Annotated in this window: 59 protein-coding genes, 4 pseudogenes, 2 riboswitches and 1 other annotated feature (2 of these 66 running past the window's edge); of the genes and pseudogenes, 18 read left to right on the top strand and 45 right to left on the bottom strand. The window is 34.7% G+C overall.

The genetic code is table 11. The annotated features are described in order from the left end of the window. The 4 genes from ORL93_RS19230 to ORL93_RS19215 all read right to left on the bottom strand — a co-directional run. Positions 1-129 carry the beginning of a DNA-3-methyladenine glycosylase family protein gene (locus tag ORL93_RS19230; RefSeq protein ID WP_033798588.1) on the bottom strand. The gene continues 735 nt to the left of window position 1, outside the view, so 129 of the gene's 864 nt are visible here — the first part of the coding sequence; its start codon is at positions 127-129; its stop codon lies beyond the left edge, outside the window. 59 nt (positions 130-188) lie between these two features. Further along, the gene (gene pdaA, locus ORL93_RS19225; RefSeq protein ID WP_018767230.1) at positions 189-971 is read right to left on the bottom strand and encodes a delta-lactam-biosynthetic de-N-acetylase; all 783 of its coding nucleotides are present in this window, start codon (positions 969-971) and stop codon (positions 189-191) included. A gap of 127 nt (positions 972-1,098) precedes the next feature. Next, complete coding sequence (gene fumA, locus ORL93_RS19220; protein WP_018767229.1) at positions 1,099-2,622, bottom strand: class I fumarate hydratase; 1,524 nt, start codon at positions 2,620-2,622, stop codon at positions 1,099-1,101. A gap of 245 nt (positions 2,623-2,867) precedes the next feature. Next, the gene (locus ORL93_RS19215) at positions 2,868-3,050 is read right to left on the bottom strand and encodes an SE1561 family protein (RefSeq protein WP_002174720.1); all 183 of its coding nucleotides are present in this window, start codon (positions 3,048-3,050) and stop codon (positions 2,868-2,870) included. Positions 3,051-3,307: 257 nt separating this feature from the next. Between ORL93_RS19215 and yfkAB the strand changes: the two genes are divergently transcribed. Beyond that, positions 3,308-4,435: a radical SAM/CxCxxxxC motif protein YfkAB gene (gene yfkAB, locus ORL93_RS19210; RefSeq protein WP_016112955.1), complete on the top strand. Its 1,128-nt coding sequence runs from the start codon at positions 3,308-3,310 to the stop codon at positions 4,433-4,435. 38 nt (positions 4,436-4,473) lie between these two features. Here the strand turns inward: yfkAB and ORL93_RS19205 are convergent, their stop codons facing one another. Together ORL93_RS19205 and cax are read right to left on the bottom strand one after the other, a co-directional pair. After that, positions 4,474-5,271 (bottom strand): YfkD famly protein, encoded by a 798-nt coding sequence (locus ORL93_RS19205; protein ID WP_026008703.1) that lies wholly within the window; start codon positions 5,269-5,271, stop codon positions 4,474-4,476. A 294-nt stretch (positions 5,272-5,565) separates the two neighbouring features. Next, positions 5,566-6,621, bottom strand: a complete 1,056-nt coding sequence (gene cax, locus ORL93_RS19200; protein ID WP_016112953.1) for a calcium/proton exchanger — start codon at positions 6,619-6,621, stop codon at positions 5,566-5,568. A 187-nt stretch (positions 6,622-6,808) separates the two neighbouring features. Between cax and ORL93_RS19195 the strand changes: the two genes are divergently transcribed. From ORL93_RS19195 to ORL93_RS19185, 3 genes are all read left to right on the top strand, one after another. After that, complete coding sequence (locus tag ORL93_RS19195) at positions 6,809-7,225, top strand: pyridoxamine 5'-phosphate oxidase family protein (RefSeq protein ID WP_098018911.1); 417 nt, start codon at positions 6,809-6,811, stop codon at positions 7,223-7,225. A 152-nt stretch (positions 7,226-7,377) separates the two neighbouring features. Continuing rightward, positions 7,378-7,524 carry a BH0509 family protein gene (locus ORL93_RS19190; protein WP_026008701.1) on the top strand — a complete coding sequence of 49 codons (147 nt, stop codon included), beginning with the start codon at positions 7,378-7,380 and terminating at the stop codon, positions 7,522-7,524. 141 nt (positions 7,525-7,665) lie between these two features. Next, positions 7,666-8,094, top strand: coding sequence for an EamA family transporter (locus ORL93_RS19185; RefSeq protein ID WP_003194827.1), 429 nt, complete (start codon positions 7,666-7,668; stop codon positions 8,092-8,094). A gap of 7 nt (positions 8,095-8,101) precedes the next feature. Here the strand turns inward: ORL93_RS19185 and ORL93_RS19180 are convergent, their stop codons facing one another. Next, positions 8,102-8,698 (bottom strand): DedA family protein, encoded by a 597-nt coding sequence (locus ORL93_RS19180; protein WP_265959379.1) that lies wholly within the window; start codon positions 8,696-8,698, stop codon positions 8,102-8,104. Positions 8,699-9,131: 433 nt separating this feature from the next. On the opposite strand from ORL93_RS19180, the gene ORL93_RS19175 reads away from it, so the two are divergent. After that, positions 9,132-11,924 (top strand): dynamin family protein, encoded by a 2,793-nt coding sequence (locus ORL93_RS19175; protein WP_018782710.1) that lies wholly within the window; start codon positions 9,132-9,134, stop codon positions 11,922-11,924. A 60-nt stretch (positions 11,925-11,984) separates the two neighbouring features. Here the strand turns inward: ORL93_RS19175 and ORL93_RS19170 are convergent, their stop codons facing one another. Together ORL93_RS19170 and lepB are read right to left on the bottom strand one after the other, a co-directional pair. After that, on the bottom strand, positions 11,985-12,407 hold the full coding sequence (locus tag ORL93_RS19170; protein WP_098161284.1) for a hypothetical protein: 423 nt from the start codon (positions 12,405-12,407) through the stop codon (positions 11,985-11,987). 14 nt (positions 12,408-12,421) lie between these two features. Further along, on the bottom strand, positions 12,422-12,955 hold the full coding sequence (lepB, locus tag ORL93_RS19165) for a signal peptidase I (RefSeq protein WP_003194819.1): 534 nt from the start codon (positions 12,953-12,955) through the stop codon (positions 12,422-12,424). Positions 12,956-13,144: 189 nt separating this feature from the next. Between lepB and ORL93_RS19160 the strand changes: the two genes are divergently transcribed. Beyond that, the gene (locus tag ORL93_RS19160) at positions 13,145-13,426 is read left to right on the top strand and encodes a hypothetical protein (RefSeq protein WP_033799599.1); all 282 of its coding nucleotides are present in this window, start codon (positions 13,145-13,147) and stop codon (positions 13,424-13,426) included. A 64-nt stretch (positions 13,427-13,490) separates the two neighbouring features. Here the strand turns inward: ORL93_RS19160 and ORL93_RS19155 are convergent, their stop codons facing one another. Together ORL93_RS19155 and ORL93_RS19150 are read right to left on the bottom strand one after the other, a co-directional pair. After that, positions 13,491-14,171, bottom strand: coding sequence for a lysoplasmalogenase (locus ORL93_RS19155; RefSeq protein WP_006093363.1), 681 nt, complete (start codon positions 14,169-14,171; stop codon positions 13,491-13,493). Positions 14,172-14,314: 143 nt separating this feature from the next. After that, a complete protein-coding gene (locus ORL93_RS19150; protein ID WP_003194814.1) occupies positions 14,315-15,265 on the bottom strand; it encodes a DMT family transporter in 951 nt (316 codons plus the stop codon). 268 nt (positions 15,266-15,533) lie between these two features. Here ORL93_RS19150 and ORL93_RS19145 point away from each other — a divergent pair, with 268 nt between their 5' ends. Continuing rightward, positions 15,534-17,459 carry a heavy metal translocating P-type ATPase gene (locus ORL93_RS19145; RefSeq protein ID WP_265959378.1) on the top strand — a complete coding sequence of 642 codons (1,926 nt, stop codon included), beginning with the start codon at positions 15,534-15,536 and terminating at the stop codon, positions 17,457-17,459. A 181-nt stretch (positions 17,460-17,640) separates the two neighbouring features. On the opposite strand, the gene ORL93_RS19140 is transcribed toward ORL93_RS19145, so the two are convergent. The 3 genes from ORL93_RS19140 to ORL93_RS19130 are packed head-to-tail and all read right to left on the bottom strand — an operon-like array spanning position 17,641 to position 19,535. Then, a complete protein-coding gene (locus ORL93_RS19140; RefSeq protein WP_006093367.1) occupies positions 17,641-18,510 on the bottom strand; it encodes a YihY/virulence factor BrkB family protein in 870 nt (289 codons plus the stop codon). Positions 18,511-18,516: 6 nt separating this feature from the next. Then, a complete protein-coding gene (locus tag ORL93_RS19135; protein ID WP_003205772.1) occupies positions 18,517-19,017 on the bottom strand; it encodes a DUF4075 domain-containing protein in 501 nt (166 codons plus the stop codon). Positions 19,018-19,070: 53 nt separating this feature from the next. Beyond that, positions 19,071-19,535 carry a low molecular weight protein-tyrosine-phosphatase gene (locus ORL93_RS19130; protein WP_040119098.1) on the bottom strand — a complete coding sequence of 155 codons (465 nt, stop codon included), beginning with the start codon at positions 19,533-19,535 and terminating at the stop codon, positions 19,071-19,073. 171 nt (positions 19,536-19,706) lie between these two features. Here ORL93_RS19130 and ORL93_RS19125 point away from each other — a divergent pair, with 171 nt between their 5' ends. Then, entirely contained in the window at positions 19,707-19,931 is a 225-nt protein-coding gene (locus tag ORL93_RS19125; RefSeq protein WP_003194805.1) for a DUF1128 domain-containing protein, read from the top strand. A 194-nt stretch (positions 19,932-20,125) separates the two neighbouring features. Then, positions 20,126-22,792, top strand: coding sequence for a cation-translocating P-type ATPase (locus ORL93_RS19120; protein ID WP_265959377.1), 2,667 nt, complete (start codon positions 20,126-20,128; stop codon positions 22,790-22,792). 35 nt (positions 22,793-22,827) lie between these two features. On the opposite strand, the gene ORL93_RS19115 is transcribed toward ORL93_RS19120, so the two are convergent. The 7 genes and pseudogenes from ORL93_RS19115 to ORL93_RS19085 form a co-directional block, all read right to left on the bottom strand. Further along, on the bottom strand, positions 22,828-23,910 hold the full coding sequence (locus tag ORL93_RS19115; RefSeq protein ID WP_003194801.1) for a toxic anion resistance protein: 1,083 nt from the start codon (positions 23,908-23,910) through the stop codon (positions 22,828-22,830). Positions 23,911-23,928: 18 nt separating this feature from the next. Continuing rightward, positions 23,929-25,560, bottom strand: a complete 1,632-nt coding sequence (locus tag ORL93_RS19110) for a YceG family protein (RefSeq protein WP_006093373.1) — start codon at positions 25,558-25,560, stop codon at positions 23,929-23,931. A gap of 117 nt (positions 25,561-25,677) precedes the next feature. Next, a complete protein-coding gene (locus ORL93_RS19105) occupies positions 25,678-26,466 on the bottom strand; it encodes a TerC family protein (RefSeq protein ID WP_006093374.1) in 789 nt (262 codons plus the stop codon). A 72-nt stretch (positions 26,467-26,538) separates the two neighbouring features. Further along, on the bottom strand, positions 26,539-27,117 hold the full coding sequence (locus ORL93_RS19100; protein WP_006093376.1) for a TerD family protein: 579 nt from the start codon (positions 27,115-27,117) through the stop codon (positions 26,539-26,541). Positions 27,118-27,374: 257 nt separating this feature from the next. Beyond that, complete coding sequence (locus ORL93_RS19095; protein WP_003194793.1) at positions 27,375-27,959, bottom strand: TerD family protein; 585 nt, start codon at positions 27,957-27,959, stop codon at positions 27,375-27,377. Between the two features lie 23 nt (positions 27,960-27,982). Beyond that, the gene (locus ORL93_RS19090; protein ID WP_006093378.1) at positions 27,983-28,579 is read right to left on the bottom strand and encodes a TerD family protein; all 597 of its coding nucleotides are present in this window, start codon (positions 28,577-28,579) and stop codon (positions 27,983-27,985) included. Positions 28,580-28,707: 128 nt separating this feature from the next. Beyond that, positions 28,708-28,899 (bottom strand): annotated as a pseudogene (locus tag ORL93_RS19085) (ROK family protein); the annotation flags it as partial. 76 nt (positions 28,900-28,975) lie between these two features. On the opposite strand from ORL93_RS19085, the pseudogene ORL93_RS19080 reads away from it, so the two are divergent. After that, positions 28,976-29,827: pseudogene (locus ORL93_RS19080) on the top strand (beta-channel forming cytolysin). A gap of 1,094 nt (positions 29,828-30,921) precedes the next feature. Here the strand turns inward: ORL93_RS19080 and ORL93_RS19075 are convergent. From ORL93_RS19075 to ORL93_RS19055, 5 genes and pseudogenes are all read right to left on the bottom strand, one after another. Next, positions 30,922-31,218 (bottom strand): WXG100 family type VII secretion target, encoded by a 297-nt coding sequence (locus ORL93_RS19075; RefSeq protein ID WP_003204763.1) that lies wholly within the window; start codon positions 31,216-31,218, stop codon positions 30,922-30,924. Positions 31,219-31,353: 135 nt separating this feature from the next. Continuing rightward, positions 31,354-31,752: a DUF1433 domain-containing protein gene (locus tag ORL93_RS19070; RefSeq protein WP_098161410.1), complete on the bottom strand. Its 399-nt coding sequence runs from the start codon at positions 31,750-31,752 to the stop codon at positions 31,354-31,356. Positions 31,753-31,831: 79 nt separating this feature from the next. Then, positions 31,832-32,224 (bottom strand): annotated as a pseudogene (locus tag ORL93_RS19065) (DUF1433 domain-containing protein). Positions 32,225-32,300: 76 nt separating this feature from the next. Then, positions 32,301-32,684: a DUF1433 domain-containing protein gene (locus tag ORL93_RS19060; protein WP_144569332.1), complete on the bottom strand. Its 384-nt coding sequence runs from the start codon at positions 32,682-32,684 to the stop codon at positions 32,301-32,303. 77 nt (positions 32,685-32,761) lie between these two features. Beyond that, the gene (locus ORL93_RS19055; protein WP_144569333.1) at positions 32,762-33,145 is read right to left on the bottom strand and encodes a DUF1433 domain-containing protein; all 384 of its coding nucleotides are present in this window, start codon (positions 33,143-33,145) and stop codon (positions 32,762-32,764) included. A 58-nt stretch (positions 33,146-33,203) separates the two neighbouring features. Between ORL93_RS19055 and ORL93_RS19050 the strand changes: the two genes are divergently transcribed. The 3 genes from ORL93_RS19050 to ORL93_RS19040 all read left to right on the top strand — a co-directional run bounded on the left by ORL93_RS19050 (position 33,204) and on the right by ORL93_RS19040 (position 35,896). Further along, on the top strand, positions 33,204-34,385 hold the full coding sequence (locus ORL93_RS19050; protein ID WP_144569334.1) for a lipase family protein: 1,182 nt from the start codon (positions 33,204-33,206) through the stop codon (positions 34,383-34,385). 12 nt (positions 34,386-34,397) lie between these two features. Next, positions 34,398-34,790 carry a hypothetical protein gene (locus tag ORL93_RS19045; RefSeq protein ID WP_006093394.1) on the top strand — a complete coding sequence of 131 codons (393 nt, stop codon included), beginning with the start codon at positions 34,398-34,400 and terminating at the stop codon, positions 34,788-34,790. Between the two features lie 407 nt (positions 34,791-35,197). After that, a complete protein-coding gene (locus ORL93_RS19040; RefSeq protein WP_018782576.1) occupies positions 35,198-35,896 on the top strand; it encodes a CPBP family intramembrane glutamic endopeptidase in 699 nt (232 codons plus the stop codon). Between the two features lie 292 nt (positions 35,897-36,188). Here the strand turns inward: ORL93_RS19040 and proS are convergent, their stop codons facing one another. From proS to ORL93_RS19025, 3 genes are all read right to left on the bottom strand, one after another. Beyond that, entirely contained in the window at positions 36,189-37,619 is a 1,431-nt protein-coding gene (gene proS / locus ORL93_RS19035) for a proline--tRNA ligase (RefSeq protein ID WP_265959376.1), read from the bottom strand. 44 nt (positions 37,620-37,663) lie between these two features. After that, positions 37,664-37,873: a binding site (T-box leader), on the bottom strand. Positions 37,874-37,977: 104 nt separating this feature from the next. Then, the gene (locus tag ORL93_RS19030) at positions 37,978-38,262 is read right to left on the bottom strand and encodes a YesK-like family protein (protein ID WP_018766549.1); all 285 of its coding nucleotides are present in this window, start codon (positions 38,260-38,262) and stop codon (positions 37,978-37,980) included. 165 nt (positions 38,263-38,427) lie between these two features. After that, the gene (locus tag ORL93_RS19025) at positions 38,428-38,706 is read right to left on the bottom strand and encodes a YesK-like family protein (protein WP_018782577.1); all 279 of its coding nucleotides are present in this window, start codon (positions 38,704-38,706) and stop codon (positions 38,428-38,430) included. A gap of 148 nt (positions 38,707-38,854) precedes the next feature. Here ORL93_RS19025 and ORL93_RS19020 point away from each other — a divergent pair, with 148 nt between their 5' ends. Further along, positions 38,855-40,168 (top strand): alkaline phosphatase family protein, encoded by a 1,314-nt coding sequence (locus ORL93_RS19020; protein ID WP_006093402.1) that lies wholly within the window; start codon positions 38,855-38,857, stop codon positions 40,166-40,168. Between the two features lie 108 nt (positions 40,169-40,276). Beyond that, positions 40,277-41,560, top strand: a complete 1,284-nt coding sequence (locus ORL93_RS19015; protein ID WP_003194782.1) for an MFS transporter — start codon at positions 40,277-40,279, stop codon at positions 41,558-41,560. Positions 41,561-41,828: 268 nt separating this feature from the next. Here the strand turns inward: ORL93_RS19015 and ORL93_RS19010 are convergent, their stop codons facing one another. The 9 genes and pseudogenes from ORL93_RS19010 to ORL93_RS18970 all read right to left on the bottom strand — a co-directional run bounded on the left by ORL93_RS19010 (position 41,829) and on the right by ORL93_RS18970 (position 47,670). After that, positions 41,829-42,080 (bottom strand): helix-turn-helix transcriptional regulator, encoded by a 252-nt coding sequence (locus tag ORL93_RS19010; RefSeq protein ID WP_006093406.1) that lies wholly within the window; start codon positions 42,078-42,080, stop codon positions 41,829-41,831. A 112-nt stretch (positions 42,081-42,192) separates the two neighbouring features. After that, positions 42,193-43,434, bottom strand: coding sequence for an MFS transporter (locus ORL93_RS19005; protein WP_098135383.1), 1,242 nt, complete (start codon positions 43,432-43,434; stop codon positions 42,193-42,195). Between the two features lie 62 nt (positions 43,435-43,496). Next, positions 43,497-44,081 (bottom strand): TetR/AcrR family transcriptional regulator, encoded by a 585-nt coding sequence (locus ORL93_RS19000; protein WP_003194773.1) that lies wholly within the window; start codon positions 44,079-44,081, stop codon positions 43,497-43,499. Between the two features lie 80 nt (positions 44,082-44,161). After that, entirely contained in the window at positions 44,162-44,305 is a 144-nt protein-coding gene (locus ORL93_RS18995) for a hypothetical protein (RefSeq protein ID WP_003194771.1), read from the bottom strand. A gap of 147 nt (positions 44,306-44,452) precedes the next feature. Further along, on the bottom strand, positions 44,453-44,707 hold the full coding sequence (locus tag ORL93_RS18990) for a hypothetical protein (RefSeq protein ID WP_003205752.1): 255 nt from the start codon (positions 44,705-44,707) through the stop codon (positions 44,453-44,455). A 38-nt stretch (positions 44,708-44,745) separates the two neighbouring features. Continuing rightward, positions 44,746-45,014, bottom strand: a pseudogene (locus tag ORL93_RS18985) (thioredoxin family protein). Between the two features lie 147 nt (positions 45,015-45,161). Continuing rightward, positions 45,162-45,830, bottom strand: a complete 669-nt coding sequence (locus tag ORL93_RS18980; RefSeq protein ID WP_265959375.1) for a methionine ABC transporter permease — start codon at positions 45,828-45,830, stop codon at positions 45,162-45,164. Beyond that, positions 45,805-46,845 (bottom strand): methionine ABC transporter ATP-binding protein, encoded by a 1,041-nt coding sequence (locus tag ORL93_RS18975; protein ID WP_265959374.1) that lies wholly within the window; start codon positions 46,843-46,845, stop codon positions 45,805-45,807. The genes ORL93_RS18980 and ORL93_RS18975 overlap by 26 nt, the downstream gene beginning before the upstream one ends. 12 nt (positions 46,846-46,857) lie before the next feature. After that, positions 46,858-47,670 (bottom strand): MetQ/NlpA family ABC transporter substrate-binding protein, encoded by an 813-nt coding sequence (locus tag ORL93_RS18970; RefSeq protein ID WP_018782582.1) that lies wholly within the window; start codon positions 47,668-47,670, stop codon positions 46,858-46,860. An 86-nt stretch (positions 47,671-47,756) separates the two neighbouring features. Continuing rightward, a riboswitch (SAM riboswitch) is annotated at positions 47,757-47,870 on the bottom strand. Positions 47,871-48,105: 235 nt separating this feature from the next. Between ORL93_RS18970 and ORL93_RS18965 the strand changes: the two genes are divergently transcribed. Next, positions 48,106-48,423, top strand: coding sequence for a hypothetical protein (locus ORL93_RS18965; protein WP_018782583.1), 318 nt, complete (start codon positions 48,106-48,108; stop codon positions 48,421-48,423). A gap of 98 nt (positions 48,424-48,521) precedes the next feature. On the opposite strand, the gene ORL93_RS18960 is transcribed toward ORL93_RS18965, so the two are convergent. The 5 genes from ORL93_RS18960 to ORL93_RS18940 all read right to left on the bottom strand — a co-directional run bounded on the left by ORL93_RS18960 (position 48,522) and on the right by ORL93_RS18940 (position 53,371). Next, positions 48,522-50,063, bottom strand: coding sequence for an ABC-F family ATP-binding cassette domain-containing protein (locus tag ORL93_RS18960; RefSeq protein ID WP_018782584.1), 1,542 nt, complete (start codon positions 50,061-50,063; stop codon positions 48,522-48,524). A 498-nt stretch (positions 50,064-50,561) separates the two neighbouring features. Then, complete coding sequence (locus ORL93_RS18955) at positions 50,562-51,311, bottom strand: ABC transporter ATP-binding protein (protein ID WP_098610477.1); 750 nt, start codon at positions 51,309-51,311, stop codon at positions 50,562-50,564. Continuing rightward, positions 51,308-52,306: an ABC transporter substrate-binding protein gene (locus tag ORL93_RS18950; protein WP_033798593.1), complete on the bottom strand. Its 999-nt coding sequence runs from the start codon at positions 52,304-52,306 to the stop codon at positions 51,308-51,310. The genes ORL93_RS18955 and ORL93_RS18950 overlap by 4 nt, the downstream gene beginning before the upstream one ends. Then, positions 52,303-53,079 (bottom strand): ABC transporter permease, encoded by a 777-nt coding sequence (locus ORL93_RS18945; protein ID WP_140386002.1) that lies wholly within the window; start codon positions 53,077-53,079, stop codon positions 52,303-52,305. Before ORL93_RS18945 ends, ORL93_RS18950 begins: the two co-directional genes overlap by 4 nt. Then, positions 53,051-53,371 carry an MTH1187 family thiamine-binding protein gene (locus ORL93_RS18940; RefSeq protein ID WP_097795261.1) on the bottom strand — a complete coding sequence of 107 codons (321 nt, stop codon included), beginning with the start codon at positions 53,369-53,371 and terminating at the stop codon, positions 53,051-53,053. The genes ORL93_RS18945 and ORL93_RS18940 overlap by 29 nt, the downstream gene beginning before the upstream one ends. A gap of 104 nt (positions 53,372-53,475) precedes the next feature. Beyond that, positions 53,476-53,577: riboswitch (TPP riboswitch) on the bottom strand. Between the two features lie 58 nt (positions 53,578-53,635). Between ORL93_RS18940 and ORL93_RS18935 the strand changes: the two genes are divergently transcribed. Beyond that, positions 53,636-53,890, top strand: a complete 255-nt coding sequence (locus ORL93_RS18935) for a hypothetical protein (RefSeq protein ID WP_142310105.1) — start codon at positions 53,636-53,638, stop codon at positions 53,888-53,890. Positions 53,891-54,167: 277 nt separating this feature from the next. Beyond that, complete coding sequence (locus tag ORL93_RS18930; RefSeq protein ID WP_018782589.1) at positions 54,168-55,481, top strand: anaerobic C4-dicarboxylate transporter family protein; 1,314 nt, start codon at positions 54,168-54,170, stop codon at positions 55,479-55,481. Between the two features lie 74 nt (positions 55,482-55,555). Here ORL93_RS18930 and ilvA read toward each other — a convergent pair whose 3' ends face one another. Continuing rightward, positions 55,556-56,764, bottom strand: a complete 1,209-nt coding sequence (ilvA, locus tag ORL93_RS18925) for a threonine ammonia-lyase (RefSeq protein ID WP_097795260.1) — start codon at positions 56,762-56,764, stop codon at positions 55,556-55,558. A gap of 268 nt (positions 56,765-57,032) precedes the next feature. Next, positions 57,033-57,671 carry the 3' portion of a thiamine phosphate synthase gene (thiE, locus tag ORL93_RS18920; protein WP_097795259.1) on the bottom strand. It continues 36 nt past the right edge of the window, so the window shows 639 of its 675 coding nt (coding positions 37-675); its start codon lies beyond the right edge, outside the window — the gene reads right to left on this strand; the stop codon is at positions 57,033-57,035.

Here is a 57,671-nt window from a genome sequence, read left to right as displayed (position 1 = left end):
ATCCATAAGAAGTGGGACATAAACTATTTTCTCTTCTAATTGAACAACATTGAGTGGATCAAAAGACAAACGCCTGAGTACCTCTTCAAAATGGTACGAATCCTTTAACGTAACATGTTCGCTCCACATACGTTTCCTCATCCTTTTTACACATCATTATAGCATGAGAAAACCGTAAGCATACATGCTTACGGCTGATTGCTTTTTACTAAATCATCCAGGCTTTTAAAATGATACCCTTTCTCGCGCAAATCATCAATGATTTTCGCAAGCGCTTCTGCATTATCTTTTGATATAGCATGAAGTAATATAATGGATCCCGGATGAATCATATTCATTACATTATTATGAGCATATTGCCATCCTCTTTGCTGATCTACTTTCCAATCTAAAAATGCAAGCGACCAAAATACGTTATAATATCCCATTTCTTTCGCAAGAGCTAGCGTACGCTCACTAAAAATCCCACGCGGAGGACGTACATATTTCACTTCTTTTTGTCCGGTTACTTTTTTAATTTCATCCGTTACACTTTGTAATTCTTCACGAAGTTTCTCATCATTTACAGTTGTAAAATCAGGATGGCTTCGAGAGTGGTTTCCAATAATGTGACCTTCATTTTTCATTCTTAATAATAACTCTTTTTGCGTCTTTATATAATGACCCGTTACAAAAAATGTTGCTGGCACTTTCTTTTCTTTTAGTACATCCAAAATTTTTCCAGTATACCCATTTTCATATCCATTATCAAATGTTAAATATATATCTTTTTTCTTCGTGTCTCCTAAATAAAAACCACCATTACCCCGGAGTAGATCAGTAAATTTTTTCCCTGCATCTGGCGGGGTCTCATTTTTTGCTCGCGGAATCCCCCAGTGATTTGGTGCGTTCGTATACGCGAAAGCAGAAACTGGAACAAGTGTCATTATAATTGAAAAAATGAGACCTATATATAACCATCTATGCTTCATAAATAGTCTCCTTTCCATATATCATCGTACCTGTAGTTTCTGTTTTCAATATTCCTTTCATTCTAAACAAGTTTTTCTATATGTACCAAAAAATGCACCTCGAATGATTCGAGATGCATTTTTCCACTTACTTAAATACCGGTTCTTTAAAGCTTGCTAATTTTTCAAATGATGTTTTATCTACATCTGCATGTAGGCTATTACCATGAGAGTCCATTGTTACAACAGCTTTAAAGCCGTCAATACGTAGGTGCCACATTGCTTCTGGAATACCAAATTGTAAGAAGTCGACATCTTTCACTTCTTTAATACATTCTGCATAATACTGCGCAGCACCACCGATTGCATTTAAATATACACCACCATGTTCTGCTAGTGCCGCTAATGTTTTTTCTCCCATGCCGCCTTTACCGATGACAGCACGAATACCAAACTTCTTCATAATGTCGCCTTGATATGGCTCTTCACGAATACTTGTCGTTGGACCTGCCGCTTTAATTTTCCAATTGTCATTTTCATCTTTCACTACAACTGGACCACAGTGATAAATGATTTGTCCATTTAAATCTACCGGGCAATCGTTATCCATTAAGTGCTTATGAATTGCATCACGACCTGTGTACATCATCCCGTTAATGGTAACGACATCTCCAACGCGAAGTTCACGAATTTGCTCCTCTGTAATTGGTGCCTGCAGTACAATTTCACGCTGCTCACTTTTTGCGTGCTCCACTTCTTGTTGAAGTGTATTTTCACCTTCTTGATATAACCAATCGATAATCTCACCTGTTTCAGGATGAATTGTTACACCAAGGCGACGATACGCCCAACAATTATATGCAACAGACACATAGAAACTGGCTGGCAGACGATTGTATACTCCAATTTTACAACCAAGTAAGGTTGTTTCTCCACCAAATCCCATCGTACCAATGCCAAGCTTGTTCGCATTCTCTAATACGTATTCTTCAAGCTTCTGTAATTCAGGAATTGGATTCACATCATCTAATGTGCGAAATAGTTGGTTTTTTGCCAACTCATAACCTGACGTACGGTCTCCCCCGATACCAACACCGATTACTCCTGCACTACACCCTTGTCCTTGTGCTTGATATACCGCATGAAGAAGGCATTTGCGAATCCCTTCTAAATCACGACCTGCTCGTCCAAGTCCTTCTAATTCACAAGGTAAGCTATACTGAATATTTTTATTTTCACAGCCGCCCCCTTTTAAAATTAAACGAGCATCAATATAATCTTTCTCCCACTGCTCAAACTTAATCACAGGTGTACCTGGTCCTAAGTTATTACCGCTATTATCTCCGAAAAGAGAATCAACAGAATTCGGACGAAGTTTCCCGTCCTGTGTCGCCCGCTCAAGCGCACTGTAAATTGCTTCTTTCATTTGTAATTGATTTACGCCAACTGGTGTATAAATTTTGAAGGTTGGCATCCCTGTATCTTGGCAAATTGGAGAGATGTTTTCATCTGCCATTTTAATATTATTTGTAATGGTGCCAAGCGCCATTGCAGAACGAGTCCCTGCATTTTCTCGTTCTTTTGCTCGTTGAATTGCACGACGAACATCTTTCGGTAAATTCGTTGATGTTTCAACAATCAGTTGATACATACTTTCTTGAAGCTTTTCCATTGTTACTTCCCCCTCAATTGTGAACGCTACCAAAACGCTACGAGATGAAATTTTCACCCTTAAGTCTCTAGAGTCTTTGTTTTTATTTTATGACTCTTAAGATCAAACGAAATTTTTCACAACTTGATTATACCCTTTTTTCCATATTCCTTCTATTTAATCGGGCAGGAAATCTATATATTTTCTAATAAAACAGCGCATTTACAGAAAACGGCTACCAATATATAATTGGCAGCCGTTTTATATTATTCGTCTTTTTTAAATTGCTCACATTTCAGTTCTAATTCATCTAACATCGCAAGAAGACGATCTACATCTTCTAATTCTACCTCTTCTGGTTCAATTGTATCGATTACTTCGATGAACATATTTAAACGTTCTTTTAAATATACTAATTGTGAATCTTTATCTTGAATTGCTTTTCCCACAAAGGCACTCTCCTTTTTATTCGAGTTACTCTTATTATACCGCAAAAATGATTATCACGAACATGAATTTTCATCATTTTTGCCACAATACTTGATTACATACAAGCAGACATTTAAATTACTTCCTCCATCACTTGAAGTGAAATCAACAGATGAAGAATTTTTGTTACAAAAAGTTTCACTTTATAAAACGTCCATATTCTTCTATTATAGAGGATGGACAAATTGTTATTTCAACAGTCAAAGGAGTATTTCAGATGAGTATATCACAAACAATGAAGCCGATTACTCCTTCTTACGATCCATGGGAAGCGTATATGGACCTTGAAGAGTACGGCAAACTACTATTAACAAACGTTGAATTTACAACGACAACGTTATGCAATATGCGCTGTGAGCATTGTGCTGTTGGTTATACATTACAGCCAAAAGATCCAAATCCGCTTCCAATGGAACTTTTATTAAAACGATTAGATGAGATTCCTCATTTACGTTCTTTAAGTATTACGGGTGGAGAACCAATGCTCTCAAAAAAATCCGTCGACAACTATGTAACACCACTCTTAAAATATGCCCATGAACGAGGCGTTCGCACTCAAATCAACTCAAACTTAACTATAGATTTAGCCCGTTATGAACAAATTATTCCTTATTTAGATGTGTTGCATATTTCACATAACTGGGGAACAATTGATGATTTCGTTGAAGGTGGATTTGCAATGATGGAGCGCAAACCTACTTATGAACAACGTGCTAAACTATTTGAACGAATGATTACAAATAGTAAAGCTTTATCAGATGCAGGTGTTCTCGTGTCAGCAGAAACAATGTTAAATAAACGTACCCTACCACATATTGAACACATTCATCGTCAAATCGTCGAAGAAATGGGCTGTAAGCGCCATGAAGTACACCCTATGTACCCAAGTGATTTTGCTAGCAACCTTGAAATTTTAACAAAAGATGAAATTCGAAGTGCAATCGAGCATTTATTAGATATTCGTGATGAAAATATATGGATGTTATTTGGCACACTACCTTTCTACGCATGTAGTAATGATGAACGTGACTTAGCTACATTAAGAAAATTACATTTAAGCAAAAACGTGACGGTTCGTAACGATCCAGATGGGCGTTCTCGCTTAAATGTAAATATTTTTGATGGCAACATTATCGTAACAGACTTTGGTGATATTCCACTGCTTGGTAACATTCAAACAAACACATTACAAGAAGCCTACGACAGATGGTGTAGTTCGAAAACAGCGAAATCATTAAGTTGTCACTGCCCTGCTGTAAAATGCCTTGGGCCAAATATTCTTGTGAAAAACAGCTATTATCCAACCGAGGATTTCTTAACAAAAGAAACAAATATTACACTGTAGCAAAAAAAACGTCAGCATATTTAGCTGACGTTTTTTTGCTATTGTGGATAAGGCGAAGAAATAAATTTAAAGGATACATAATCTTGTATAGGAATAGATGCCCCAATTCCTTGTGAAGTAATATTTTTAATGACAAGCCTCTTCTGATTTCCTTTTAAAACAAGATATACTTCTCCAAATGTAACTTTTCCTTTTTCATTTACCGCTGGTGTATATGCATATAAATACCCAAGTTGTTTTGGACTGATATTATATACACGCTCATTTCCAGTACCATAACCAATTGTTGTTTTAAAAGAAAGAGGAAGCTGCACCTTCTCCATCGCCTTTAAAAGAATCATCTTTTTCACATCATCTGTATCTTTGATATAGGCTGTTAAACCACCTTCTACCGTTTTTTGCGATTCTTGTTTGTACCGAAGCGGATATAACCGCTCCACACCACGGTTATCATATACATTACGATTCACTTGCTTATATTCCCAATTTATCGCTGTATCTGTTGATTCATAATTTAACGGCCATTGACCTAAATAAATTTTCGCCCTATATCCAACTGCAAGAGGTGCATTTGAAATCGAAGTTTCATTAAACAACCGAATTAAATCTGGGTTTTCGATTCGAATGGTCGATGTTTTCAGTAATTCTTTCGCTAGTTCACTTGGCTGCAAACGCGGTAAATCTTGCGCTTCATTTGGATACGTATTGTCCTTTGAAATATTCAAAACAGATGAAGGCATCTTTACGTTTATTGTTGTCTTTGCAGAGCTACTATAAGGAAATAATAAAATAAACGAGACCATAGTTGAAAGACATATGCTGTACACTCGTTTCACCTACTTTACCCCTTCCTAATTTAAGAGTGTATAAACCATTTAAATAGCTATTAAATACAAATTGAAAAACCGACATAAAACCTTTCTTTTTAGGTGGGAGAGAGCATCTAGTCATGCATAAAAGCAGTCAGATCCTCTTCCTGCCCCCCATGCCAAGTGAAAACAAAGAGAGAAAACAAGTGCATGTCACCTTTTGTTCTTCGTAGCAGCGACTTATATGCCTGCAAATCAAAATGGATTTATATATTAACTATCTCTATTATTTTCTCTCCGTAATATTGTTATCCCAATTTTTTATAACAAGTAAAAGCCAATTCCCATAATGAGATAAGCGGCTAATAATGTTCCTCCTTCAAACCAGTTCGTATCTCCATCATTTGAAATTGCAATTGTTAAAAAGACCGCTGTAATCATGGACACAAGTTCCGGCATTGTAAATACAAGGGGCATTTTTACCGTGAAAAACATCGAAAGTATGATGAGAACAGGGGCAACGAACATGGCAACCTGCAAGGTTGAACCGACTGCAATTTCAACTGCAATATTCACTTTATTTTTATAAGCCATAATAATTGCAGAGGCATGCTCCGCGGCGTTACCAACAATCGCAACAATGATAACCCCGATAAATAATTCCGACCATCCAAATGATTTTGCTACCGTTTCAAATGTATGAACAAGCGCCTCGGATACATAAGCAACAGCCGCTGTTGCAATCGCTAAAATAAGTAATGCTTTCCCTTTTGACCATTCAGGCTCTTCCTCATGTTCTACTTCATCGCTTTTATGCTGATACACACCACGATGCGTAACCAGTTTAAAGAATAGTGCGGCTAAATACATGACAATCATGATGATTGAAACCCCAATACTTAATTGATATGTTTTGTCTATACTCATCTTCATTGAAAAAACTTCTGGAATAACAAATGCTACAACAACTGCAAATATTAGTAAGGCCGAATTATGCCTTGCATCATAAACATTAAAACTTTGTCTTTTATACTTGAGCCCTCCTACAAAAAAAGAAAGACCTCCAACTAACAATAAGTTGCCAAGAACGGAACCAGTTAGTGAAGCAAGTACGACTTCAGTTAGCCCTGCTTGTAATGCAAAAACTGAAATGATAAGTTCAACCGCATTCCCGAAGGTTGCATTTAATAGCCCACCAATTCTTGGTCCAGAAACAATAGCTAAACTTTCTGTCGCTCTTCCCATAAAAGCAGCGAGAGCAATAATTGTAATGCAATACACAGCAAACATAATTGTTTGTGGCCAATGCAACGTATTTCCAAGAATAGAAAGCGGTACACCAGCAAGTGCAAGTATTAAGAAAATTTTATTAAACATATTTTCCATCCTTTCATCGTATGTATTTCCCCCACTATTATCATTATTCTTCTCCTAACTTGTCCCATTTCATCACAAATACGTTTAAAAAATACGATTGAAGAAAAAAGTATGAAAGAGTGTAAAAAATTTTAAGCAACAAGTTTCCGCAGAATGAAATTACGGATAGCAGAAAGGGGCTCAAAAAATGAATTTAAAAGAAAAAATTGCAACTATTATTGAAGGACAAAGAACAGGTGTATTAGCTACCGTGCGTGAAAATAAGCCACATAGCTGTTTTATGATGTTTTTTCATGAAGACTTTGTATTATATGTCGCAACAGATCGTAATTCCAAAAAGGTAGTAGATGTCGAACAAAATTCAAATGTACACGTGCTACTCGGAAGAGAAGGGAAGAAATGGGATGAAGATTATATCGAAGTAGAAGGCACCGCTTCAATTGAAGAAGAGCAAACATTAAAAAACAAATTTTGGAACAACAGCTTAAAACGCTGGTTACTCGGCCCTGAAGATCCTAACTATGTACTTATAAAGATCAATCCAAATACAATTTACTACATCGATAGTGCTGGTACGACTCAACCAGAGTTTTTACGACTGTAATTCAAAAACAAGCCCTTTAAAAGGGCTTGTTTTGTCGAAAAGTTCTTATCAAAAAAAAGATAAAAAAGATGGAACTTTCTAAAGATTCTGTTATATAATAGTATTAACTTAAATAAACTGTATTAAAACAGATTGGGAGGAGAAACAAAATGATGAAAAGAGAAGAACGGAAAAATATGATTGAGTTTATTGAAAAGAAAAAGGGAATTGAGCGTGAAGAGCTTTTATTTATGACAGATGATGAAGTAGAACACATTTATAATGTAACGTACTTTTTATATGAAGAAATTGCAGAATAATAGATCAAAGGCCCATCTAACATCTTTATGTTAGATAGGCCTTTACTATTTTCATAGTTATATTCAAAACATCCTCTTGCTATCCGTTATACTTGAGAATGATTTTCATGTATAATAATACAAGACTGGAGGAATTTTACTATGAGTTCATGGCTATTATTCGCATTATTATCAGCAATTGCTGCAGCACTTGTATCCATTTTTGGAAAATTTGGTTTAGAAGGAATCGATGCCAATGTGGCAACAACTATCCGTTCAATCATCATGGCACTATTTATGATAGGTGTAATTATGATACAAGGTAAATTTCAAAATATTGGTGACGTTCTAATGAATAAAAAAGCACTGCTATTTATCACGTTAAGTGGTATAGCTGGTGCCTCATCATGGCTGTTTTATTTTCTCGCCTTAAAAACAGGAAAAGTTTCACAAGTTGCTCCTGTAGATAAATTAAGTGTTGTATTTTCAATTATTCTTGCAATAATTATATTAGGCGAAAAATTAAACTTCATGACTGGAATGGGTGTTGTATGTATTACAGCAGGTGTTCTCTTCATTGCTTTCAGCTAAAAACCGCTTAACTAGCGGTTTTTTTTCTTCTTATGTAGAGCCATACAATAAGTACAACTACTACTGAGATAATTAAAATCCACATTCCATAATGATGCAAACTATATTCAACAAAGCGCCACTTCTCTCCAAGTTTCCATCCAAGTCCAATAAAAACGCTAATCCAGATGAAAGCACCACCGTATGCGTATAGACAAAATCTCCAAAACGTTAAATTTGACATACCAGCAAAATATGCAGTTAAATGACGAACTCCTGGTATAAAATATCCAATCATTATTAAAAAAGGACCATATTTTTCAAACAAAACATGCGTTTTTTCAATTTGCTTTTCTTTAATTCCTATCTTTGGACCATATTTTTTTAATACAGGCAGTCCAAGTTTTAAGCCAAGTATGTAACTTAAAGTAATTCCAAGTACCGCACCAGCCATTCCACTTAAAAAAGCAGCTGTCCCTGACATAGTTCCTTTCGAAATATTATAACCAACAAACGTCAGCAAAAACTCATCTGGTATTGGCAGACCCACTATTCCACACGCAAGAGCTATAATAATTCCCAAATACCCATAATGTGAGATTAACTCACCAATATGTTGTTCCATTTGGATGACACATCCTATGCACAATCGTTATTCCATATTGTACCCTCTCTATCTTTTAAGCAAACATGGTATACATATTCACTATACATCGTTTTTATAATGAACTCTACTCCTATTCATCTTACCTGTAATGAAACTTTTTACTACTTTTAATCTTCATTTTTCAGGACCTTAAGGTGTGAATGCATATTGTCCACGAATAGCGTGATAAATCCATACTTCACTTCATAATTATAAGAAAATCCGACTTCACAAGCGTGATTTTTGTTACAATAAAGAAAAGTTACATTTAGCATCGGTTTGACTCTCAAGAAAAATGATATAGGCAGTAAACATATATTTAAAAAGATTACATGCATCTTCCATCCGTGTAGAGTACTATGCATCCTTTTACATAAAAATCATTTTTCTAAATTATACAGGGGGAAAAAACATGACCATAGAAAAACAATTGATTCAAAAGGTATACTATGAAACATTCTTAACTGAACAGGATTCTGTTCAGGCTCCTCAAGTACTTGGGGAAGCATATGTAAATGAAGCTGAAAATGAATTTTCCAATATCGCTAACATTCGTTTCGCACAAGGAGAAGTTAATTATCATCATAAAGATTTCGAAACAGCCATCTTCAAGTGGGAGAAAGTAAACAATGATCTCTCTCTATGGGCAAAAAAAAATATAGCAGACGCTTATTTTGAATTAGGATTGCTTTCAATGGCAGAAGAAATCTATACATCGATTCAAACAGAAGACACAACACTGACAATGGAAGTTTCATTGCAACTTCTTTCTCTGTACATCGAACAAAATCGCTTAGGACTTGCTTTTAAGGTCATTAGTGAAGCAGTTTCATTCCAACCAGACTATCCAAATATCACTGCCATTGCTCGTTCCTTTTATGAGAAACAGCAGGATTGGAACAATGCTATTGACCTTGCTGTTCAAGAAGGAATTCGAACGAAATCATTACATTGGTTTGAGATTTTAACAAGTTATGTGAATCAAGGATTCACAAAACAAATGAAACCAAAATATTTTTATGAAGCATTAAAAGTTTTATATACCGTCGATTCCGTTCAATTTAAGCAACTTGTCTCATCACTTTGGAAAATCTATCAAGATGAGTCAACCTACTTATTATGGATTCAAACAATCAATCACCTTTTTTTACACGTCGAGGTAGATTCTTACGACTCATGGGATGAAATTGTTACGCTTTATCAAGACACCTACTGTGAATTAATTACAGGACAATACTTGATGCATGAACTACAGGAACTTATTCCAGACTTGTTAACAAATTGGTTTAGCTTAACAAAAGCAGAACATTCTCTATTTGTTTCCGCTGCAACGTTAGCATGGAATGAGATTTCACCTAAAAGCCTTGATACATTACTTGTAAAAAGCGCTGAAACACTCCTTTCTAGTTCAAAAACAGTTAACACAGTTGATCTAGACAAAGTTTCAAGCTTATTTGAAACTATTGTCGTATGGGCAGAAAAGAATGATGTAGACTTAGGTCATTCTTTCACATGGCTTGTTCGAGAACTTTCCGACCTAAACGTACAACAAGTTCTCGTTACAGGTACGAATGATGCTAGTAAATCATCCTTTATCAATTCTATATTAGGGGAAAGTATACTAAAAAATTCTCCTGGAGCCGCTATCATATTTAAAGATAATGCGCAGACAGAAATTACAGAACTCACAGATTTAACAATAAGAACTACTTCCAATTTGGATGAATTTTACGAAATGATGGCTGTTCCTCCAAAATCAGAATCTGAGCAGAAATGTATTGAGTTTAAATTACCATGTAGGTTTTTACGAAAAAATAAATTCTCATTTATCGTTACACCAGGTTTTGATGGAAATGGCAATAAAGAGAATACAAATCTTGAATACTTACATGCAACCGATAATCTATTATATGTTCTTAATACCTCTTCGCCTTTACTTGATGAAGAAATCGATACACTACTATACATACGAGAACAAATACCGACTTTACAAGTTCATTTTGTTTTAAATACAATCGATACAATCTTTAGTGATGAAACAGCAAATAAAATGCTAAATGAAACCGAGTCTAAAATACGTGTACATTTTCCAAATGCACGAGTATTCCCTTACTCATCTTTAGAAGAGAACAGCGGGCAACTAAGTGATTTAACAGAATCCATTACTTCAAACTTTAATAATAGAAATATAGAAACCGAACGCACGGAAAAACTATTATGGTTTATTCAAAAGACCATCACGTATCTCTTAAATGAACGCGTACAATTAGAAAATACGTTAGTAAAGTCAATCCGTTGGAATAAACACCTTTTAGTGAAATTAAATGGCTTCATTAATAACCTGACTGCTATTGAAAAAGATAAGACTCGCTCTATTACAGACTCATATCGTTTAACGAAAGATGAAATTATACATGATCTTCATGATCAAATCCCTGAATTATTGCAGAGCTGTTCCGATTTAGTTCATGAAGATAGTGACTTTAAACAAGTTCCTGAAGAATTAAATGCAGCAATGAATGAAAGAATTCAAAAACATTTACAACAAATGATATTACCTAAGTTTACTCAATCTATTCAAGAATGGATTGAAAAAGTCCATAATGAATTTATTCAAAGTCAATCTTATTTAGATGAAATGAGTGAAACATTTAATAAATTATACGAAGAAGAACGTATGAAACTACCATGCGATTTCCAACTACTTGATGATTGGCGCCGCGATGTTGCAAGGATGACAAACCGAATCAAAGTTGATGATGTGAATATTTTACTACGCTTTACACCAACACAATTTCTATTAAAAAGTGCTGGAAAGCTATTCGGTAACATGCAGAAAAATCAATCCATGCTTTACAACAAATATAAAAATTATATCGAGACCGAAGACTATACAGATGTAACAACAACTATTTCTGAACAGTTCTTCCTTCAATTTGAATTATTCGAAAGTGCATTAGAACGTGATATTATGATGTTCTTTAAAGAACCTCTTAGCATATTAAAGCAAACTGTGGAAGCTGCACATCTCGAAATAAATGAAGATGAAAATGCATTAACGAAACTAAGAACAAATCCAGAAACATATCATGATCCTTTAACACTGTTTAAATTACAGTTATTGCAGTACAAATTCATGCTAAATGAAAAAAACGATGAAGCCCCTTCTTTGAAAATAGCAACGAACGAGGCACCTACAATTTAGGTAAATACAAAAAACCAAGCAAATTGTAACAATTGCTTGGTTTTTTACTTATATTCTATTTCACATATCCCAATTAACATCATTAACCTTTGCATCAATTTTCACACGCTTAATGAATTTCTTTCTTTCATCTTCTTTATGAATTAACTTATGTACATAACGACGTTTGCTTAATACATCCCTGCATGCTTTATTATAATTTAAAATTTCCTGGCAGCGCTTATCCTCATATAAAACCTTGAACCATGTATACCGCTTCAGTTTTTCTATGTGTCGCTGCACTCTTTTCTTTTTCCGTTCTTCTCGTTCCGCTAATCTTTCTAATGCATCCTCTACCACTTCATCTAACATAAAGTCTCCAGCGACTCTTATAATACTAACAGTCCCTCTTACAATCCCTTTACCTGCATCAACACATATTTCACTTAATGCAATTGCTGCGCGACCAACTCCTACTAGAATGTGTCCAATCATATCCTCCATATTGTCCCTTCTTTCTAGTTCACAATTTTCATATGATCAAACGGATAATAGATTGCAGTTAATGTGCCAAGCACTTCTGTTTTATGAATCAGTCCTAAGCCGTTACGGCTATCTCTACTCACTAAACGATTATCTCCCATGACAAAAATTTTATTTTTCGGAATCGTAATAGGACCAAAGTCTTCAGTTAAATTAATAAGAAGTTGTTTCGCTTGTTTTTTATTTTTATCTAAATAAGGTTCACTTTGCACTTGATGATTTACGTATAATTGGTCATTTTTCATCTCAATTACATCTCCTGGCAACCCAATAATTCTCTTCACATAAAAATTATCAGTCTTTACTACAATAATATCTTCACGCTCATAGGTTTCAAATCTCTTTGCTAACTTATTAATAATTACTTTATCCCCATCTTGCAATGTTGGCCTCATAGATGCTCCCTGCACAGTTGTTGGAAAAAACACAAAAATTTTCACTAAAAAAAACAACAAACACGCAATAGCTAGTATTTCAAAAAGCTCACGAAAGCGACTTTTCTTTTTCATTTTCCATCTCTCATTCCTCTCCCTTTGTTACATTTATTATAGATAGTTTCTATTATTAATTTCCACAAAATTCCGAAAGAATAAGATAAAACCTATAAAATTTTATAAATCTGAATAATATTCTTAAATGTAAGATTTCGATATACTAGATTGGTCTTTTTATAAATTAATACATATAATCCAAGGAGGATTCATTTTTTAAGGAACGAAAATACTGGACAAATTAAACAGGCAAAACTAGGTTTTAGTTGGACTGTCTTTTTCTTCGGATTTTTCCCTGCTATATTCCGTGGGGATTGGAAATGGTTTTTAATTATCTTAATTGCAAGTGCTTTTACATTCGGATTTTCTAATTTAGTTTTCTGCTTTATTTATAACAAAATATACATTAATGAGCTATTATCTCAAGGTTATAAAGCGGCTGACGAATATAGTCTTTCCGCTTTACAGCAAAAGAACATCGTAGCATAATATATAATCAAAAAAGAGGATATCCCAAAAGTAGCTCAATAGCTACTTTTAGAGATATCCTCTTTTATATTCCAACATATACAATACACATCTGTGCAGCAACATATGTTACCCAGATCCAAAGTGGATCATACTTTACTTTGCGACCACCAATATCCGTTACACCAATAATAAAATCAGAAATCACAAATAACAATCCACCAAGCGCTGGAATCCACCACATTCCGTTGTCTGCATAGTATAATGCAAATGCAAAACACGCCATTCCTCCAACCCATAAACCATATACGAGCGCACCAATTGTAAACAGCCTATCTTGTTTTTGATTGCGAATAAAAAAGAACCAACCAATTATTAAAAATAAACCGTATGCTACTACTCCAATCCAGAACCCATTCCATGAGATACCCGTTTGCAAAAATGCTGTTACATAAAAACAATGCGCAATTGCAAAGGTAACCATACCGCCGATTAACCGATGTCCAAATGGAATGATCCCTGCCATAAATAAATCACCAAGCGTAGATAAAGTCATACCAATTGCAGCCCACTGACGATACTCTACAGATGGATCTTGTAACCAAATCCAGATCGCACCACCAGTTAAAGAAAAACTAAGAATAAGACGAATCAATAATGGTAAAGGCTCATTTTCTCCCGTTTGCTTTGTCTGTGCTATTGCATAAACCGCACCTACAACAAATACAATGACCTGTCCAATTAATAATATATAAATTTCATTCATAACATGTTCTCCTCAATAAATGGATATTAATATTTCTTCGTGATATAACCTATCTTCTCCTGTTTTTATCATATAAAATTTCAAAAAAAGAGGAACACTCCTATCCTTTTTTCTAAAACTAAAAAAAATCAATCCTACTCTTTTTATGCCGCTTGTTTCTCTTGCTCCGTTTTTTGCATATTTGGTGTCCGATTTACTACGATAATACCCGCTGCTACACATGCTAATCCAAATAAAACAAATGAATGAATTGCTTCCCCTAAAATCATGCTGGATAATAAGACTCCAAATACTGGTATAAAGAACATATACATCGATACTTTTCCGACCTTGTTATACTTCATAACTGTATTCCATATACAGAACCCCGCCGCTGATAAGAAGGATAAATAAAGTAACATAGATAGTGCTTTCATATTGAATACAAAAGGCATAAATCCAACTTGAAAAATACCAATACATAATAATCCGATAGATCCAAAAATCATCTGATAGGCTGTCATGTACCCAACATCTAATGTTTTGCTTCCTTCCTTTGCCAATATATTTCCATATGAATACATCATCGCGGCCCCAAGAAGCAATAATTCACCAATTCCAAAATGAAACGCCATACTTCCATCACTTGGAACATTCACAAGAATCACACCACAAAAACCGATAGACACGCCAATTACTTTTCGAATATTTAATGCATCATCTTTATACAAAAAATGCGCAATTAAAATTTGAAAAAAAGATGATGTACCAGAAATAATAGCACCTTCAATTCCAGAACTGTAACTCATACCAATATAAAAGCATACATATTGTAGAAATGTTTGAAATAAACCAATTTGCACTAATTGCTTCCCTGTTTCTTTTTTGAAATGCATATCTTTTCCTATTGCTTTAAAAAAGAATAAGAGCATCACACCAGATAAGAAAAAGCGATAACCAGCAAATAATATTTGCTCGCCAACTTCATGTGGCTGAATTCCGAGTTCAGCATAACTTAATTTAATAAAAGGAAATGCGCTTCCCCATAGAAATGTCGCTGCTAGCGCTGCAGCAAACACACCAATTGGATGGGTAAAAAATTTCTCTGTCTTCACTTATCGTCTTCCTTTCCGACCTTTTTACGAACAATATTCATATATACCAAAGGAAACGCAAAAAAACAAGTTTTCAATTTGATATATAAACAAAAACATATTCTCAAGTAAAAACATATGATATAATATAGAATAATTACAAGATAATAACTGATAAAATTTTTCAATAGAAATGCTGCTATCCGTATGGATGGCAGCTTTCGTCGTTTTATGGGGATTTCGATTTTGATTCTTTTTCTCAATAAGAATTTGGAAGGAGCGAGTAATAATGAACTCAGAAGTAAAAGCATTACCATCAAAAAAGAATATGTCTAACCCATCCTGGATTCAATCATTCCAAAAGCATTATGAACTTATCTTTGCAATCCTATCTGGTGTTTTCATTTTATCCGGTTGGTTATTCACAAAAAACGAAGCAACAACTGCTGGGATAGTTTTTTATATCCTCGCTTATATAATTGGAGGATATGCGAAAGCGAAAGAAGGCATCGAAGATACAATAGAAGAAAAAGAATTGAATGTAGAAATGTTAATGCTCTTCGCTGCCAGTGGTGCCGCTATTATCGGATACTGGGCAGAAGGTGCCATCTTAATATTTATCTTTGCACTAAGCGGTGCAATGGAAGCTTATACATTAAGTAAAAGCCAAAAAGAAATTTCAGCACTGCTAGATTTACAACCTGAAGAAGCCTTGCTCATTTCACATGGAACAGAAGAACGTATTCCAGTAGCTCAGTTAGAAATTGATGACATCATTTTAATTAAGCCAGGTGAACGCGTACCTGCAGATGGTACAATTCATAGCGGTGAAACAAATATCGATGAAGCGGCTATCACTGGGGAGCCTATCCCAAATGAGAAAAAATTTGGTGATGAAGTATTCGCTGGAACCGTGAACCTACGCGGGGCTATTGAAGTTAAAATTACAAAAAGAAGCGACCAAACATTGTTTCAAAAAATTATCCGTCTCGTTCAAAACGCGCAAAGTGAAAAATCACCATCGCAACTTTTTATCGAAAAATTTGAAGGAACATATGTAAAAGGTGTACTTATCATCGTTGCTCTAATGATGTTTGTTCCTCATTTCCTACTAGATTGGAGCTGGAACGAAACATTTTATCGTGCCATGATTTTACTCGTTGTTGCTTCTCCATGTGCGCTTGTCGCATCGATTACACCAGCGACATTATCTGCTATTTCTAACGGCGCACGAAGCGGTATTTTATTTAAAGGTGGTATTCATTTAGAACGCCTTGCCTCAGTGAAGGCAATTGCCTTTGATAAAACAGGAACATTAACTCAAGGAAAACCGACTGTAACAGATGTTTACGTACGTGATGAAATAACAGAAAAAGATGTGTTGTATATTACAGCTTCTATCGAAAGTCATTCCACACACCCACTCGCAGAAGCTATCGTCAAGTACGCAAAACATGCATATGACATTACATTAACGAAACCCGAAAGTGTAGAAGATGTCACTGGATTTGGCTTAAAAGGAATTTTAGAAAATACAGCTTATAAGATTGGAAAGGCCGATTTTATTGGCGAAGAAACAAAAACTTTTCATAATGGTATCGCTACGACACTCGAACAAGAAGGAAAAACTGTTGTCTATATTAGTAATGAAAAAGGAATTCTTGGGCTTATTGCTTTAAAAGATACACTTCGCCAGGAAACAATTGCTGCTATTCGTGATTTACAAAGCATTGGTGTTGAAGCTATCATGATCACTGGTGATAACGAACAGACGGCTAAAGCAATTGCGACTGAAAGCAACATAAAAGAATACTACGCATCATGCTTACCAGAAACAAAAGTAGAAACGGTGAAGCAACTAAAAGAAAAATACGGTACAGTGGCAATGGTTGGCGACGGTATTAACGATGCTCCTGCACTCGCTACAGCAAGTATTGGCGTTGCTATGGGCGAAGGGACAGATGTTGCCTTAGAAACAGCAGATGTCGTTCTAATGAAAAATGAACTCTCTCGCCTTGCACAGGCCATTCGTTTATCAAAACGAATGAACCGCATTGTAAAACAAAATGTTATTTTTTCATTAGCAGTAATCGCAATGCTCATTTGCTCTAATTTCCTACAATTTTTAGCTCTTCCATTTGGCGTTATTGGTCACGAAGGAAGTACAATCCTTGTAATTTTAAACGGCTTACGTTTATTAAAAGGAAATAACTAAACGGGTCCCCAGAGGGAACCCGTTTTTTTAATGATAGCTATTATGTCCATTAGCACTGCTACTCGTTTTATGTTTTGGATGTGAGCTACTATTTTTTTTACCTTGGTTTTTGTTATTATGATTTTTTTTATTATTACTCATTTTGAATCCCCCCTGTTCCTCTTTATTATGGAACAGAAAATTATTTTTCATCACGGGAATTATTGTCACTTGTTCGATAAAAATGTAGTAATCCATTAATTTCTCCGCCAAGTAAAATGACCCAAGCCGTTAAATAGAACCATAACATTAAAATGATAATACCACCAAGACCACCGTATGTATTCGCATAATTTGCAAATTTATCCACGTAATAGGCAAATGAGTACGATACCACAATCCACCCAACCGTTGCAAATAATGCCCCTGATATAACTTCTCTTCTCTTTAACTTTCGATCAGGTGCAAATGTGTATAAAAAGCTAAATAAGGCAAATAACACTAAGAAACTGGCTACTAGCCGTATAATACTCCATACGAAAGAAAAGCTTTCTGATAAACCAAGCGCTTTAAAAACAGCTGCACCAATTACTTGTCCAAATACAGGAACAATTAACGCGAAGACAATCATAAAAATCATCGCTAGTGTAAGCACAATAGACAAAGCTCTCGTCGCGATAAAAGAGCGCGTTTCCTTTACATCATAGGCTCGGTTAAATGCATTCATAACTGCATTTACACCATTTGATGCAAACCATAACGTTGATAATAAACCAAACGATAATAAACCACCATTTTGTTCATTTACAACTTTATCTACGTTCACTTCAATTAAGTTCATTGCATCTTCTGGCACATAAGCCTCTAATAAACTGAGCACATCCTCTGTTTGAATTGGAATAAATCCAAGAAGCGTAATTAAAAAAACAAGTCCAGGAAAAATAGCAAGCAAGAAGAAATAAGCGAGCTGTGCTGCTAGGCCCGCTACGTCATCTCGCATCGTTCGGTCATATAGATCTTTCCCAAACGAATAGACACGATTTCCCCTTGCTTTCTCTAGAATTTTTTTCATATTTCTCTAAACGCTTTTCTTCTCTTCTTTATCTTGCTTTAACTCAATGTATGCTTCTGTTTTTTTTTCTTCTGCATTAGAGTCCTTCATAAATAATTCACGCGCTTCTTTCATTCCACCATCTTCAGCTACTACCGGTTCTTCTTCTACTTTTGGAGACACAGCTTGAATTTCAATTGTTTCTGGCTTTTCCTCTCGTTCAATCTTTTTCTTACTAAAGATTTCTTTTGTTTCCTTTAACGTGCCAACAACAGCTGGCGTTAGCTTCTTTATTTCCGCTACCTTCGCCTTTACTACATTAAAATCTGCAAGTTCGCGTCCTTTATCTGTAACAGTTTGCACTTTTTCTTTTATCTTTGCATTCTCGCCAATTTCAATCATTTTTGATTTTGCTTTTTCTGCTGTATTTTTCACTTTTTCACGATTTTCTTTCTTAAGCATAGAAACAGCTACACCTGCTGCTACCCCAATTGCAATGTTTCGAGCTATATTATTCTTCTTTGCCATATTCCTTCACCCTTTCATTTCTTATGTTAGAAAGTATTTCTTTCTAAGCTTTCTCATATTCCTTGCTCATTTCGAATGAATGCTAACAATTTTGCACACCCTTCTGTTACAAGGTCATATACTTCTTGAAAGTTCCCTGTAAAATAAGGGTCAGGAACATCCGTCCAGCCACCGTCTGGAACAAAATCGGACAGTCTACCAATATAGCCTCCAGCTTTACCTAAACTTTCTAAATCTGCTATATTCTTGTTGTCCATGGCAATAATATAATCAAACTTTGTTAAGTCTTCTTTTTCTACTTGACGTGCTTTAATTCCTTCAAAAGAGACTTCATTTTCTTTTAAAACTTTTTGTGTTCCTTCATGAGGTGGATGACCAATATGCCAATCGCCTGTTCCAGCAGAATCAATTTGAATTTTATCTTCTAATCCTTCTTGCACGACAAGATCACGAAAAATCGCTTCTGCCATCGGTGAACGACAAATGTTCCCAAGACAAACAAACAATACTTGAATCATATTTGTTTCTTCCCTTCTTGGTGCACTTCTTATATATACATATAGTATAAACAACCAATTATTAATTATAAAGGAAATCCCTACTAATTTAATAGGGTTGAAAAGTTTCATTAACGAAAATGATAAAAAATGTTAAGATATCTTTATGTTATTTCAAAGGGGGACACTTCGGTGGATTTATCCGTAAAATCGCAAGAAAATGTTGAATATATGGTAGAAGCTATTAAAGAAAAGTTACGCATGGTAAACGCAGGAGCAATGAGAGCTGAAAGCTTTAACCAAGAAATGTACGAAGATTTACGAGATATTTATGACCATGTAATGAAACGTGAAACATTCAGCATTAGTGAAATGCAGGCTATTACTGAAGAATTAGGTACGCTAATTAAAAAATAATGAAAAGTCCCTTATACAAAGGGACTTTTTTATTTCCGACAAATTAATGACACCCTTCCACTTTTCTACATCTATTTTCCAAATACTGTACAATAAAAGGAGAACTTCACCATAGACCTTCCCTTTCACCAAACTCTTTTTTTAATATTTATCTTATTACCATTGCTAACTGCTTTTACCGGAGGTGTTTATCTATGAGCAATTGGTACAGTAAAACGAAAGATCAAGCAATACTTGCACTTGAAACAAATGAACAACATGGTCTAACAGACGAAATGGTGCAAATTCGATTAAAAAAATATGGACGAAACGAACTCACTACAAAACAAAAACGGACTTTATGGCAACGTATTTTTTCTCAAATTAATGATGTTCTCGTCTATGTTCTTTTAATTGCCGCTCTTATTTCTGCCTTTGTTGGTGAGTGGGCCGATGCGAGCATTATTGCTCTCGTTGTTGTCTTAAATGCTGTAATTGGTGTCATTCAAGAATCGAAAGCAGAACAAGCTTTAGAAGCATTAAAAAAGATGGCAACGCCAAAAGCAATTGTAAAACGGGATGGTGAACTAAAAGAAATTCCGTCCGAAGATGTTGTTCCAGGAGATATCGTTATGCTTGATGCTGGACGTTATATTCCGTGTGACTTACGGCTTATTGAAACCGCCAATTTAAAAATTGAGGAATCTGCTTTAACAGGCGAATCTGTTCCTGTGGATAAAGATTCACTTTACCATCCTTCTCTTCAAAATGAAGAACAAATACCACTCGGTGATCAAAAGAATATGGCTTTTATGTCGACCCTTGTTACATACGGCCGAGGTGTTGGTGTTGCTGTTGAAACAGGAATGAAGTCTCAAATTGGAAAAATCGCTACTCTCTTGCATGAAGCGGATGATGATGCAACACCACTTCAAAAAAGCTTAGCTCAAGTCGGGAAATATTTAGGTTTTGTAGCAGTTGCAATCTGTATCACCATGTTCTTCATCGGATATTTCCAAGGCCGAGACACGTTAGAAATGTTCATGACTGCCATTAGCTTAGCGGTTGCAGCAATTCCCGAAGGATTACCAGCTATTGTTTCCATTGTTCTTGCAATTGGTGTGCAACGTATGATTAAACAAAACGTTATTATTCGTAAGCTTCCAGCCGTAGAAGCACTCGGTTCTGTTACAATTATTTGTTCAGATAAAACAGGAACATTAACACAAAATAAAATGACAGTTACTCATTTCTATAGTGACCGTACATACGATAAACTAAAAAATTTAAATATAAACAACGATGCTCAGCGCTTATTATTAGAAAATATGATTTTATGTAACGACGCATCTTATAAGGCTGAATCACAAACTGGCGATCCAACAGAAATTGCTCTTCTTGTTGCCGGCAGCATCTTTCATCTTCAAAAGGATACTTTAGAAGATCAACATAGACGCGTGAGCGAATTACCATTTGACTCCGAACGCAAAATGATGACAACATTGCATGAGTACAATGAAAACTATTACAGCATGACAAAAGGAGCAATTGATAAACTCTTACCTCGTTGTAAACATATCTTTATAAATGGTAAGACGGAGGTCTTAACCGAAGCAATTGAAGAACAAATATTAGAAGCTGCTCAAATGATGTCTCAAAAAGCTTTACGAGTACTATCATTTGCTTTCAAACAGTATGACACAAAAAACGTTAACACCAATCACATGGAAGAAAATCTTATATTCATCGGACTTGTCGGCATGATTGATCCACCGCGAACAGAAGTAAAAGCATCTATTGCAGAATGTAAAAACGCGGGAATTCGTACTGTTATGATTACAGGAGATCATAAAGATACCGCTTTTGCTATTGCAAAAGAACTTGGTATTGCTGAAAAAGAATCCGAAGTCATGATTGGAACGGAATTAGATCGTATTTCAGACGAAAAACTAACAAATGAAATTAATCATTTAAACGTCTTTGCACGCGTTTCTCCTGAACATAAAGTTAAAATTGTGAAGGCACTACGCGCAAAAGGAAATATTGTTTCTATGACTGGAGATGGTGTCAATGATGCACCATCTTTAAAACAAGCTGATATCGGAGTCGCAATGGGGATTACAGGAACAGATGTTGCTAAAGGTGCGGCTGACATGGTTTTAACAGATGATAACTTCTCATCTATTGTAAAAGCTGTTGAGGAAGGAAGAAATATTTATCGCAACATTAAAAAATCGATTCTTTTCTTACTCTCTTGCAACTTTGGAGAGATTATTGCACTCTTCTTAGCTATTTTACTCGGCTGGGCTACCCCACTTCGTCCGATTCACATTTTGTGGGTGAATTTAATTACAGATACACTCCCAGCTCTATCACTAGGTGTTGACCCAGAAGATCCGGATGTGATGAAAGAAAAGCCGCGTGATGCAAAAGAAAGCTTGTTTCATGGTAGCGTTCCTTTTCTTATTTTAAACGGGATTATAATTGGGTTCATCACGTTAATCGCCTTTATTGTTGGGGCAAAATTATATACAGGAGATACAAATATCTTCCCTCTTTTCCCATCTCAAATTGATGATGATGCTTTATTACATGCCCAAACGATGGCGTTTGTCGTACTCAGTTTTTCACAGCTTGTTCATTCATTCAATTTACGATCAAGTACAAAATCAATCTTTTCGATCGGAGTATTCACAAATAAATACTTAGTTTTCTCCCTACTTATTGGTGTACTTATGCAAGTATGCATTATCTCCATTCCACCGATTGCTAATATATTTGGCGTACATGCTTTAACTTTAAAAGATTGGGGATTTGTTATATTACTAAGTATTATTCCACTTGTTATAAACGAAATGATAAAAGTGTTTAAGAAAAATTAAAAGGCAATGAGGGAGCTCCTCATTGCCTTTTTACATTACCCTTGTAATTCTTTTTTTATATTCTCTGTAAGTTCCGCCATACGCTTGCGGCTTTCTTCACGTTCACGTTTGTTTTGTTCTTCAATTTGCTGTGTTTCTTGCATACCTCTTGAAATAATATTCCATGTTTCTTCAAGTGTTTCCATTTTAATACTAGAAGAACCAGAAATTCTTGCTACCTCTACACTTTGCGTTGCAATGTTTTGTGCATTTTTCTTAAGTAGTTCATTGGTACGACGGTCAAGCTCAGCCATAGAATCCGCAACAAGCTTTTGACGTTTTGCATTCACAGCCTGAATAATTCCATTTTTAAAAATAGGAATTGTTGTAATAAACGCTGTATTAATTTTACCGATTAATTTGTTATTACCACGCTGAATCATACGAATTTGTGGTGCTGTTAATAACGCAACCATACGAGCCTTCTCTAAATCATCAATGCGTTGCTCTAAAATTTCGACAGAGTTTCTTAAAGATTCTAATTCAATACCTGCCAATTGATCATTGTTACGAACGCGTTCTTCATACATTGGAACTAATTCTGTATTTAGACGCTCTAATAACATTTCTCCTGCTACTACATATTTCTCTAAGTCTAAATAATATTTTAAGTTTTGTTCATATAAGCCATCTAACGTACCAATTGATTTTTTCATTTCATCTTGGTATTTCGTAATTTCCACGTACACTTTGTCCATTTCACGGCCCATCGTTTGATACTTACTAAAGATTTGTTCAATCATTTTATCCGCTTTTTTAAACATACGAGAGAAAAAGCCACTTTTCTCTTCCGCGAAATCTTTACTATCAAATCTGTCCATAATTTTACCAAGCTGTTTTAAAAGTTCACCGGAATCCTCTATCTTGGATAAAGACATCGTATGTAAAATTTGATCTGCAAAACGTGAAATCTCCATAGAAGGTTCTTTACCAAGTTCAATTAATTCCAGTTGATCTTTAATATCAACAGCATTATAAATACGTTGAACTTCAGCATCTTGTCTAAGCTGTAAACGAACATCTTGTGCAATTTGCTCATTCAATTCTGTTTTTGAATCTAGTACGACTGGATTATTCATGTATGATTCTCCCTTTCCTTATAAAAATGGACGAAATAGTCCTTTAATTGTTTGAGATAAGTTCTTGTAGGCTGATGAACCATGAAATTCAAGATCGAAATTCACTTCTTCGAGCCAATGCGAATCAAACGCTCCCGCTTCAATATACTGCTCAATATCATTTCGACCGCTTGGATTAAAATGTAGTACATCAATTCCAATTTGATTTAAAAACAACAACAAGACAGCATCAGAACGAGTTAATTCCCCACTCTTTTCATTATTAAATATAACAATTTTCGGTACTTCTTGCGAATAATCAAATTTCTCAAGTAACTCTAAAATATGAGGTGGAATTTGGGAAAGCTGTGCAAAAACATACAGTGCTACCTCTTGTTTTGTCTCTTTTCCAACTGGTTTACAAAGTTCACTTTCACACGTATGAATAATAGCTTCTGCAATCCCATGTTGCAGCCCTTCAGGTAAACGCTTATGTGGCCACCAATGACTATTCATAATTTGATCGGGATGCAGATTTCCAGCACGGTCTAACGCATCACGATAATGAAATTGAAAATTCGCTTTTTGTTCTTTTGTAAATGGGAATGTATTAATTAATAAGCTGTTATCAAACGATGTGACAGCTTTCAATCGCTGAAAATATTCTTTATCATTTTTTGAAACACCTGACACTTTCGCAAATAAAGACGGAATATAAATATGTTTATTTTCCACAAAGAATGTCGGGCGTATAAATGCTTTTTCTTTCGTAATTATAAAGAGTTCATCGTATGTTGTCTTCAGCGTACGTGCTACAGGCGTGTACGTACGAAATTGCCACGGTTTGTATAATAATGAATTATCATGATGAAGCACTTTTTCAATTTCTTTCGATGCTTGATAAGCTACCGTTGCAACACGCTCACGACGCCGATCAGGGAATGGCTCTAATGAAACGCGACCTGGATGAGAAACGACAAAAGTCCTATCTTCATCATCAATGCTTTCAAAACCATCTTTTCCTTCTGGATGATAATAGAGAACATCACATCCGAGCATAATAAGAAAATATAAGAAATAGATCTGACTCTCTTTCGCATCACCGTACCAGACGATACGCGGCATTTGTTTCTTATAATTAATTGCAGAAAACCATTTCGCTACGTAATTTTCGCTTAATTTAATTATATCAATTAAGAAACGGCGAAATCCTTCTGTTTTTAAAGATTGATTATGCTGTTTCTCATACAATTTCAATACAGTGATAAATGCTGTATGTATATAGTGTTGTAAATCTGGATTATCCACTTTTGGTAACAATTGCTTTCCTGATAAATGTGCAACAAGACGGTTTACAGTAAGTCCATTTGGCGCTTCTTGATGTAATGTAAATACTTCTTGAATTTGGCGGAGCTTCTCAGAATCGATTACTTTATTTAAATTCTGTTCGTGTAGTACAGTAATTCCTTTTGCTTCGCTATAATCAAATAGTTCATTAAAATATTCATCTACATCGTTTGGGACACCAAGAATACGACAAGCTATATAGCTAAATTTCATCTCATTCTCTGTTAATTCATATTGTGGGCGTTTTTCTAAAATCATTTCGAATTGTTTTAAGTCAGCTTCTTCTTTTAATGCATATGGATGAAGTGTAAAACGCGAAAACACGACAGTTCACCTCCAGAAACATTTACTTTTTTAAAGAAATAATATCTTATCTTTTTATTATAAACTATTTTAAGTTATAAAAAATGGGCGCTCGCATAACGAGCAAACCCATTTCAATTATTTATCTTCTTTCTTAGTAGCTGCAATCTCTTCTCGGGCTTGTCCAGAATTTCGCATATAATGCAAAATAAATGTTGCACCAAATGCGATAACTAAAATCATAAAGAATAGCCAGTGTGGCACTTCAATATGAATAACAGATAGTAACATCTTCGCTGCAATAATTAAAATTAAAATATACGCCGTTGATTCAAGCTCTGGAATACGTTCTAGTAATCTTAAGAATACACCTGCAATACCACGCATCATTAAAATACCAAGCATTCCGCCCAGAAGCAGAATCCATACTTCATTGGATACACCAAACGCTGCAAGAACGCTATCTACTGAAAATGCAATATCCATTAATTCAACCATGACAACTGTTCCCCAGAATACACCAAACATTCTAAAAAGAATACTATTTTGGTTCAGGCCATGTTCTTCTTCTTCACTATTTTCTTTTCGTTTATCAATGAAATATTTAATAGAAAGCCATGCAAGGTACAATGCTCCTAATACTTTTACCCACCATAATTTAATTAAGAACATACCGATTCCAATTGCAATAAAACGGAATGCATATGCACCAATTAACCCATAAAATAATGCCTTTTTGCGTTTTTCTTCTGGTAAATGTTTTACCATTACCGCTAACACAAGGGCGTTATCGGCAGATAGTAAGCCTTCAAGTACAACAAGTGTACCAATTAATCCCCAAGATACAGGATCTTGTAATACTTTAATCCACATGTCCAAGTCAAAAAATTGGGCATACGTATCAAGGATTCCTTGTAAAATGCTCATCTTACTGTTTTCCCCTATTCTTTGCTAGATTTATAGAAAGGTCAAAAAAAGGAAACGAAGTTCGTTTCCTTCTTATGCATCCAAGCCATACGCTCTTACAAGCGCACCTAATCCGCCTTGGAATCCACTTCCTACTGCATTAAACTTCCACTGTCCATTATGACGGTATAATTCACAAAAGACAACTGCTGTTTCAATGGAGAAATCTTCTCCTAAATCAAAACGAAGAACTTCTTCATTTGTCTCTTCATTTGCTAAACGAACAAATGCATTTGCAACTTGTCCAAAGTTTTGATTGCGACCTTCCGCATCATAAATCGTAACTGTAATTGCAATTTTATGAACACCTGCTGGAACTTTAGTTAAATCCACAACAAGTTGCTCATCATCGCCTTCGCCTTCACCTGTACGGTTGTCACCTGTATGTAAAACTGATTCACAAGGAGATTGTAAGTTGTTATAGAAAATAAAATCTGTTTCTTTCGTACATTTTCCATTCGCATCTAATAAAAAAGCTGATGCGTCTAAATCATAATCAGATCCGCCATCATATGATTTAATATCCCAACCAAGGCCGATAACTGCTTTTGTAAGACCTGGACTTGTCTTACCTAAATCAATCTTCTGTCCTTTTTGTAATTGAATAACCATTTATATTCACCTCTTATACTATGATTCTAAAAAGTATATACACGAGTAAAGTATATGTTCACTCATATATATCCATTTTGATGTTTCAACATTTAAGTTGCTGCTGTGAAAAAACAAAAGTGACCTGCACTTTCTTTTCATTTGGCATGAGGCAGGAAGAGAATCTGACCGCTTCTATTCATGGCCGGATGCTCTCTCCCACCTAAAAAGAAAGCTTTTATGCCGGTTTTTCAATTTGTATTTATATATTTTTCTTATTACTCTACATCTAAACCAAAGTTGCTACACAAAGCACCTAATCCGCCTTGGAATCCACTTCCAATTGCATTAAACTTCCAATCCCCAGCATGACGATATAACTCACCGACTACTACTGCTGTTTCAATAGAGAAGTCCTCACCAAGATCATAACGAATTAGCTCTGCACCTTTTTCTTCATCTACAATACGTACGAAAGAATTAGATACTTGTCCGAAGTTTTGGCTACGGCTTTCTCCGTCATAAATTGTAATTGTAAAACAAATACGCTCAATATGAGCAGGAACATTCTTTAAATCTACTTTAATTGTTTCATCATCGCCTTCGCCTTCGCCAGTACGATTATCTCCTAGATGCTCTACAGAACCGTTTGCTCCCTTTGGATTATTATAAAAAACAAAGTCTTCTGAGCCTGATACTTTTCCGTTTGCACCTACTAAGAAAATACTAACGTCTAAATCAAAATCATTTTGTCCATCATAGCGGTTTGTATCCCAGCCAAGACCTACAAGAACGTTAGAAAGACCTGGATTTGTTTTTGTTAAATCTACTTTCTGTCCTTTTTTTAACGAAATCGATGCCATATATTATTCCTCCTTAAATTGTATTACTGATAACGTGATACAATCTCACTTAAATTCTTATCTTGTGTACCTTCTCCAACTGCAGAAAACTTCCATTCATTCCCATCGCGATACATTTCGCCTGCAACTAACGTTGTTTTCCCGCCGTAATTTTCCGATAAATTATAACGCGCTAATTCTTCACGTGTTTGCGGATTTTGAATACGAATATATGCGTTCTGAATCATGCCAAAATCTTGGCGACGATTCACGCAATCATAAATATTTACAACAAATACTAAACGATTAATACGACTCGGAACTTTATGTAATTCCACGAAAATTGTTTCATCATCGCCAGAACCTTCACCTGTTAAATTATCACCTGAATGAATAATACTTCCACAAGCAGAGAGTTTATTTCCAAAATAAACAAGATCATTTTTATTTAAAAAACGATCATTTTCTAGCATAATCACAGATGCATCACAATCGATGTTTGGTTTACTTCCAAATAACGAAGATAGAAATCCACCTGATTGTCCAATTGGATCCCATCCTAAGCCAACCTGTAATTTTGCTACTCCTGGTTGTCCCTTCGTTAAATCAATCTTCTGTCCTTTTTCTAAAATAATAGGCATGAAGTTTCTTCCTTTCTACAAGGTATTTTCCAAATGGGAAAATATTGTATTCTCCTCTTATATTGTAGCATCATTTGTCAATTGAAAAAAAGAATAAATTTTCAATTATATGAAAATATCTGTATCATTTATTCATAGGGATGTAATAAGTGGTAAATTGAACCAATCATTCCCGCATGATTGCGATTTTGCGCTAAACTAATCTCACATGTATTATAAATTTCTTGATGCAAATATTTCTGTACTTCTTCTTTCACTTCATCTAATAACTTAGTACCTCTTGCCGTAATACCACCACCAATAATAATCGTTTGTGGATCTTTAGCATTTAACGCTTCATTTGTACACGCAGATTCTTTACCAAAAGTTGAAGAAATAGGACAAGGTGCGAAAATTATGCATAGTCTAGATTCAACTTATAATGCTGAAGCAAACATAAAAAATTCAATAAAAGTTTCATTCATTGATGATCCAAATACTGATAAAAAATATGCTATCGTTTTTACAGAAGGAAGTAATATTGCTTCGAATTTTTCGCGTGGTACTGGCACATATTCAGCTCAGATTTTCTGGCCATCCGCTTTTAAAACAGGGTTAGAAATTACAAGTAATGACAATGCAAAATTTTATAAAGTTTCACCTAAAAATGAAATTGAATCAAAAACAGTATCTTCTACAGTTTCATACAATGTAGGTGGGAGCTTAGAGGTTAAACCAGAAGGTCCCTCATCTTCCGTATCAGCTGGTGCATCTTGGTCCAATACTATATCATATGAATAACCAAATTATAAAACGTTTTTAACAAATAACACAGATAAAAAAGTAGATTGGAATGTAGAATTTAATCAATTTTATAATAAAGGATATGGACCTTATAATAGAGATTCAAATGGTTATTATGGTAATGAATTATTTATGAGCTCACGTACCGATCCACTCATTAATGCAGAAGATAATTTTTCATCAGACAGTGAACTTCCATCTCTAGTAAGATTTGGTTTCCAACCAAGTACAATGGCAATCATAATTGCAGATAAAAATGCAACTTCAACAGATTTATCTGTAAAAAATGCTAGAGAACGAGATGTGTATACATTATCCTATGAATATTTAAAAGGTTGGATAGGATCAAATAGCAAAACCTATAAGCATCCTCACGACAAGTTTGGAACTATAGATAATTATAAAATTGATTGGCAAAATAATAAAATTATTCACCAAAATTCTAATCTACAAACATGGAATTAACAACAAATTCTTATCTATAATAGTTAAACCTATTCCAATACTGGAATAGGTTTTTTACTTAATATTTGAATGTGAACTTTTAAATATTAGTTTACTTTCAGTGACAGGAGTAGCACCATATGCCCATCAACCTAATATTTTGGAGTACCCCAAAACAAAAATTTCACCTCATTACAATTGTCTATGAGAATTCAGTTCATTTTTTTGTTTTAGGGAACAATTAATTTCTAATACATGTCTTAATGCGAAAATGTGATATTTCGTTACCTCCCTATATGCAATATTGCATATAAGAATGTATTGATAAAAATGTAAGCGCTTACTATAATAAAAGCATAAAGATAAATCACATCTTAGCATCAACAACAGAGGAGGAAATCATATGACAATCGCAATGGCAGTTTTATCATTCCTAGGTGGAGTACTTCCATTAGTAACAGAACTTTTAAAAGCAGTAATGTAAATTCATTGTTCCACAATTATTTATAAAAATTATCATACCTTAATACGAAAAAAGAGGAGGAAATCATATGGCAATCGCAATGGCAGTTTTAAAATTTGTAGGTGGAATCATTCCATTTGTACAAGAACTTTTAAAAGCAGTAATGTAAGTTCATTATTCCGCAATTATTTATAAAAATTATCATACCTTAATACGAAAAAAGAGGAGGAAATCATATGGCAATCGCAATGGCAGTTTTATCATTCTTAGGTGGAATCATCCCATTAGTAGGAGAGCTTTTAAAAGCAGTAATGTAAGTTCATTATTCCGCAATTATTTATAAAAATTATCATACAAATGATCTGTATATCAAAGATGAATTGATGTGCAGATCATTTGTGTGAACAAAGTCCCTTTAACATTATGAAGGGACTTTTTCAAATTTCTACATGCTTGAGGTTCCATCACATCAACATCAAGTTAAAGCACTTTTAAAACATTGAAAAGTGCTTTTTATTTATTATAAATATGAAAGTAAACTTTTGAATATTAGTTTACTTTCATAGGTTCTCTCTGTTTATTAAAAAACACAATTGGTTATACAACATAAATTGCATGGCCAATTGTGTTTTTATGGAAATTACAACATTTCTTATTTCAAACCGAAATTACGTGATAATTCTTCATCATGAGAAGCAACAGCATCTGCAGTTTTAGTAAGTTGAACATCAATCTCATGTAATAATTGTGAGAAGCTTTCTACTTTTGGTCTTAGATCGTTGAATTGTCGATCAAAACCATCAAAAGCACGACCTTCCCATTCTCCACGTAATTCATTTTGTAATCCTTGTAATTTTCCAAGAATATCTTTAATTTCATCAGAGCTTCGTCCGTATAGTTTAGCTTTTGATTTTAGCTCCGTAGGACTCATACGAATTTGTCCAGCCATTTTAATCTCTCCTTTAGTATATAATGAGTAAAATGTATATTTTGGTTAATTTTACTAAATACATTATAAAGCATTGTTAGAAACTTTCAAATATTTTATTTTTCTATAATAAAAAAACAAGAGTAATCGCAAAGACTACTCTTGTTTCTTTTCCTTCTCTTCTTTTTCAATTTCGGATACAGACTTTGCTGGTTTTTTCATGTAGTTATCATATAATTCTCCAGAACATCCAAAATCATTTTCAAAGTCCTTCGTATTACTGATACCAGCATCAAATCGTAATTCTTTATTACCATTTATATATCCCTTTACATGAGGAACTCCCATTGGACTCACCTTATGTTCTGTGAACTTAATAGATTTGACATCGTTAATATTATAACGAATATACTTTTCCACCCGTGCTTCTTGCACTTTCCAAAAATTCACTTCTTTTTCTTTTTCTAGTTCTTTTTGTTTTAAGTATTCCATAGTAAAATATCCTCCTGCTATGATTACCATAGCAGATACAATCAAAATCATTATTTTTTTCATAAGAAATCCCCTTATAAAAAACTTACCATTGCATTCTTCTTAAAATGGGATAGAGAAAAAAAGAGTAGTGCAAAGACCACTATTGTTTTTTTGCTTTCTCTTCCTTTTCAATTTCTGATACGGATTTTTCAGGGTCTTTTATCAGTTTCCCCAGTTCTCCAGAACGCGAAGAATCATCTTCAAAATCTTTTGTTGTACTAATACTAGCTATAAACCATAACTGTTCATCTTTATTTATATAACCCTTTAATTTAGGAACGCCCATAGGACTTACTTCTTTTTTTATAAATGTAATAGACTTTACATCTTGAATATTATAATGAATATACTTTTCTACTCTTATTTTTTGTTCTTTCCAAAATTCCCCTTATTGTACTTGTTCTTTTTCTTTTTGATTTAAGTATTCCATAGTAAAATACCCTCCTGCTATGAGCACCACAGCAGATACAAACCAGATGATTATTTTCTTCATAGAAAACCACCTTATAAAAAACTTACCAATGCATCCTTCCTAAAATGGGATAGAAAAGAAAAGAGTAGTGCAAAGACTACTCTTTTCTCTTTTCCTTCTCTTCTTTTTCAATTTCAGATACGGATTTTTCAGGTTTTTTTATTAGTTTTCCAAGTTCTCCAGAACGCCCCAATTTTCTATCAAAAGTATCATTATCATCAAGACCAGCATCAAACCATAATTCTCTATTATCATTTATATATCCTTTTATATGAGGAACCCCCATAGGACTTATTTTATGTTCTATAAACGTAATAGATTTTACATCTTGAATATTATAACGAATATACTTTTCTACTCTTGCTTCTTGTGCTTTCCAAACCTTTTCTTCCTTTTCTTTTTGATTTAAGTATTCCATTGTAAAATACCCTCCTGCTATGAGCACCACAGCAGATACAAACCAGATGATTATTTTCTTCATAGAAAACCACCTTATAAAAAACTTACCCAAGCATTCTTCTTAAAATGGGATACAAAAGACAAGAGTAATCGTAAAGACTACTCTTGTTTTTTTCCCTTCTCTTCTTTTTCAATTTCGGATACTGATTTTTCAGGTTTTTTTATTAGTTTTCCAAGTTCTCCAGAACGATCAAATTGATCTTCGAAATTTTCTGTAGTACTAATACGAGCTACAAAATCTAATTGTTGGTCATTATTTATATACCCTTTTAGTCTAGGAATTCCCATAGGGCTAGTTTCGTGTTCTGTAAATGTAATAGATTTTACATCTTTAACATTATAACGAATATATTTTTCAACTCTCGCCTCTTGTGCTTTCCAAAACTTTTTCTCTTTTTCTTTTTGTTTTAAGTATTCCATTGTAAAATACCCTCCTGCTATAATACAAATAATGGATAAAATAATTACCAATTTCTTTTTCATTTAAAATCCCCTTGTATTTGAATATAGTTAAAATATACCATGAAATGAGTTGAAACATATGAGTGAATTTAAAAAGAATACCATTGCGACAGATGAAGATTATTTCAATTTATCGGACGCCGTTTATGATGATCAATCTTTGCACAAAGGAAAAGAAATAAAAGGGATCGATGGTAAAACATGGGTCGTTATAGAATCAATAAATGCAGATTATCAAAAAGTAAAAAATGGATTACAAGCTATCGCAGTAGTACCAGCAGACAAATATGATGAAAATGCAACACATTATGATGATATAATCCTAGCATTTCGTGGAACAGAGCCTAAGCAATTAGCAGATTTCGTGACAGATATTGATCAGATTTCGTTCGGAATTAAAACACATTCTAAAGTAATTACTCCAAGTAACAGTCAAACAATAAAACCTGATTCTGCAACATCATTTGATACTGGATTGAAATGGGCAAAAAATGACATCGTAGAAAAATATCACCCTTCTTCTCTTCATACTACTGGACATAGTAAAGGTGGTGCAGAAGCGGACCTTATCGCTGCAGAATTAGATTGTTATGCAACTACATGGGCTGCACCGAATCCCTATCGTTTACTAAGTCCTGAAGCAAAAAAACGAGTAGATGAAGGGAAAATGGAAAATAAAGCAACTGATTATACACATGAAAATGACCCGATTGGTAACCACACTCAATTCGGTGCACCTCTAATTGGTAAGCAATACACAACGAGACAGAACGATACAAAAGAAGGATTTCTTACACGTTTAACTATGGACGGGCACGGCAGAGATACATATAGGGGATCCTTTCATTCAAATGGAAGTCCCATATTAAAATTAGAACCTGAAGATATTATAAGACAAGCAAAAAAAATTCAAACGCTCAGCAATCGATTATCAGATATCGCAAAAAATATAGAAGAGTTTCAAAGAAAAGAAGCTGAAGCAGTTCAAAAGTTAAAAAGTCAATTAAAACATGAAACAGGGTCAGGTGGAAGATATCATTTATTAGAAGAACACGAAGTAGATGAAGCCATCTCACAAATTGCTAAAATTAGAAAAGGTGGAAATGACTATTTTCATGACGCAAACATAGCCGAAGAATTAATCCATATTTTAAGAAAAGAACAAAAAAGTTTAAGCCAATTCGGAGATGAAATTAGTGATGCAGCAAATTCACTAAGAGATAAAGACAACCAATTAGCAGGAAATTTTCAGATTAAATAAGGGGATAATTATATGATGGATTTTATGGGAGAAATTAAAAAGATAGAAAAACAAATCGAAAATGCTGCAGGAGCCGCAGGAGATTTAGCAAATCAGGTTGTTGATGAATTACAAGCTGCTAAAAAACAAATTGAAAGAGAAATGCAGCGTATGATGTTAAAAACAGAGGTAGGGTTTAAATCAATAGATATTATAAAAGAAGATACATATGCTCTTCAAAAAAACATAGGGGTATTTCACGATTTACAAACAAGTATAAGAGATATAGCAGCAGAACTAGAGAAAAGTTTCGAAAGTAAAACTGGTAGTGAAATAAATGAAACATTAAAAAAATATGAAAAACAAATTAACAACAAAATTTTTAATGAACATGTTCACTTGGCAAACAGTTGCGGAAAAAAATAAGAGAAGTAGAAAAAACTAAAAAATCGCTATTATTATATTAATTTATACACATAAAAAAGTCCTCTTATATAGGACTTTTTTTCTTATTTCGAAAGTAAACTTTTAAATATTTATTTACATTCATTTCCCTTGATTTTATTGACTTTATCGCAACTTACCCATTTTCCTCAAAAATGACTAGAAAAGTATATATTCAAAACACTGTAAATAAAGAGGTGTAAAATCCATAAACAAAAAAACACATCTCATTGATGTTCAATCCATACCAAGATCACAAATTACCTTAAAATACATTGTCATTAATAAAGAAAAGAAAGATAATATACTTTATACTTTTTCCATCTAATACTATTAACTTTATAAAACAAAATATTATAAATGAAAAAATTAATAACAGGAGAACATGCATGGAGACAAAATTACAGCAAATTAAAATATCCTGGAAAGAATTTATTTTAGGAACATTGTTAGTCAACTTTATAGCAATAATAATTATAGGTATTCCATTAAAAATGACCAGTTCATTAAATTTCATTCAACAAAAATTTAACAATGATAGTCTTATAATTGTACAAGATTTTATATTTGATATTTTTTATTTATTTATATTGATTCTGTTTATATTAAAATATACACCTTTTCAAAAAATAATTATATCTGTATGCAATATCAAACCTTTATATTCATCTCAAACATATCTATATATTTTATTAGTATATATAATCGATACTTTTATCGATAAAATAACAAATTTATATTCTTATTCTGCTGAAATCCAAGCTGAACATTTAGGAATAGAAAATTTATATGAGCAATCATTCACTATTAATATAATTGCTATCCTATCAATTGCATTAATAGGACCAATTCAAGAAGAAATTATATATCGTGGGATTATACTTAAATTTTTTGAAACAAAATATTCTTTTCTAGCTGGATTAATCCTATCTAGTTTACTATTTGGAATTGCTCATAACTACGATATCGCATTTATTATTTCTGCAACAGTAACGGGAATCATGTATTCATTACTCTACAAAAAAACAAATTCCATTTTCCCTTGCATAATAGCTCATATTACTTACAATCTTTCTACATTTTTATAGATTATACTAAATATTATGTAAGTGGCTGTACGAAATGCTTTGAATCCTAACATCGTGGAACAAGATCATCGCTTGCATACATGACGTTCATGCCTTGTGCCTTATCACCTAAGTTTCCGCCATCGTTCCTTTTCGATATTGTTCTATTGGTTCATAGGAAACAATAGAAATAATTAAAACAAAATAACTCCATCCCCAAAATACATACTGTAAATTTAAACAAACATATAAATAGACCTTTATCTCAAATTTTATAAGTTCGAGATAAAGGTCTATTTTAAAACTTACATAATTAATACGCCTTGCCCCAATACACCATATGCTCTGCTTTCTTCCCACAGCATACACATTCTTGTACTAATTCTTCTTGCTCAAATGGTATACAACGCGATGATACTCCTGCTTCTTCTTTTAATTTTTCTTCACAAGCCAGCTCACCACACCACATTGCCTTAATAAACCCTTGCTTTTCATCAGCCGCTTGCTTCATTTCCTCAAAGGCTGTAACACTATATGTGTTTTCATCGCGAAATGCCTTTGCTTTATTAAATAGAGAATCGTGAATCTCATCAAGTAATGATGTGATACGCTCTTCTAATTGATCCATTGATACGAACTCTTTTTCCTTCGTATCGCGTCTGACAAGTACCACTTGATTCTTCTCTATATCTTTTGGACCAACTTCTAATCGAATTGGAACACCCTTCATTTCATACTCGTTAAATTTCCAACCTGGCGTTTTATTACTAGCATCTATTTTTACGCGCGCAACTTTTTGAATACGTCCTTGTAGCTGGGTTGCCTTTTCTAACACACCTTCTTTATGCTGAGCAATTGGTACAATAACAACTTGTACTGGTGCTACTTTTGGCGGCATCACTAGCCCGTTATTATCACTATGAACCATAATAAGTCCACCAATCATTCTTGTTGATACGCCCCAAGATGTTTGATGTACATATTGCCATTTTCCATTACGATCTAAAAATTTAATATCAAACGCTTCAGAGAAATTAGTCCCAAAGTTATGAGATGTTCCTGTTTGAAGCGCTTTTCCATCATGCATTAAACTTTCAATCGTATATGTTGCTTTCGCCCCTGCAAATTTTTCTTTTTCCGTTTTCTGTCCTTTAATTACTGGAATTGCTAAGTAATCTTCACAGAAAGAGGCATACAGGTTTAAAATGTTTAACGTTTCTTCTTGAGATTCTTCTGCCGTTTCATGAATTGTATGACCTTCTTGCCATAAAAACTCAGTTGTACGAAGAAATGGTCTCGTCGTTTTTTCCCAACGGACAACCGAACACCACTGATTATATAATTTAGGTAAATCATTATAAGACTGGACAATTTTTGAAAAATGCTCACAAAATAAAGTTTCAGATGTTGGACGAACGCAGAGTCGTTCCGCTAACTTCTCGTCTCCTCCATGTGTAACCCATGCTACTTCAGGTGCAAATCCTTCCACATGATCCTTCTCTTTTTGTAGTAAGCTCTCTGGAATAAACATTGGCATATACACATTTTCATGACCGGATTCTTTTAGTTTCCCATCCATCACTTTCTGCATATTTTCCCATAACGCGTATCCATACGGACGTAAAATCATACATCCTTTTATACTTGAATAATCAACTAACTCAGCTTTTTTCACAATATCGGTATACCACTGAGCAAAGTCTTCTTCCATTTTTGTAATAGCTTGAACTTGTTCTTTTGCCATATTCTTTTCCTCCTTTAGAAAATAAAAAAAGCCCGTGTCCCCTAAATAGGGACCGAGCTTTTGCCGGCGTTACCACCCTGATTCATGCACAAATAAATTGTACATGCTCTCTTTTTGATAACGGGAACTTCCCGCTGCATATGCAGAACGCAAAGGTAGGTTCCATATCGCCTTTTTAAGAATCTTCCAGCCAAATGGATTCTCTCTCTAGAAAAAAGGTGGGACATGTACTAATCCTTTTTCATCGTTATAACGAAATAAATTTGTTGAATATCATAATATAAATTCTATTTTAAAACAATAGCTAATTTTCTTATTTTTATATATTCTTTTCGTTTTTTTCTGTTTTATACTGAATTTACACATAATTTTTCCGAAAGAGTTTTACAAATTGATGAGTAATCATACCGATGATTGTTCCCACTAAAACAAAGAAACATGCAATACCATAACCCATTCCATCCCATCCTCCAATAGCGAAGATAGTAAAAGGAAAGAAAGCTAAACAAAGGAGAATTAAAATAAGTGCAAATATAATATCAAACGGTCTCTTTGGAAATTGCTTCTTTAATAAAAATGAAACAGCAAATACAATGAGAATTGTTACAGCTCCAATTATAAAAAACACTTCAAATCCATTCATTCCATATCCTCCTTCCATCAATTTCCCTATAATTATTATATGTTTTAAAATTCAAAAAATAAACAATAAACCTTCCTCATGGATGATTTTTTATAATCAGATATTAATAGTGATATACAATAATAAGTATCATAAAATTTGCAGGGATCTACTAAATGTCCCTTATCAATTTTTTATTTTCGCCCTAAGCAATTTTACAATTTGATGAAGTAACATTCCAACAACTGTTCCAATTAGTATAAAGAAACATAAGAAACCATATGCCATACCTTCAAATCCACCAATAAAAAATAACGTGATTAGAAAACAAATTAGACAAATTATAATGATAATAAGACCAAACGTAATATCAAATGAGCGATTCGGAAAGCTTTTTCGTAACATGAACGACACAAAGAAAACAACAATTACTGTTAGGATACTAATTATTAAAAAGGTTTCCATCTTTCTTCCCCCTTGATTTCTTCTTACGCACATTATACTCTTATCAGTCTGAATATATAAAAAATACTTTCTTCTCCGAAAGATATTTTTATTACTAGGTATTAATAGTAATATATAATAATAGGTTATATAACAGGAGGTATACACAATGGGCAAGCCATTAACAAATCATGTAATTGTTTTATCTTTTGACTGTTTATCAGCTTTAGATTTTCCTATATTACAAGAACTTCCTCATTTTCGGTCTTTAATAGAACAAGGTGCAATTGCAAAAAAAGTAGAAGCTATTTATCCTTCTGTAACATATCCAAGTCACGCCACTATTGTAACTGGTAACTATCCTAACAAACATGGTGTTGTAAGCAATACATTACTTCAGCCTGGCAGGGAATCACCAGATTGGCATTGGTACCGCCGTTCTATTAAAGGAACGACATTATATGACGAGGCACGAAAAGCGAATTTAACAACAGCTGCACTTCTATGGCCTGTTACAGGAAGAGCAAAAATTGACTACAACTTACCTGAAATTTTTCCAAACAGACCGTGGCAAAATCAAGTTCTTGTTTCATTATTTAGTGGAAGCCCGTTGTATCAGCTAGATTTAAATCGTCGTTTTGGCCATATTAGAAAAGGGTTGTCACAGCCCGAACTTGATGATTTTGTCCTCGCCTCAGCCGTACATACCATACAAACAAAAAAACCGAACGTCATGTTTGTTCACTTTACAGATTTAGATACACAAAGGCATTATCATGGATTTTCTTCTACAGAGACAACAGCTGCTATTCAGCGGCACGATGAGAGACTGGGGAAGATTATCAAAGCATTAAAAGTAACTGGTATATACGAAGCAAGTACAATTATTGCCCTCGGTGATCATAGCGCTCTAAGTGAGAATAAGGCTATTCAATTAAATGTTCTTTTCCATCAAAAAGGACTCATTTCAGTAAATCAAGATGGCAAATTAACAAACTGGAAAGCTTATTGCCAAAGCTGTGATGGCTCTGCTTATGTACATGTAAAGGATAAAAATGATATCCAAACTATACAAGTTGTCCAACACCTTCTTGAAGAACTCCTTCAAGATAAACAAAATGGAATCGAATTTATCCTTCATGATGAAGGCGCAAAAGAGCGCGGTGCTGATGGAAACTGCCTTTTTATGCTTGAAGCAAGAGAAGGCTATTACTTCACCGAAAACTACACAGGAGAGTTTATAAAAGAAATCTCGGAAAAAGATGTAACTCCCAGTAAAAAATACACGTTCGGTACGCATGGCTATTCTCCAACAAAACCAAACTATGAGACCATCTTCATCGCCGCTGGAAAAGGCATTCGCCAAGGTGCAATTATTCCTTATATGCGTCTCATTGACGAAGGACCGACCATTGCACGGTTGCTCGGATTATACCTTGGTGAAACTGACGGAACTATAATAGAGGATTTACTTCAATTGTAAAGAAATGTGTATCTATGTAAAAAATACGTAAAACTTACCTCTGTTTCTCTTTTTCCTATTTCTATTTTTGTACACTAATGTTAGAACGACTATAAGGAGGAACATTCTATGAAAAAAATGTCCAGACAAGAAAAAAGCTGGATATTGTATGACTGGGCCAACTCGGTATACTCGCTCGTCATTACAACTGCACTATTTCCTATTTATTTCAAAGCTGCTGCAAAAGAAGCAGGTCTATCTGGAGCAACTTCAACAGCTTATTGGGGATATGCAAATTCTCTCTCAACACTTTTAATTTCTATTCTCGCTCCTATTCTCGGTACAATTGCCGATTATAAAGGCTTTAAAAAACGCTTTTTCACATTCTTTTTTGGACTCGGTATTATATTTACAAGTATGCTAGCTGTTGTTCCAACATCACAGTGGTATTTACTACTAGGCTGCTATATGCTCGCTTTAGTTGGATTTGCTGGAGCAAACATTTTCTATGATGCATTTTTAGTAGATATCACAACAGAAGATCGAATGACCCGAATTTCAACTCGTGGTTTTGCATTAGGCTATATCGGAAGTACAATTCCATTTATTGGATGCCTCACTCTAATTATCCTTGCCCAAAAAGGAACAATCCCATTATCAGTTGGTATCGCCAGTCAAATTTCCTTTGCAATTACAGCTCTTTGGTGGGGATTATTTACGATTCCGATGCTCAAAAATGTGGAACAAACGCATTATATTGAACGGCACCCAAAACCGATCACAATGAGTTTTAAGCGCTTAGCTAATACATTTAAAAATATCCGTCAATATCGCACTGTATTTTTGTTCTTGCTTGCTTATTTCTTCTACATTGATGGCGTCGATACAATTATTACAATGTCCACAGCTTATGGCACAGACCTTGGTATTAGTGCGACAAACTTACTTATTATTTTATTTGTAACACAAATTGTCGCTTGTCCATTCGCCTTGCTGTATGGGAAACTATCTGAAACGTTCAAAGACAAGAAAATGCTATATGTCGGTGTTATTATTTATATCATTATTTGTGCATACGCTTATTTCTTAAAAACAACACTCGACTTTTGGATTTTAGCAATGCTTGTCGCAACTTCTCAAGGCGGAATTCAAGCGCTCAGCCGCTCATATTTTGCAAAGTTGGTACCGAAAGAATCTGCAAATGAATTCTTCGGATTCTATAATATTTTCGGTAAGTTCGCAGCTATTATGGGACCCGTATTAGTCGGTGTAACAACTCAGCTAACAGGAAGAACAAATGCTGGTGTACTAAGCATTATCGTTTTATTTATAATCGGCGGATTCATACTAACACGAGTACCAGAAAATGCGACTTCTGTTACACCACCTGCTCCAAAATCGGAAACACTATAATAGAAAATGTCCCTTTCTGCATGCAGAAAGGGACATTTTCTATTATTCTATCGATACCTCCCACTACCATATATATCTATTTTAATTTCCCGACATCTAAGTCGTGGTTATGAAAAAAAAAGAAGTTCTCCACTCGTTTTCTCCTTCTGTTTTCACATGGCATGGGGTAAAAAAGACACCGACCGCTCCTACCCATGGGCGGATGCTCTCTCCCACCTAAAAGGAATGGTTTTATGTCGGTCTTTCAATCCGTATTTATATAAAAACTCTACTGCTTATACAAAAATAATTTATCAACCGTTGTCCCTAATACTTCAGCTAAACGAAATGCCAGAGCTAAACTTGGATCATATTTATTATTTTCAATTGCATTTATCGTCTGTCTCGATACTTTACATTTATCAGCTAATGCACCTTGTGAAATATGATTTTCAGTGCGCAATGCGTAAATTTGGTTTTTCACATCTTTTCTCCTAGCCTGTAAAATTATTTTTACAATATCAGTATATATTTGGTACATATAGTTGTCAAAAAATCCCCATATAAAGTGAAACTTTAATCAGCGGGGGTCTTACTGTCCGTTAATGCGGGATAAAAAAGGAGCATGAATCGCTCCTGTTCTAGTAGAATTCCTACACCAAAGAATCCGTAACCCCCTTTTGATTTGCATCCTCTTTTTTATTTCTAACTTCTTCATTTATTCTCATACGTAAAATTGGTAAAATCGCGAGTAAAATAAGTGACATCGCTATACAAAATACAATAATAAGTGAAGTCGCTTCTTTTAATCCCCCAGCTAGTGAATTTCCAATTAACATAGTTCCCATAAAAAGCGGTAAAATTGTACCATTTACACGTCCTACCATATTCTCCGGTACAAGCTGAATCATAAGTGTTCCAACCACAATGTTCACACAAGCTAAGCAAATTCCCGTTCCAAACCGCATCAAACTAGTAATCCAAAATGATGTAGACAGTCCTTCTACAAGAAAAGACATAGCCAAAACACCCATACCAAACACAAACATTTTTTTCGGATTCACTTTTGAAGCAAAGACTGCTGCAACGACGCCTCCAATGAGCATACCTATTCCATCAGCAGCTGCTAAATATTGAACAGCCTCCTTCTCCATTCCCAATCGTTCAATAACAAGAAATATTTCTAATGGATTTGTTAATCCTACTGCTAATCCAATAATTGCGAAAGTAATTGTAATCATACATAAATTTTTTGTTTGAAGGACATACCTCCATCCCTCTTTTATATCATTCCATAATGAAATACCCTCAGTTTTCTCTTTTTCTATCCATCTTGGTAAAAACGAAAGAGTAATAGCCGATAACACAAACAATCCAATTAAGCTATATAGTGAAATAAACAACCCAAGCTGTGTATAAACAATCGATCCTACAACTGGCCCAAAAATCATAAATAGTGACTGTAGCGTTTGGTTTATTGCAATTGCATTTGCAACATGTTTTTCTTCTACGTAGCGTTTAAATATTCGTGACGATGAAGGCTGAGAAAATTGTCCAACAACCGCTGAAACAAGCGCTGCAAAAAATATAGCCTGCCAATAATCCATTTTTAACAAGAACACAATTCCAATAATAGATACCATACTCAGCATATCCCCTACTACCATCGTTCGTTTCGGATTCCAACGATCTGCTAACGCACCACCAATGAATGAAAAAACAAAAATGGGTGCGTATTCCATAACCGATAATAATGAAACTGAAACGGGATCATTATTTGTTCGCTCCATAACGAAATACAAAAGTGCCATATTTCGAATCCAAATTGCAAACTGCTGTAAAATATCAGACGCCATAACAAGCATAAATGCTCGATTTTTAAATAAAGATTTCATACTATCTCCCCTTTATAAACCGACCGTCCAGTCTAATTTAGTATGAAAGAAAAGCTGCTGATTTAAGATTCAGCTGCCATTCCTTGTAGCAGTACATCTATTGCCTTCTTGTAAATGCGTTTCATTTCTGTAGAGTCTAGCTCATAGTAAAGTACCCCAAGCCCTGATAATAAGCCATTTACAATGTACATAAGATCCCTGGTATCTCCTTGACGGAATTCTCCAGATTTTATACCTTCTTCAATTAATTTTTCAAAAACACCATATGATGCCCTTGCTAAAACCAGCATTTCATCCAGAGTTTCTTTGCTCACAATTTGACTTGTAGAAAACTCTTCCACGGCACTAAAAATAGGCTGTTGTATATCTTCCACGTGGTACTCTGCAAGCCCATATAATTTTTCGGTACTCGTATGATAATGCTTTTCTTTTTCATTCCACTTTTCAAGCCAATCATACGTATGTTGTTTTACTACAAATAAAAATAATTCTTCCTTGCTTTTAAAATGATAATAAATGCTACCTTTACTACGTTCAGTAATTTCACAAATATCTTCCATAGATGTTGCAGCGTATCCTTTTTGTGAAAATAACTCTTCCGCTTGGTACGCTATTTCTTTTTTTATCTCTTCTGCACTCTTCCTCATGTTCACACCTCACCGAACCGACCGTTCAGTCTAATATTAACAAATATAAACCCTCTTTTACAAGAGGTCATATTCCTTATTTAGGAAAAAGTATTCTCAAACCATGTTCGAAGTGTATGAATAGCTCCAACCTTCAAACCAAGTTTAACAATAAATACTCCCCCTGCAACTAATAAAAATAAAGCTACCTTCCCTTTATTTTTAACTTTCGGCTTCTTCTCCATGTTCATTCCCCTTATAACATCATATATTCCTTATTTATTAATACATTGCATTTAAACAAACGTTTGTTTAGCTGATTCTATACGGATTCAAGTCAACTAATCAAACGTTTGTTTAAAAAGAAGTACGCCCATAAAGAGCGTATTTTTTTAATCTCCACCACCGCCACAGCTACCGCCATCACCACCTGAAAAACCGCTATCTCCTCCAAACGAACTTCCACAATCATGTGAATTATCGCTATCAGATCCTGCAAAGAAAAATGGTGTAGAAGTAGCCGTAGTGGATGTACTATCACCAGTACCTGATTTATAAAGATTTACTTTCCGTTTATTCGATCTAATTGATTTTACAATCATTCCAATTAAAACTAAAAACAATAATGCCGCTATTACAAATCCCATATGAAATCCCCCTTTTATTTTCTGAACATTTGTAATCTTCATTCTATATTCCCTAAGGAAATAAATCGTGACTCACAAAGTATTTCTTTTCCTTGATGAAATAATAAAACTGTTGGTGCTGTAAATACTAAATACTTCGCTGAAATTTCTTTCATATCCTCCAATGAAACGACAATATTTTCCACATTTTTATAATGCTTTAACAAACGATTTACCTTCTCTAACATCACATCACGCCACAATTTCCGGTTTTTATGAATAAAAGTAATCATCCTTGTTCTTCAATATATGCTATTAATTCTTCTATTACATATTTTTACTATTATTTTACACGAAAAATTTAAATGATACCACGATATGGTATCTAAAAAAATTAGGTCTCAATTTTATTTATACCTATATTCCAAAAAATAAAAAAGTGCGGTACCTCTTATATTTGAGCTACCGCACTTTTTCAATCTTTCTTTAATTTTCTCGCAATCCCGTTCCCTAGAGATTGTAATCCTTGAACAAGAATAATTAGGATAAAGACTGTTGCATACATCACTTCTGGCTCATAACGCAAATGACCGAATCGATATGCTAAATCTCCAAGACCACCTGCTCCTACAAGTCCAGCCATCGCAGTTGCACCGATTAATCCAATCGTTGCGATGGTCAAGCCGAGCACAAGCGATGGACGCGCTTCTCTAACCATAACGTGCCAAATAATCTTTATAGTAGAAACTCCCATCGCTTGATACGCCTCAATTACACCACGATCCACTTCTAGTAAAGCTGTTTCCATTAAACGTGCAATATAAGGAGCTGTAAATACAACAAGCGGTACAATCACACCTTTCACACCAATTGAAGTTCCCATAAGCAGTTTTGTAAACGGTAGAATGAAGAATAATAGAATAATAAATGGAATAGAACGAATGACATTAATAATTGTATTAAAAATAGGGTATACGATTTTATTCTCTAGTTGACCACCAGGCCTTGTTAAAACAAGTGTTACTCCTAGTGGCAATGCAATAATAATTGATATAAGTAGTGAAATTGATGTCATTTGAAACGTTTGAATCGTTGCTTCCCATATCACGTTACTCCATTCATTCAAAAAGGACTTGTTTCCCATACTCTTTCCTACCTCCTTCTACGATGATTCCTTGTTCCTGTAAAAATACTAAAGCTCTATGTACCTCGTTTTCTTCACCTTGCATATGAACAACGAGTTTACCGTACGCTTCATGCTTTAATTGTGTAATATTACCAGATAAAATATTGGGATACACTTGGAATCGTTTTGTAGCAACAGCCAATGCTGGTTCTCCTGAAGAGTTCCCTATAAACGAAAGTGTTACAATCTCCCCAGTGTTTTTTAGCTCTTTCTGTACTTCTTCCGGAATTTTAGCTGCAAAAGCGCTGTTTACAAATTTTTTCGTGGTTACATGTTGCGGATTTGTAAAAATATCCTTTACTGTGCCACTCTCAACCACAGCCCCATTCTCCATTACAGCAACTCGATCACATATACGCTGAATTACATTCATTTCGTGTGTAATTAGCAAAATCGTAATACCTATTTTCTCATTGATCTCTAGTAGCAAATCTAAAATAGAATCTGTTGTTTCTGGGTCTAATGCACTTGTCGCTTCATCACTTAGCAAAATTTCTGGTTCATAGGATAGTGCACGCGCAATCGCAACACGCTGTTTTTGACCACCAGAAAGCTCACTTGGATATGCATCTTTTCTATCAAAAAGGTCAACAATACGTAAATATTTTTCTACTCTTTTTTCAATTTCAGTTTTTGGAATCCCAGCTAGACGTAAAGGTAATGCAATATTTTCATAAACATTGACTGTTTTTAATAAGTTAAATCCTTGAAAAATCATCCCGATTTTTTGTCTCGCTTGCGCTAACTCTTTTGTAGATAAAGTTGTTAAATCTTTTTCATTTACAATTATATTTCCTGTTGTTGGTTTTTCTAATAAATTTACACAACGGATTAATGTACTTTTACCAGCGCCACTATATCCGATGATTCCAAATACTTCTCCTTTCTCTACTTTAAGAGAAATTGGTTTAAGAGCTTCAACCTTACCTTTTTTTGTTGTAAATACTTTGGATACATTTTTCAGTTCAATCATTATAGTCAGCTCCTACCAAGATGGCAAAACAGAACCATCGAATTTTTTCTCAATAAACTCTTTAATTTCTTTAGATTGATACGCTTTCTTTAATTTTTTTACAGCTGCATCATCCTTATTTCCCGTACGAACAACCACCCAGTTTACATATGGTGAATCTTTTCCTTCACGGAAAATAGAATCTTTAGCTGGATTTAGTTTTGCACCTAATGCAAAATTCGTATTAATCGCCGCTGCTTTCACTTCATCTAGCTGCGTTGGTAATTGTGACGCCTCTAATTCAACAATTTTCAAATTCTTCGGATTCTCAATCACATCTTTTGCAGTTGCTTTCTCGGTTGCTTTTGGATCAACCTTTAAAACACCTGCTTTTTCAAATAATTTTAATGCCCGAAGTTCATTCGTTGGATCATTGGGTACAGCAATTGCATCTCCATCTTTTAACTCTTTTACATCTTTCAGTTTTTTAGAATATACTCCCATTGGGAACGTTACCGTTGAAAATACTTCTGTCAATTTCATATTGCGTTCTGCTTTAAATACATCTAAATAGGATTTCGTTTGATAGCTATTCACATCAATGTCTTTTTCGTCTAACGATACATTTGGTGCTACATAATCATTAAATACCTTTAAATCAACTTGTAGACCATCTTTTGCCGCCACTTCTTTTACTTTTTCAAAAATCTGTTCATGTGGTCCACCTGTTACACCAACTGTAATCTTTTTCTCATCTAGCGCTTTTGCTTCCTTCCCCGAATCAGCACTACATGCGCCTAATAACAATACCGTTCCACTTACAATACTTAACAACAACTTTTTCATATACAATTCCCCCTTATATATATCTGTTCTTAAACAAAAAACACCTCTCAAATAAGAGAGGTGTCGAATAGACAAAATAGGCTCCTCTCTTATCTTCCAAAACGAAAATCGTTTTGCAGGAATTAGCACCTTAGCTTATAATTCATAAGCTCGGTTGCCGGGCATCATAGGGCCAGTCCCTCCGCCTCTCTGGATAAGAGTATTTGTATTAAATTTTTCAAAAACTATGGTACTAATAGTAAATCTCACGAAAAATTTTGTCAATAAGATTTTTTTGAATATAATTTATTTACGAATAATGGATTTCTTTCTTCTAATTATCTATTTGGTAGTCTCTAGACGTAATGAGCAATAGCTATGTACAAAGTATCCCTATCGTTAATATACTAGAACAGCAAATACTTTATATAAACAAACGAAAAGAGGTTATACTGTATGCAAGATAAACATGCTATACAAACCCTACTATTATCTCAGATAGAAAAACTCTCTCAATCCTTTCATTACGATTTTTTATATGAAGAGGCACAACAAGGAACGCTATGCCAAATACTTTTACGAGATGATAACGGCTCCATCGTAGCAACGCCACTTAGTTTTCATATGTTGATAAACGAAGTTGCTGGTAAAGGAGAACTTATTTTTTATAACGAACATGGTGAATTTCATCGACAAAAATTTGATATTTATACGGAAGAAAGTATTGTTAAATTACTATTATTCATTCAAGAACGACTACAAGTAAATCAATAAATAATATGAAAGCAGCTACGTAACATGTAGCTGCTTCATGATCTTCATACTAAAATATTTTATGTCTTGCCCATTACACTCCTAAATAAACGGCTCTCTTATTTTTTAGTAACGTTCATTTCCTCCAGATTCCAAACTCTCGTCACCCAAGATTCATAAAAAGAAGGTTCATGAGAAACGAGTAAAATTGTTCCTTGATAGTGTTCTAAAGCTTCTCTCAATGCCTCTTTCGCCTGTACATCTAAATGATTCGTCGGCTCATCTAGAATTAAAACATTACTCCGCATTAACATAAGTTCACATAAACGTACCTTCGTTTGTTCTCCACCACTTAAAAGGCAAAGAGACTGCCGAATATGTTCTTCCTTTAAACCACACCTTGCTAAAGATTGACGAACTTCTTTTTGCGTCATATCTGGACGACCTGAACATACTTGCTCAAGTGGTGTAACTTCTACCCTAAATTCTTCTTGAGCAAAATATGCAGGTTGTACCCGTTCTCCAATATGAACTCTCCCGCTTAATGGTTCTAATTGTCCTAACAACGTTTTTAGCATTGTTGTTTTTCCAATTCCATTATGACCAACAATTGCAATCTTTTCGCCCCTTTTCACTTGTAAATTAAGGGATGGAAACAATGGCTCCACGTAACCAATTTGAATTTGCTGTGCTTGTAATATGCGGCTCACAGGCTCAGTGTGAATCTGAAAATGAAAACGCGGCCGTGGTACATCGTTATGTTTTCCGATTTTTTCCATTTTCTCCAATACCTTTTCACGGCTTTTTGCCTGCTTTGCTTTTCGAATTTTATTTTTTTGAATAAAACTCTCTAAATTTGCAATTTCCTTTTGTTGTCTCGTATAAGCCACTTGCAATTGCTGCTTCTGCAAGCGATAACTTTCTAAAAATCTTTCATAATTCCCCGTATAGCGCTTTATTGTTTGCCCTTCTAAATGATAAATAACATTCGTAATATTGTTTAAAAATGATTCATCATGTGACACAACAATATAGGCATGCTCATACGCTTGTAAATACGCCCTTAGCCAATCTATATGAACTGTATCTAAATAGTTTGTTGGTTCATCTAATAGTAAAACATGTGGCTTCTCTAAAAGAAGCTTCCCAAGTAATAACTTTGTACGCTGGCCACCACTTAATTTTGAAACATCTTTTTTCATCCCTAAGTCTAACAATCCTAAACCAGCTGCTACTTCTTCTATTTTCGTATGAACTTGATAAAAATCTGAACCCTCTAGTATATTTTGTAATTCCCCATAGTGTACTAATAACTTATCTAAGTCTGTTTCCTTTGCCATCTTTTCAGCAATGACTATCATTTCACGTTCAATCGCATACAAATGAGAAAATGCACTTTGTAAATATTCCTCAATTGTTGTTCCTTCTTGTAAATCAATGTGCTGCTCTAAAAACCCCGCCTTTACATGCGGAAACCATTCAATCATTCCCCCATCAGGCAAAACTTCTCCTATTAAAAGCCGAAGCAATGTTGATTTTCCTGCACCATTACTTCCGACAAGCCCCGCATGTTCACCTTGTAATAATCGAAAACAAGCATTATATAAAATGGTTTTATCTCCATACGTATGTGTAAGATTTTCTACTGTTAATACGCTCATTTTTGTTCTCTCCTTTTCTTTATAACTAACAAGCCAAATAGGGAGAACAGCAAAATAAAGATCTTATTTAATTGTATATATGAAAAATGGGTAAGGTGAACACACCTTACCCATTACACATTACTATTGTAAAAAAGGATTAAGGTTCTTTACCTGCTGTCTTCAATTTGGCTTAAACTTTAAAAATGGGCAGACTTCTCCCATATCAAGCTAAAACCATTTGAAGAACAGTTGATAAAGTCATCTTATCCTTTCACTCCTTTATAAATCATTATTGTCTTATAATAAGCATGCACCATGCTCTTATATTTTATTCGTTATGAATCTTTTGGTTCCTCTTTTTCTTTTAAAATTCCTTTGGATATTTTCTCCATTGCATACAGACTTGTAAAATCTAAAATGAGTAAATCCACTCTTTGTTCAATCATTTAACCCATTGTTTCTCCCTCTAAAACAAAAAGCTTCTTAACAGTCACAAAAACTGTTAAGAAGCTTTCATTACTTCCGCATATAAGGAGCCAATATCCCTAAAATCTCGGCCTTATCTTCTTTTAACTCAAGAGATGTTAACATTTCCATCGTTCGAGGACGTGGTAAGTTAACCTTTACTTCACCTACAATCGTAGCTGGCCTTTGTGACATAATGAATACACGATCAGATAATAGAATCGCTTCATCTAAGTCATGTGTTACCATCACGATTGTTTGCTTCTCTTGATGCCATGAATCTAAAAGCCAACGATGCACTTCCATTTTTGTAAATGCATCTAACTTACCAAAGGGTTCATCAAGCAGCATAATCGGCTTTTCGCATAAATAGGTACGAAGGAAACTAATACGCTGACGCATACCACCGGATAATGCATCTGGATAATGATTTGCGTATTCAGCTAGACCAAATTGTTGCAAGGCTTCCATTCCTTCTGTAAGTCTCTCTTTCTTTGGCTTCCCATCAATTTCTAATGGAAGAACAATATTTTGTAGTGCTGAACGCCACGGGAGCAACAAATCTTGTTGCGGCATATAACTTACAATATCCTGTTTTTGAACAAGGGTATCGTTATAGATTACCTCACCACTAGTTGCCTCTTCAACACTCGCAATCAGATTTAATAACGTGCTTTTTCCGCAACCACTTGGGCCTACAAACGAGACAAACTCACCTTCTTGTATAGAAGCACTAATCTTTTCTAGTACATTTTTCCCATCAAATGCTTTCACAACATCTTTTATTTGTAATCCGTTCATTTTTCGCTTGGAAGGAACTCGTTTGTAAAGGCATCTTTTACATCAATTTTCTTTTTAATAACTTTGTTATCGTGTAAGAAATTCATATAATTTGTCCAAACTTCTTCCTTCTGTACTCCCCACGCTTTCGCATCGTCTTGATACTTCGTACTTAACCATTTTTGGCTCTCTTGTACTAACTCTTTATTAATGTCCGGTACATTTTTAATTAAAATATCAGCCGCTTCTTTTGGCTCTTTAATTGCAAAGTTATATCCCTCTGCCGTTGCGTTCATGAATTTTTTCACAAAATCTTTATCTTGCTTTGTATGCTTTTCACTTGTAATAATGACAGGACTATAGAAATCTAACGCTGGATCTAAATCTTTTACCATGATCGTATTTAATTCTTTTCCTTGTCGTTTTGCTTCAATGCCATCCCAGCCATAATAAATCCATTCAAAGTCTGCATCGCGGCCAATTGATTTAAAGAAATCTGTTTGTCCAAGAACAACCTTTTCTACTTTACTAAAATCAGCTTGATGCTTATCCATAATTGTTTTTAACGTCGCTTCTTCTGCTGGTGCACCCCAACCGCCGTAGCGCTTACCTTCAAACCCTTTCGGAGAGGTAATATTATCTTTTTTCAGTGATGCAAATGCAGATGTATTATGTTGAATAATTGCTCCAATTGAAACAACCGGTATTCCTTCAACACGAGCTGATGTTACGTTTTCTTGATAACTTACACCGAAATCAGCTTTTCCTGATGCAATCATTTGCTCTGCCGATACGTTATCACCCGGCTGAATGATTTCTACGTCTAAACCTTGTTTTTTATAGTAGTCTTTCGTCTTTGCTACATATAAACCAGTATGGTTTGTATTCGGGAACCAGTCTAAAACAACTTTTACTTTCTTTTCTTTATCTGCGCTCTCTTCTTTCTTCGCCGCATTACAGCCAACAACACCAGCTGCAAGTATTGCAGCTAGCATCACTTTTAAGCCTTTTTTCATTTTCTGTCGTCCTTTCTGTATATCCATGGTGCTGTTAGTCTTGCCATAAATTCTACGATAAAATACAAGAGCAATGTCACCATGACAATAATTGCTGCAATACCAAATACACGAGCTGTTAAAAAGGATTTTGTAGCTCTTGTGAGCATAACTCCTAATCCTTCGCTCGCACCAAGCCATTCTCCAATAATCGCTCCCATTACGCTATATGTAACCGCAATTTTTAATCCAGAGAAAAAGTATGGAAGCACGGCTGGAAATTTTACCTTCTGATAGATTTGCCATTTCGTCGCACGCATTGTTTGTAATAACTTAAGCATGTTCTTATCTACTGTTTGAAAACCTTCTAAAATACTCAAGGCAATCGGAAAGAAGCAAACAAGAATCACGACCATCACTTTCGGCAGCATCCCATACCCAAACCAAATAATGAATAAAGGTGCTAGCACAACAATCGGTATCGTTTGTGATATTACGAGTAACGGATTAATTAAAATGCGAAATAACGGAATCACATCCATAATAATTGCAATACTCGTTCCAAGTAAAATCGCAAAGAATAATCCGATGATAACTTCTTGTAGTGTTTGCATTGTATTTGGCAACAATAAATCTTTCATTCCAATCAGTTCCTGTACAATAGTAGAAGGCTTGGGTAAAATCCACGGTTCAATTCGAAATAATGAAACAGATCCTTCCCATATAGCAATGAGAAGGATAAGCCAAATCGTTGTAATTGTTATGTTAGAGCGTTTCTGGTTTTTCATATTCATCACGGTACTTCCAAACTTTCTCATCAATCGTTACACCTGTACTTGGACGATAATGAATTTTAATAGAAGTAATAACCTCTTCTGCTCCAGCATCGACACAAGCTTGTTGTGCACGTTTAATCACGTCAAGAAGCACGTCTAATTCTCCTTCTAGTGTTGTTTCCATCGCACCTACTTCATAACGAACACCCGATTGTTGTACGACTTCAATTGCTTTATCAACAACGGCATACACATCTTTCGTTTTTGCTTGTGGTACGACTGAAAATGAAATTGTAACTTGTTGTGACATCCGAAAATCCTCCTTGCAAAATATGTTTTGTAAAAAGAAAAGGCTTTCCTACAAAATACGTAGGAAAGCCTTGTATGCAAGTTATTATACAACAACATCTGCTTACATCACTTTAAGTAACTCCCTACGCTGGCATTATCCAGATCAGGTTGAGGGTCGATGCTTACTTACATCCTCTCAGCCAATTGGCTCCCCGGTCTTAATTCGTTTTCATTGTAGCATGATTTATTTTTTCAAACAAACAAATCTACATTTTTTCATAATATGATACTGCTCATAATCTATTGGTCATATATTTTATATTATATTTTCAAAGAAGCTGGTGCCTCAAAACTTGGTAAATGGCATTTTTGGCTCTTACATATCGGGCTACCGATTATAATGATTGCACTTGCTCTTGAGATTTATGGCTACCATGCAGCTATACCTTTTGTTGCTGGTGGAAGTATTCTTGTTGTTCTTGCTATTATCATTTTTGCTATTAATATTTTCACACAAATTAAAGAATCTCTAAAATAAGTCTATTTCATAAGAAAAAAGCAGAAACGGATGAATTCGTTTCTGCTTTTTTCTTTGCAACACATTCACTATATGTCCATTATTTCTTATTTATATATTAAATTAAAGTAATTGTTTTTCCGAAATAATGTCACAAAATATAGTGAATGTTACATTTTATGTGTTATATAATAAAAAGGTTGATTTAACAGGTCTTTATTTGAATAATTTAATAATTATCATTCAAATTAAATTATTCGAAAATATCTTACCATATAGATTTTGGAGGTAGTTTATCATGTTTTGGCTACAATTTATTACCTTATTACTCTGCATTTTTATCGGTGCACGCCTTGGTGGAGTTGGACTAGGGGTAATGGGTGGAGTTGGTATGGCAATACTTGTATTCGTATTCCATTTACAACCTACAGCTCCTCCTATTGACGTTATGCTGATGATTTTAGCAGTCATTACAGCTGCAGGTGCCTTACAAGCTGCAGGTGGAATGGATTACCTTGTTCATCTTGCAGAAAAAGCACTTCGTAAAAACCCGAAGCGCATTACATTTTTCGCACCTATTGTGACATATTTATTTACATTGTGCGCTGGAACTGGACATGTTGCCTATTCCGTACTTCCCGTTATTGCAGAGGTATCACGTGAATCAGGAATTAGACCTGAACGCCCGATGTCAATTGCCGTAATCGCTTCGCAACAAGCAATTACAGCAAGTCCAATCTCTGCTGCAACTGTGGCCCTGTTAGCAATGCTAGCTGATTATAAAATTACATTGTTAGATATTTTAAAAGTAAGTATTCCTTCTACTTTCATCGCTTGTATGCTAGCTGCTTTCGTTGCCAGCAAAATGGGTAAAGAGTTAAATGAAGACCCTGAATACTTGAAACGATTAAAAGAAGGAATGATTCCTAAACTTGAAGAAAAGAAAGAATTTATCGGTGCAAAAGGTGCCAAGTTATCTGTTATTCTTTTCTTATTCGCTACTCTTTTTGTTGTTCTTCTTGGTTCATTCGAAACACTTCGTCCAGGATGGATGATAGATGGAAAATTAGTTCGTCTTTCAATGCCAAATACAATTGAAATGGTCATGCTTACAATTGCTGCTCTTATTATTATCTTCTGTAAACCGAATGTAGAAAGCATTGTATCTGGAAATGTCTTCAAAGCTGGTGCTACAGCCGTTGTTGCAATCTTCGGTATCGCTTGGATGGGAGACACATTCTTTAACGGAAACTTAAGTACGATTCAAGGATCGATTCAACACTTAGTAACAAGCGCACCATGGTTATTCGCTATTGCATTATTTATTCTATCTATTTTACTATATAGTCAGGCAGCAACAGTACGTGCGTTAGTGCCACTCGGATTATCACTTGGTATTTCACCAGCACTTCTTATTGCGATGTTCCCTGCAGTAAACGGATATTTCTTCATTCCGAACTACGGAACAATTGTTGCTGCGATCAACTTTGACCGTACAGGAACAACACGTATTGGTAAATATGTATTAAATCATAGCTTTATGATTCCTGGTCTGGTTGCGACATTTGCTTCCATTGGAATTGGGATGCTACTAATTTCAATTATGTTTTAATATATAAAAAGCACAAACTTTTTCTGAATAAAGTTTGTGCTTTTTTCATTTAATCAAACGTTTGTTTAAATTCTTTATTCAATAACCTCTACATTATATCCTTTCTTCTCTATCGCGCTTAGCACTTCTTCAATATGGTTTTTATCTTTCGTTTCTAACGATAAATGGAGCTGTGCATACCCAGGAAACACCTTTGTTCCAATTCTCTCTAAATGAATATGTAATACGTTCGCTTCAAAATTTGTCACAATTTCAAGTAAGTGTTGCAAATGTCCTGGTTTATCCTTAATTGTTGTCGCAATGTGAACAAATCGACCAGCTTCAACCATTCCATGTTCAATAATACGAGTGATAAAGTTTACGTCGACATTCCCTCCACTTAAAACTGACACAACCTTTTTTTCTTTCACAGGTACTTTTTGATATAGTAGCGCCGCTAATGAACTAGCACCGGACCCCTCTACTAATAATTTATTGCGTTCAAGTAGCATTAGCATTGTTCGTGCAATTTCCATTTCATCCACACAAAAAATATCATCTACGTAGCGCTCTACAAGCTGAAAAGTAAGCTCACCTGGTCTTTTTACCGCGATTCCATCTGCCATAGTCGGTGAAGATTCTACTGTAATTACTTTCTTTTCTTCAAAGGATTGCTTCATACCTGGACAGGCAAGCGCTTGTACACCATATATTTTTACCGATGGCTTCTGCTCTTTAATCGCCATCGCTATACCTGCAATTAAACCTCCGCCTCCAACAGGACAGATTACTGCATCTATATCATCAAGCTGCTGCATAATTTCTAATCCAACTGTACCTTGACCAGCAATGACAGCCTCATCATCAAACGGGTGAACAAACTTCGCTCCCGTTTGTTCTTTTAAATCAAGCGCGTAAGCTAAAGCATCGTCAAATACATCACCTTGCAATTCCACGTGTGCTCCGTATCGCTTCGTCGCTAGCACTTTACTAAGCGGGGCACCTTTTGGCATCACAATCGTACAAGGAATACCGAGCATATTACTAGAATAGGCAACTCCTTGTGCATGATTTCCAGCAGATGCTGCAATAACTCCATTTTCTAGTTCTCCTTTTTCTAAAGAAACCATCTTATTATAAGAACCACGTACTTTAAAAGAGCCGGTTTTTTGTAGATTTTCAAGCTTTAAATACACTTCATTCTTTGATAATTCACTAAATGTACTTGAATAATCCAGTGGTGTCATATGTACAATGCCTTTCATTTTCTCATGAGCAGCTATAATATCTTGTAAAGAAATCATATGTTCCCCTCCGAAACGATATATGTTCATACATATTAGTTTGAGCCGCACACTTTGTTTTATACGACAAAAAACCATTTCTTCAGATTAGAAATGGTTCTTCCCATATATCAACAATTTTCACTATTTATCCCGCTATTCGCGGGCAGTAAGACCCCCACCTCAAGATTCAGAGAGAAACGAGGAAGATAGGTGGGAGATTAACTGACCGTAAAATCCCAATTGGTGAGGGATGATAATCAGTATGGGATGAAGAACCCCCCACTAATTAAAGTTTCACTTTATCATTAAAAATACCTGTCAGTAAAGACGTACTTTCATAAGGCGAATCCGCTAAACTAATGGCAGAAATAACAGAAACTCCATCAGCCCCTGCCTCTATAACAGAGGCAGCATTTTCAACTGTAATTCCTCCAATACCAACAATCGGGATTGTAATTCCTTCTTCCCTAAAATAACGTAATCCTTTCGTTCCTTGCACCGCTTTTGTATCTTTCTTCGTACTCGTCGGAAAAATAGGTCCTACTCCTAAATAATCCGCCCCATTTGCAATGGCAAAGCGTGCTTCTTCTATCGTATGGGCAGATACCCCAACAATTTTATCTCCCATTTTTTCACGAACGGATGTAATTCCTTCATCATCTTGTCCAACATGAATACCATCTGCATCTAATTCAATTGCTAAGTCTACATCATCATTCACAATAAATGGAACATTATATTCTTTACAAAGTGCTTGTAACTGCTTTACAAAATGGACTCGTTCTTTGCCAGTTAAAGCTCCTTCACCCTTTTCACGAAATTGAAAAAGGGTCACTCCACCATCTAGCGCTTCTTTCATTACTCGTAATGGATCCTTTTGGCAATTGTTACTACCCATAATAAAATACACTTGCAATAATTTGGA

This window comes from Bacillus sp. DHT2 (genome assembly GCF_026241455.1).
GTDB lineage: Bacteria > Bacillota > Bacilli > Bacillales > Bacillaceae_G > Bacillus_A > Bacillus_A pseudomycoides.
Note: the sequence above shows the minus strand (reverse complement) of the source record. Positions and strands in the feature narration are given on the sequence as shown.

What these genes read in the sequence shown, in the direction of transcription:
- pdaA (WP_018767230.1), bottom strand. Translation starts at nt 971, where the DNA reads ATGAAGCATAGATGGTTATATATAGGTCTCATTTTTTCAATTATAATG.
- fumA (WP_018767229.1), bottom strand. Translation starts at nt 2,622, where the DNA reads ATGGAAAAGCTTCAAGAAAGTATGTATCAACTGATTGTTGAAACATCA.
- yfkAB (WP_016112955.1), top strand. Translation starts at nt 3,308, where the DNA reads ATGAGTATATCACAAACAATGAAGCCGATTACTCCTTCTTACGATCCA.
- cax (WP_016112953.1), bottom strand. Translation starts at nt 6,621, where the DNA reads ATGTTTAATAAAATTTTCTTAATACTTGCACTTGCTGGTGTACCGCTT.
- ORL93_RS19195 (WP_098018911.1), top strand. Translation starts at nt 6,809, where the DNA reads ATGAATTTAAAAGAAAAAATTGCAACTATTATTGAAGGACAAAGAACA.
- ORL93_RS19190 (WP_026008701.1), top strand. Translation starts at nt 7,378, where the DNA reads ATGAAAAGAGAAGAACGGAAAAATATGATTGAGTTTATTGAAAAGAAA.
- ORL93_RS19185 (WP_003194827.1), top strand. Translation starts at nt 7,666, where the DNA reads ATGAGTTCATGGCTATTATTCGCATTATTATCAGCAATTGCTGCAGCA.
- ORL93_RS19180 (WP_265959379.1), bottom strand. Translation starts at nt 8,698, where the DNA reads ATGGAACAACATATTGGTGAGTTAATCTCACATTATGGGTATTTGGGA.
- ORL93_RS19175 (WP_018782710.1), top strand. Translation starts at nt 9,132, where the DNA reads ATGACCATAGAAAAACAATTGATTCAAAAGGTATACTATGAAACATTC.
- ORL93_RS19170 (WP_098161284.1), bottom strand. Translation starts at nt 12,407, where the DNA reads ATGGAGGATATGATTGGACACATTCTAGTAGGAGTTGGTCGCGCAGCA.
- lepB (WP_003194819.1), bottom strand. Translation starts at nt 12,955, where the DNA reads ATGAAAAAGAAAAGTCGCTTTCGTGAGCTTTTTGAAATACTAGCTATT.
- ORL93_RS19155 (WP_006093363.1), bottom strand. Translation starts at nt 14,171, where the DNA reads ATGAATGAAATTTATATATTATTAATTGGACAGGTCATTGTATTTGTT.
- ORL93_RS19145 (WP_265959378.1), top strand. Translation starts at nt 15,534, where the DNA reads ATGAACTCAGAAGTAAAAGCATTACCATCAAAAAAGAATATGTCTAAC.
- ORL93_RS19140 (WP_006093367.1), bottom strand. Translation starts at nt 18,510, where the DNA reads ATGAAAAAAATTCTAGAGAAAGCAAGGGGAAATCGTGTCTATTCGTTT.
- ORL93_RS19135 (WP_003205772.1), bottom strand. Translation starts at nt 19,017, where the DNA reads ATGGCAAAGAAGAATAATATAGCTCGAAACATTGCAATTGGGGTAGCA.
- ORL93_RS19130 (WP_040119098.1), bottom strand. Translation starts at nt 19,535, where the DNA reads ATGATTCAAGTATTGTTTGTTTGTCTTGGGAACATTTGTCGTTCACCG.
- ORL93_RS19120 (WP_265959377.1), top strand. Translation starts at nt 20,126, where the DNA reads ATGAGCAATTGGTACAGTAAAACGAAAGATCAAGCAATACTTGCACTT.
- ORL93_RS19115 (WP_003194801.1), bottom strand. Translation starts at nt 23,910, where the DNA reads ATGAATAATCCAGTCGTACTAGATTCAAAAACAGAATTGAATGAGCAA.
- ORL93_RS19105 (WP_006093374.1), bottom strand. Translation starts at nt 26,466, where the DNA reads ATGAGCATTTTACAAGGAATCCTTGATACGTATGCCCAATTTTTTGAC.
- ORL93_RS19100 (WP_006093376.1), bottom strand. Translation starts at nt 27,117, where the DNA reads ATGGTTATTCAATTACAAAAAGGACAGAAGATTGATTTAGGTAAGACA.
- ORL93_RS19095 (WP_003194793.1), bottom strand. Translation starts at nt 27,959, where the DNA reads ATGGCATCGATTTCGTTAAAAAAAGGACAGAAAGTAGATTTAACAAAA.
- ORL93_RS19090 (WP_006093378.1), bottom strand. Translation starts at nt 28,579, where the DNA reads ATGCCTATTATTTTAGAAAAAGGACAGAAGATTGATTTAACGAAGGGA.
- ORL93_RS19075 (WP_003204763.1), bottom strand. Translation starts at nt 31,218, where the DNA reads ATGGCTGGACAAATTCGTATGAGTCCTACGGAGCTAAAATCAAAAGCT.
- ORL93_RS19070 (WP_098161410.1), bottom strand. Translation starts at nt 31,752, where the DNA reads ATGAAAAAAATAATGATTTTGATTGTATCTGCTATGGTAATCATAGCA.
- ORL93_RS19060 (WP_144569332.1), bottom strand. Translation starts at nt 32,684, where the DNA reads ATGAAGAAAATAATCATCTGGTTTGTATCTGCTGTGGTGCTCATAGCA.
- ORL93_RS19055 (WP_144569333.1), bottom strand. Translation starts at nt 33,145, where the DNA reads ATGAAAAAGAAATTGGTAATTATTTTATCCATTATTTGTATTATAGCA.
- ORL93_RS19050 (WP_144569334.1), top strand. Translation starts at nt 33,204, where the DNA reads ATGAGTGAATTTAAAAAGAATACCATTGCGACAGATGAAGATTATTTC.
- ORL93_RS19045 (WP_006093394.1), top strand. Translation starts at nt 34,398, where the DNA reads ATGATGGATTTTATGGGAGAAATTAAAAAGATAGAAAAACAAATCGAA.
- ORL93_RS19040 (WP_018782576.1), top strand. Translation starts at nt 35,198, where the DNA reads ATGGAGACAAAATTACAGCAAATTAAAATATCCTGGAAAGAATTTATT.
- proS (WP_265959376.1), bottom strand. Translation starts at nt 37,619, where the DNA reads ATGGCAAAAGAACAAGTTCAAGCTATTACAAAAATGGAAGAAGACTTT.
- ORL93_RS19030 (WP_018766549.1), bottom strand. Translation starts at nt 38,262, where the DNA reads ATGAATGGATTTGAAGTGTTTTTTATAATTGGAGCTGTAACAATTCTC.
- ORL93_RS19025 (WP_018782577.1), bottom strand. Translation starts at nt 38,706, where the DNA reads ATGGAAACCTTTTTAATAATTAGTATCCTAACAGTAATTGTTGTTTTC.
- ORL93_RS19020 (WP_006093402.1), top strand. Translation starts at nt 38,855, where the DNA reads ATGGGCAAGCCATTAACAAATCATGTAATTGTTTTATCTTTTGACTGT.
- ORL93_RS19015 (WP_003194782.1), top strand. Translation starts at nt 40,277, where the DNA reads ATGAAAAAAATGTCCAGACAAGAAAAAAGCTGGATATTGTATGACTGG.
- ORL93_RS19010 (WP_006093406.1), bottom strand. Translation starts at nt 42,080, where the DNA reads ATGTACCAAATATATACTGATATTGTAAAAATAATTTTACAGGCTAGG.
- ORL93_RS19005 (WP_098135383.1), bottom strand. Translation starts at nt 43,434, where the DNA reads ATGAAATCTTTATTTAAAAATCGAGCATTTATGCTTGTTATGGCGTCT.
- ORL93_RS19000 (WP_003194773.1), bottom strand. Translation starts at nt 44,081, where the DNA reads ATGAGGAAGAGTGCAGAAGAGATAAAAAAAGAAATAGCGTACCAAGCG.
- ORL93_RS18995 (WP_003194771.1), bottom strand. Translation starts at nt 44,305, where the DNA reads ATGGAGAAGAAGCCGAAAGTTAAAAATAAAGGGAAGGTAGCTTTATTT.
- ORL93_RS18990 (WP_003205752.1), bottom strand. Translation starts at nt 44,707, where the DNA reads ATGGGATTTGTAATAGCGGCATTATTGTTTTTAGTTTTAATTGGAATG.
- ORL93_RS18980 (WP_265959375.1), bottom strand. Translation starts at nt 45,830, where the DNA reads ATGGGAAACAAGTCCTTTTTGAATGAATGGAGTAACGTGATATGGGAA.
- ORL93_RS18975 (WP_265959374.1), bottom strand. Translation starts at nt 46,845, where the DNA reads ATGATTGAACTGAAAAATGTATCCAAAGTATTTACAACAAAAAAAGGT.
- ORL93_RS18970 (WP_018782582.1), bottom strand. Translation starts at nt 47,670, where the DNA reads ATGAAAAAGTTGTTGTTAAGTATTGTAAGTGGAACGGTATTGTTATTA.
- ORL93_RS18965 (WP_018782583.1), top strand. Translation starts at nt 48,106, where the DNA reads ATGCAAGATAAACATGCTATACAAACCCTACTATTATCTCAGATAGAA.
- ORL93_RS18960 (WP_018782584.1), bottom strand. Translation starts at nt 50,063, where the DNA reads ATGAGCGTATTAACAGTAGAAAATCTTACACATACGTATGGAGATAAA.
- ORL93_RS18955 (WP_098610477.1), bottom strand. Translation starts at nt 51,311, where the DNA reads ATGAACGGATTACAAATAAAAGATGTTGTGAAAGCATTTGATGGGAAA.
- ORL93_RS18950 (WP_033798593.1), bottom strand. Translation starts at nt 52,306, where the DNA reads ATGAAAAAAGGCTTAAAAGTGATGCTAGCTGCAATACTTGCAGCTGGT.
- ORL93_RS18945 (WP_140386002.1), bottom strand. Translation starts at nt 53,079, where the DNA reads ATGAATATGAAAAACCAGAAACGCTCTAACATAACAATTACAACGATT.
- ORL93_RS18940 (WP_097795261.1), bottom strand. Translation starts at nt 53,371, where the DNA reads ATGTCACAACAAGTTACAATTTCATTTTCAGTCGTACCACAAGCAAAA.
- ORL93_RS18935 (WP_142310105.1), top strand. Translation starts at nt 53,636, where the DNA reads ATGATACTGCTCATAATCTATTGGTCATATATTTTATATTATATTTTC.
- ORL93_RS18930 (WP_018782589.1), top strand. Translation starts at nt 54,168, where the DNA reads ATGTTTTGGCTACAATTTATTACCTTATTACTCTGCATTTTTATCGGT.
- ilvA (WP_097795260.1), bottom strand. Translation starts at nt 56,764, where the DNA reads ATGATTTCTTTACAAGATATTATAGCTGCTCATGAGAAAATGAAAGGC.